Origin of the sequence: Micromonospora sp. LOL_021 (assembly GCF_048060215.1) — a bacterium.
Lineage (GTDB): Bacteria > Actinomycetota > Actinomycetes > Mycobacteriales > Micromonosporaceae > Micromonospora_E.
The window spans coordinates 1-57,671 of record NZ_JBHMIN010000023.1 but is presented as its reverse complement, the minus strand read 5'-3'; the positions used below and the strand labels follow the sequence as shown (position 1 = coordinate 57,671).

The following is a 57,671-nucleotide window of genomic DNA, read 5'->3' as shown; positions in this document are numbered from 1 at the left end:
GTCAGCAACTCGGCTATCGACTACCGCCCACCAGCATCCTGACCAGCCGGTAACCGCAGCTCACTGCCAGACGCCGGCGCGCATCACCCGGCGTACCCGCAGGTCGTCGTCGAGCTCGACCAGGTCGGCCCGGTGACCGGGGGCGATCGCGCCGACCGCGCCGGCCAGGCCGACCGTCGCCGCCGGGGTGGTCGCTGCCATCCGTACGGCGTCGACGATGTCGATGCCGGCGGCGACCGCCCGACGCAGCGCCGCGTCCATGGTCAGCGTGCTGCCGGCGATCGACCCGTCGCGGGCCAGCCGGGCGACGGAGCCGGACACCGTCACCGCCTGACCGCCGAGTTCGTACGCGCCGTCGGGCATCCCGGCGGCGGCCATCGCGTCGGTGACCAGGGCGACCCGGTCCGGGCCGCCGACCGACGCGGCGAAGGTGAGGGTGCCGTCGTGCAGGTGCACCCCGTCGGCGATCAGTTCACAGGTCACCCGGTCGTCGCCGAGCAGGGCGAACACCGGGCCGGGTTCGCGGTGGTGCGGCGGCCGCATGCCGTTGAACAGATGCGTACCGGCGGTGGCGCCGGCGTCGATCGCCGCCCGGGTCTGGTCGTAGCCGGCGTCGGTGTGGCCGATCGCGGCGACCACCCCGGCGTCGACCAGGAGGGCGATCGCGGCCAGCGCGCCGGTCCGTTCCGGGGCCAGGGTGACCATCCGGATCACGCCGCCGCCGAGGTCGAGCAGCCCGGCCAGTTCGTCCGGCTCCGGGTCGCGCAGGTACGCCGGGTTCTGCGCCCCGCACCGCACGACCGACAGGTAGGGGCCCTCGAAGTGCAGTCCGGCGAGAGTGCCGTCGGCGACCAGCGGGGCGAACCGGGTGACGGCGTGGCGCATCAGCTCGACCGGCGAGCTGACCAGGCTGGCCAGCAGGGTGGTGGTGCCGTGGGCCAGGTGGAAGGCGGCGGCCCGACGGGCCGAGTCTGGGTCGCCGGTGGTGAAGGTGTGTCCGCCGCCGCCGTGGTTGTGGATGTCGACGAAGCCCGGCACGATCCAGCCCGACGCCGACGCCGACGCCGACGCTGCTGACGCCGACGCCGACCCCCCGGGCCGGCCAACGCCGGTCGTCGCCACCTCGGTGATCGTGTCGCCGTCGACGGTCAGGCGGCCGTGGTCGCGTACCCCGTCGGGGGTGACCAGCCGGCCCTCGACCCTCATCGGGCGGCCCGATCGACCGGCTCGGCGGCCCGCTCGACCAGGTCCGCCGCGAGCAGCGCGGCACCGAGGCAGCCGGCCTCGTCGCCGAGCGCGGCCCGGACCAGCCGGGGCAGCCGGTGGAAGGTGGCCCGGCGGCGAACGGCGGCGTCCAGCGGTGCGAGCAGCTGGTCGCCGGCCTCGGCCAGCCCGCCGCCCAGCACCACCAGTTCGGGGTCGAACATCGCCTGGCCGATCAGCAGGCCGTCGGCGAGCGCGTCGACCGCGTCGGCCCAGATCCGGCCGGCGGTCGGGTCGCCGGCGGCGGCCAGCCGGGCCACCTCGGCGGCACCGTCGGGCCGGTGGCCGGCCTGGTCGGCGTACCGGCGGGTGATCGCCGACGCCGACGCGACCGCCTCCAGGCAGCCGGTCTGCCGGCAGCCGCAGGCCGGCCCGTCGGGGCGGACCACCACGTGGCCGAGTTCGCCGGCCGCGCCGTGCGCGCCGGGGTAGCCGGCCCCGTCGACGACGGCGGCGGCCGCGATGCCGGTGCCGATCGCCACGAACAGCACGTGCCGGCTGCCCTGCCCGGCACCGATCCGGGCCTCGGCGATCCCGCCGGCCCGTACGTCGTGGCCGAGCGCCGTCGGCAGCCCGACCCGGGCGGCCACCAGGTCACGCAGCGGTACGTCGCGGAAGCCGACGTTGGCCGACCAGACCGCGACGCCGGCCGACTCGTCGACGACCCCGGGTACGGCGACGCCGACCGCGACCGGGGTGCGCCCGTCGGCGCGGGCGGTGTCGGCGAGCTGCCCGGCGAGGTCGCAGATGGTGTCGACGACGGCGGCCGGTCCCCGGGCCGCCGCGGTCGGTCGCCGTTCGGTGTGCCGCACCGCCTGGTCGGTCAGCCCGACCAGGGCGCTCTTGATGCCGGTACCGCCGACGTCCAACGCGATGACGACCTCGTCGGACGGTCCGGGCGTTGACGGGCCGGCTCCGCCGGGCAGCGTCACGTCAGCACGACCGACCGGGTCAGATGGCGCGGGTTGTCCGGGTCGAGCCCACGGCTGGCTGCGAGAGCCACCGCGAACCGTTGGGCGAGGATCAGGTCGGCCATCGGGTCGAGCGGGCGGCGTCCGGCGGCCCACCGGTCGAGGACGGCGTACACGCCGTTGGTCCGGCTGTGCACGAACGCCGCGCCCGTCGCCGCCACGTCGTCGGCCAGGTGGTCGGGGATCTCGCCGAACGCCCACACCATCCGGCCCGGCCCGGCGATCGCGATCGGCCCGTGCCGGTAGTCCATCGCCGGGTACGCCTCGGACCAGAAGACGGCGGCCTCGCGGCACTTCAGCGCCGCCTCGTGGGCCAGGCCGACGGTCCAGCCCCGGCCGAGGAAGGTGGCCTGGTCGATCAGTGCCGGGTCGATCGGCAGCCGGGCCCGGACGGCGACCTCGGCGTCGGCGGCGATCGCCGCGACGTCCGCGCCGAGGTGGGCCCGCAGCAGCGCCAGCACGCTGGTGGCGAAGCGGGTCTGCACCACGGACCGCTCGTCGGCGTACGGCAGCGCGACGACGTGGCCGGCGAGCTGGGCGGCGGGGGAGCCGGGGTCGCCGACGAGCACCGTAATGCGCTGCGGGTCGTCGACGGCGGCGAGCAAATCGGTGATCTCGGTGGTGGTGCCTGATCGACTGATCGCGATGATCCGGTCGTAGTGCCGGCCGGCGGGGAACTCGGAGGCCTGGAAGGCGTCGGTCTCACCGTGGCCGGCCCGCTCCCGCAGCCCGGCGTACGCCATCGCCATGAACCAGGAGGTGCCGCAGCCGACCACGGCGACCCGCTCGCCGGTGCGGGGCAGCGCCGGTGCGGGGGTGTCAGCGGCCTGTGCGGCCGCCCGGCGCCAGCAATCCGGCTGGCTGGCGATCTCGGCGTCGACGTAGCTCATCGCGACACTCCTCGCTGACCACAAGCAGCGGTGCTCGTTCGGGCTCGAACTGGCACCTTTTCGCGCGTCATTGTGCGCGTTGTGGTGACCGGGTGGCAACAACCGGGCTGGGGTGATGCCCGATCGCGCAGCCAGAGGTTTTGCCTGGCGGGCGTTTCGCGCATTAGTGTGCAGCAAACTGGTCACCATCCGCGCAGCTGGGCGTGGTAGGCGGCGAGGCGTGGGAAGGGGCGGTATGGATCGGTACGCACGCTGGAACGCGCTGCTGGAACTGCTCACCGACAGCGGCCGGATCACCGTCGAGGACGCCGCTACCCGCCTCGACGTCTCCCAGGCCACCATCCGCCGCGACTTCGACCAGCTCGCCCAGCAACAGATGATCACCCGCACCCGGGGCGGCGCGGTCGCCAACGGCGTCTCCTACGACCTGCCGCTGCGCTACAAGACCGCCAAGCACTCGGCGGAGAAGCAGCGCATCGGCACGGCCGCCGCCGCGCTCGTCGAACCCGGCATGGTCGTCGGACTCAACGGCGGCACCACCACCACCGAGGTGGCCCGCGCGCTCGCCGTACGCCCGGATCTGAACACCAGCGCGGACGGCGCCCAGCTGACCGTGGTCACCAACGCGCTGAACATCGCCAACGAGCTGCTGGTCCGCTCCCGGATGAAGATCGTCGTCGCCGGCGGGGTGGTCCGTCCGCAGTCGTTCGAACTGGTCGGGCCGCTCGGCGGCGCGCTGCTGCGGGAGGTCACCCTGGACGTCGCGCTGCTCGGCGTCGACGCGATCGACCCGCAGCTCGGCGCCGCCGCCCACCACGAAGGCGAAGCGTCGATGAACGCGCTCATGGTGGCCCGCGCCAAGCGGGTGGTGATCATCGCTGACGGGTCGAAGCTGGGCGGACACGCCTTCGCCCGGATCTGCCCGATCGACCGGGTGGAGACCCTGATCACCGACTCCGGTGCCGAGCCCGGCACGGTCGCCGCCTTCCGCGAACTCGGCGTGACGGTGGTCACCGCCTGAGCCGTCAGTCCCGTATGGTGTGTCCTGGTTTCGACGGCGGGCGCGCGGCGGAGGTGGCGGATGACGGCCGTACTGGAGATTTCCGGGCTGCGTAAGACCTACCGCAGCCGTCGACGTGGGATCCGGCATGCCGTCGACGGCTTCGACATGCGGGTCGAGGCCGGCCAGGTGCACGGCTTCCTGGGCCCGAACGGATCCGGCAAGACCACCACACTGCGTACCCTGCTCGGCCTGGTCGCGCCGAGCGGCGGCCGGATGGCGATCCTCGGCCAGCCGGTCCCGCGGCAGCTGCCGGAGGTGATCGGCCGGGTCGGCGCCATCGTGGAGAGTCCACAGTTCTTTCCGCACTTCACCGCCCGGGACACGCTGTCGCTGCTCGCTCAGGCCGGCGGCTTGGCGCCGCACCGGGTGCCGGCGGTGCTGGACCTCGTCGGCCTCGCCGACCGGGCCGGCGAGCGGGTCCGCACCTACTCGCTCGGCATGCGTCAACGGCTGGCCGTCGCGTCGGCGCTGCTCAAGGAACCGGCACTGCTGATCCTCGACGAGCCGGCCAACGGCCTGGACCCGGCCGGCATCCGGGAGATGCGCACCCTGATGCGTGACCTGGTCGCCGCCGGCACCACCGTGGTGCTGTCCAGCCACATTCTCGGCGAGATCCAGGTGATCTGCGACTCGGTGACGATCATCTCGCGGGGCCGCCGGGTCACCGCCGGACCGGTCGCCGAGGTGCTGGCCGCGCACTCCGGCGGCGGTCTGCGGGTACGCCTGGAGGCCGCCGCCGACCTGCCGGCCGCCGAGACGGCCCTGAGCGCCGTTGACGGCGCACCGGTCACCGTCACCCGGCACGCCGACCATCTGCTGGTGCACGGGGTCGACCAGCCGGCCCGGGTCACCCGTACTCTCGCCGCCGCTGGCCTGTACGTCAGCGAACTGACCCCGGTCACCGCCGACCTGGAAAGTGTCTTCCTTCAGCTGACCTCCGAGGCCGACCGCACCGAGGCCGACCGAACCGACGCCGATCAGACGGCCGACGCCGACCAGACGGGAGTTGGGCGATGAATCTGTACCGGGCCGAGCTGCGCCGCCTCGGCAAACGGCGCTTCGTCCGCTACCTGGTGGCCGCCGCGCTGCTGCTGCTGGTCGCGATCGCCGTCGGGACGTTCCTCGGCAACCAGAAGATCGGCCCGGCGGCGTACGCCGAAGCCGAACGCACCGCCGAGGCCGAGTACCGGGCCCAGGTCGAATGGGCCGAGCAGTGGCGGGCCGAGTGCGAGCGCAGCCAGAGCAGCGGCGCCGATACGAACCGGTTCCCACCGAACTGCGCCGACATCGTGGCACCGACCCGGGACATGTACCCGGCCGAGCCGTACCTGCCGGCGACGTTCACCTACCACAGCGATTTTCCAGCCACCCTGTACGTCTTCGCGACCCTGTCCACCCTGGTGTTCTTCGCAGCCGGGGCGTCGTTCATCGGTGCCGAGTGGACCTCCGGCGCGATGATGAACCTGCTGCTGTGGCGGCCGCGCCGGCTCCGTGTCCTGTTCACCAAGCTGGCCGCGCTGCTGACCGGCGTACTGGCGGTGACCGTGCCCGCCGTGCTGATGTGGACGGCGGCGCACTGGGCGACCGCCGTGTGGCGTGGCTCGACCGCCGAGATGACCGCCGGTGCCTGGCGGTCCGTCGCGTTGACTGAGCTGCGGGTGGTGGTGCTGGTCGTCGCGGCGGCCACGGTCGGCTTCGGGCTGGCCGCGATCGGCCGGCACACCGCGTTGGCGCTCGGCGGCGTCCTCGCCGTACTGGTGCTGGGCCAGTCCGCGTTGAGTTTCCTCGCCGACGTGACCGACGCCACCTTCACCGAGGCGTGGGTGCTGCCGGTGTACTGGATCGCCTGGATGGACTCGTCGATCGAGCTGACCAGCTGGCAGGCGTGCGACGGGCAGCCCGGCTGCGTACCGCCGACCACGGAACTGACCTGGCTGCACACCGGTGTGCTGATGGCGGCGGTGGTGCTGCTGGTGTCGGTCGTCGCGGCGTGGACGGTGCGTCGGCGCGACGTCAGCTGAGCCGGGGTGCGGCGTCCGCCGGCCGACACGCCGGATCCGCGCAAACCGGCGGATGCGTACCCGTCGGGTGGGCGATTACCCTGGTGAGGTGCCGGCTGCTGACGAACCCCGGACCGGACCGGGCGCCGGGCCGGTTCCCCGGACGACCGCCGGCGTTCCCCGGCAACGCGGCGAGCCGCTCGACGGCCGGGAATCCGACGACGCCGGCACCGAGCCGGTCGGTGCCGACCCCGTCGGCGGTACGGCTGCCGCCGGCCCGGCCGCGACCGGGCTGTCCGAGCGTGAGCAGCGGATCCTCGACTTCGAACGGCAGTGGTGGAAACACGCCGGCGCCAAGGAACAGTCGATCCGGGACACCTTCGGGCTTTCCGCCACACGCTACTACCAGCTGCTCAACCAGCTGCTGGACAACCCGGCCGCGCTGGCCGTCGAACCGGTGCTGGTGGCCCGGCTCCGCCGGCTGCGGGCGGCCAGGTCGCGGGCCCGGCGCGGCTGAGCCGCCCCGGTGCGAGCGGGCCAGTCACTTTTCGTACATCTTGAGCCCGTTGCCGAGCGCGATGAACGTCGGTGCCCATTCGCCGACGAAGATGCCCCACCGGTCGGCCCGGTCGACGCCCGCCGCCTCGAACCGCTTGGACAGCACCCAGCTGGTCAGCGAGATCCCGATGCTGACGATGCCGGCGACGTACATGTGTTCGGCCCGCAGGCCCTTTTCGTGCAGTTGACGCAACATCTGTGGTCCCCCCTGTGTCCCGGGCGCCGTTGTCACGTGCGCCGCGCGGCTCGCGATCCTCGACACCCACCTACCGGTCAAGCTACCGTCGGTGACGGACCGGATTCCGAGAGTTGGTGAGAGATGCTCAGGGTGATTCCCGGCCGACTCCGGCGCCGGCGGTGACGAGCCGGTCGTCGGCCCCGCCGGCCGACCTGCCGACGATGCGGGTGGACGCCTGCTCGGTCGCCGCGCCCGGACAATCGGACAACGAGGACCAGATCCTGCAGTACGGAGACCTGATCGGCGTGCTGGACGGTGCCACCGCCCCGGCTGGCTTCGACACCGGCTGCAGCCACGGGCCGGCCTGGTACGTACGCCGGCTAGCCGCCCGGCTCGGGTTGGCCAGCGCCGCTACGCCGGCCGCGTCGCTGGCCGGGTTGCTCGCCGAGGCGATCCGGGCGGTCCGCGACGACCACGCGGCCACCTGCGACGTGGACCACCCGGGCACCCCGTCAGCCACGGTGTGCCTGCTGCGCCGCTCCGGTGGACACCTGGACTACCTGGTGCTGTGCGACAGTCCACTGGTCTTCGAAGCGGCCGGGCAGGTCGGTGTGGTGGCCGACAACCGGTTGGCCGACACCATGGCCAGGCTGCGCGGACAGCACGATCCGCCGGCCACCGACGACCCGCGGCACCGCTACCACCGGGCCGTACGGTGGCAGCGGCAGTGGATGAACCAGCCGGACGGATACTGGGTGGCCGCCGCCGACCCGGCCGCGGCCGAGCGGGCGCTCTGCGGCACCCTGCCACTGACCGGACCGGGCCGGATCACCCGGGCGGCGCTGCTCAGCGACGGGGCGACCCGGGCCGTCGAACGGTTCGGGCTGTACAGCTGGCCGCAGCTGATGGATCTGCTCGCCGAAGCCGGGTCGGCCGAGTTGATCCGCCAGGTACGGGCCGCCGAGACCGCCGAGCCGGATCGGGCGACCGGGCACAAGCGGCACGACGACGCCACGGCGATATTTTGTCTTTTCGATACCGGCTGACTCGGTCTGTCGATGCTACTGAGCTGGGACAACAGCTGGCGGGCTGGACCGGGGCCGCCAGCCGACGGGTGACCGGTGTCCCGAAGGTCGTTTCGGCAGCGCTGGAACTGAGCAAATATCCGTCTCAGGGGCCGGTAGCTGGGTAGACGGGAGGTGCGGAATGAGTAAGGCGGAGTCGGCACCGGCCTGGGAGACTACCGCCGTGCGGCACGACGTGCGGTTGACCCCGATGAGCGACGACCTGTTGGAGCCGTTGCTCTCCGCCGCCGTGGCTGAAGCCGAGCCGGGTGAGGTGATGCCGCCGGTGCCCGGCCCGGCCGGTTGGACCGCCGCCCGCCGGGACGCCTTTCGCACGTTCTACCGGTCCCACTTCGGCGGCGGGCAGTTCGGGCCCGCCGGCACCATCGTCTACGCGGTCACCGTCGGCGGGGACGTGGTCGGCGGCATCCGGCTCAGCCGGCTCGACACCCCTTCCGTCGTGGAGACCGGCATCTGGCTCGGCCGGTCCGCCCGTGGGCGGGGGATCGGCTCCGCCGCGCTACGCGCGGTGCTGGACGAAGCGGTCCGGCTCGGTGCCCACCTGGTCATCGCCCGGACCACACCGGCCAACCGGTCGGCGATCAACCTGCTGCGCCGGTGCGGCGCGATCATCGGGGTCGAGCAGGGCCAGGTGCACGCCCGGTTCTGGCTGGACGAGGCGTTCACCACCGACCTGGCCGGCTGATCCGGGCGCGCCGTCCGGGTATACCGGCGCGTCTGGCGCGCAGCGGCACTTCAGGGGCGCGACGCCGTCCCTACCGGGCGGACTGCTGTTCGGCGTACGCGGCCAGCCAGGCCACCTGCGCCGGGTCCAGCGACGGCCGGATCCGGTCCCGGGCCGCCGCGACATGCGCGGCGGTCACCGACGACGCCTCCAACGACTCCCGCATCGCGGCCAGCGCCGACTCGCGGACCAGCGCGGCACAGTCCGCCGCCGAGAAGCCGTCCAACGACCCGGCGAGCCCGGTCAGGTCCACGTCGTCGGCGAGCGGCACCGACTTCGCCGCCGCCTTGAGGATCTCGGTGCGCGCGGCACCGTCCGGCGGCGGTACGTACACCAGCCGCTCCAGCCGGCCCGGCCGTAGCAGCGCCGGGTCGACCAGGTCCGGCCGGTTCGTCGCACCGATCACCACGACGTTGCGCAGCGCCTCGACCCCGTCCAGTTCGGTGAGCAGCGCGGCGACCACCCGGTCGGTGGTGCCGCCGTCGGATGCCTGCCCGCGTACCGGGGCCAGGGCGTCCACCTCGTCCAGGAACACCAGGGTCGGCGCTGCCTCGCGGGCCCGGCGGAACAGTTCGCGGACCGCCCGTTCGCTCTCCCCGACCCACTTCGACAGCAGCTCGGCGCCCTTGACCGACAGCACGTTCGCCTTTCCGGTGCCGGCCAGCGCGGTCACCAGGAACGTCTTGCCGCAGCCCGGCGGACCGTAGAGCAGCACCCCGCGCGGCGGCTGCACGCCCAACCGGGCGAAGGTGTCCGGGTAGGTCAACGGCCAGAGCACCGACTCGGTCAGCATCTGTTTGACCTCGGCCATGTCGCCGACGTCGTCCAGGGTCACCCGCGCCAGCTCCAGCGTGGACGTCGCCATCGAGGTGGGTCGGACCACCTCCAGCGCGGCCTCGAAGTCGGCGGCGGCCACCATCGGCGTCTCCGCCGACTTCTGCCGCAGCGCCGCCCGTACCCCGGCTTCGCGGGTCAGCGCGGCCAGGTCGGCGGCGACGAACCCGGGGGTACGCCCGGCGACGTCGTCGAGCCGGACGTCGTCCTCCAACGGCATGCCCCGGGTCAGCACGGCCAGCTGCTCCCGACGCATCGCGGCGTCCGGCAGCGGCACCGCGACCTGCACGGCCAGCAGGTCCGGGCCGCGCAGCCCGGGGTCCAGCGCCTCCGGGTGGCTGGTGGTGCAGACCACCGCCGCCCCGGCGGCCACCGTCTCGGCCAGCAGCTGCCGGAACACGGTCGACAACGGACCCGGCTCGTCGCGGGGCGCGATCGCGTCCACGTCGGCGATCAGCAGCACCGCGGCGTCCCCACGGCGTACCGACTCGGCGGCCCGCCGCAGCCGCTGCGCCGCGGCGTCGTTGGCGAGCGCGGCGATCTCCGGCGCCCAGAGCGTCTCCACCCGGGCGTCCAGGTCGGCGGCGACTGCACGGACCAGCGCCGACTTGCCGGACCCGGCCGGCCCGCTGAGCAGTACGCCGAGCGAGACCGTGGTGCCCAGCCGGTCCAGCACCTCCCGATGGTGGAAGCCGAGGTCGAGCAGTTCGGTCAGCTCGTGTGCCTGGGCCCGCAGGCCGGGCAGGTCGTCCAGGTTGGGTGCCGGCTCGTCGACGAAGTCCGGTGCCGGTGCCGGCGACACCGGCCCGGCCGGGCGGACCTCCTCCCCGGAGGACCCGTGGGTGGCTGGCCCGTGCCGCCAGGCCACCACGGTGTCCATCGTGACGAGCACCGGGTCCCCGGTCCGGGCCGGGTCGGCCGGCTCGGCATCGGTGACCGTCAGCAGGGTGCTGGTCCAGGCGTACCCGACGACGTTGGCGAGGCTGCGCCGGGCCGCCTCCATCAGGCCGCGGTGCGCCGAGTCGGAGAAGACGTCCTGTGGCAGCAGCGACACGTCGTCACCGCCGGTGACCACCTTGCCGAGCAGGGCCAGCCGCAGCATCTCCGGGCTGACCACCGCGACGATCTCGACCGGTCCGTCCAGGGCCACCCGGCGGGCGGCCGTCTCCGGTACCGGGGTCACGGTGACCTGACCGCCGTCGCGGACCCCGAGGTTGCCCAGGGTCAGGTCGTCGGCGTACAGCAGGGCGCGGCTGGCGCCGGCCTCGGCGCGGGCCGCGACCCCAGCGGTGCTGCGTCGCCCGGTCAGCCGCACCGGTGTGCCGGCGGTGACGCCGAGCGCGGCCAGCACCTCCGGGTGCAGCCGGACGATGCCCCGGCGGGCGTCCAACGCGGCGGGCCGCAGGCTCGCGGTCAAGGTCAGTTCAGGGTCGGCCACCCGCCGAGCCTATCCACCGCTGCGGCTGAGAGGGTTCACAGCTGGCCGGCGGGCGGTGGCCGTACCGTGTGGCACATGCCGACTCCCTTGTCCACACGGCTGCGTCGGGTCCTGCCTGGGGCGAACCAGCGGCGGCTGGCCGGCGGGCTGCTCGCGCTCGCCCTGGTCGCCGGGGTGGTCACCTGGGCGGTCTGGCCCGCGTCGGTGCCGTACGCGGTGACCGAGCAGCGGCTCACGGTCCGCTCCGGCCCGGACGGTGACCAGCCGGTCGACCTGGACACCACGTTCTACCTGCCGGAGACGGCCTCGGCGGCCGATCCGGTGCCGGCGGTGCTGCTCGCCCACGGCTTCGGCGGCTCCAAGCAGTCGGTGGCCGCCGACGCCGAGGAGCTGGCCACCCTCGGGTACGCGGTGCTGGCGTACTCGGCGCGCGGGTTCGGGGCCAGCGGCGGACAGATCCACCTGAACAGCCCCGACCACGAGGTGCGCGACGCCGCCCGGCTGCTCGACTGGCTGGCGCAGCGCCCCGAGGTGCGTACCGACGCCGCCGGAGACCCGCAGGTCGGGGTCGTGGGCGGCTCGTACGGCGGCGCGTTGGCGCTGCTGTTGGCCGCCGCCGACGACCGGGTCGACGCGATCGTGCCGATGATCACCTGGAACGACCTGGCCGGTGCGTTCCTGCCGGAGTCGACCGGCGGCGATCCGGTCGACGGGGTGTTCAAGAAAGGCTGGGCCGGGCTGTTCTTCGGCAGCGCCGGGGCACCCGCCGGCGGGCCGGGAATGCCGGCCGACCCGGCTGGCCCGCCGGGGGCGCCGACCGGCGTCGGCGGGCCGGGGGTGCCGGCGGATCTGGGTGGGCTCGATCCGCAGTGCGGAAGGTTCGCCGCCGACGTGTGCGCCGCGTACCTGCGGATCGCCACCACCGGCCGGGGGGACCCAGCGGCGGTGGCGTTGCTGCAGCGGTCCAGCCCGGCCCGGGTGCTGGACCGGATCACCGCGCCGACGCTGCTGATCCAGGGCACGGCGGACACGCTGTTCCCGCTGGCCCAGGCCGACGCGAACGCCCGGGGCATCGCTGCGAACGGCACCCCGGTGCGGGTCGCCTGGTACACCGGCGGTCACGACGGCGGCAGCGGTCCGCAGACCGACCAGGACCGGGTCAAGTTCCTCACCGCGCAGTGGCTGGACCACCACGTCGCCGGGGACGGCGACGCCCCGGGTGGCAGCTTCACCTGGTCGCGGATCGCCGGCTTCGACGCGATGGACCGGGGACTGGTAGCTACCGGCTACCGGATCACCGACTACCCCGGCACCGCCGGTACCGGCGCGACGTCGGTCACCGTCAGCGGTTCGCCGCAGCCGATCGTGAACCCGCCGGCCGGCAACCCGGCGGCGATCTCCTCGCTGCCGTTGGCCGGCGGGCTGGCCGGTGCGCTCGGCGGCGTGGCCGGTGGTGTGGTCAGCGAACTGCCCGGCCAGCACAGCCATTTCGACTCGGCGCCGCTGGCCGAGCCGGTCGACGTGGTCGGCGCGCCGACGGTGACCGTCCGGGCCGCGTCGGCAACCGGTGAGGCGGTGCTGTTCGTCAAGCTGTACGACGTCGACCCGGACGGCGCGATGAGCCTGCCCGGTGGGCTGGTCGCCCCGGTCCGGCTGACCGGCCTGCCGGCGGACATAGCCCAGGCGCGACCGGTCGAGGTGACCCTGCCGGCGATCGTGCACCGGTTCGAGGCCGGCAACCGGCTGCGGATCGTGGTCGCCACCTCCGACCAGGCGTACGCCACCCCGGTCGAGCCGACCGTCTACACGGTGGCGGTCGGCTCCGGCCTCGGCGGGACGGGCACCGCGGCCGGGGGGACCGACCGCGCGTCGGTCGTCCTGCCGCAGGTGGCCGGTGAGCCGATCGCCACCTCGGCGGCGCTGTGGCGCTGGGTGCTCGCCGGACTGGTCGCCGCGATCGCCGTCGGACTGGTCGTGGTCCTCGCCGTGGTGCGGCTGCGGCAGCGGCGCACCGACCACACCGTCGACGCCGCGCACGCGCAGACCCCACTGGTGGTCCGCGACCTGCGCAAGGAGTACGCGGACGGGTTCGTCGCGGTCGAGCGGGTCGACTTCACCGTCGAACGCGGCCAGGTCGTCGGCCTGCTCGGGCCGAACGGGGCCGGCAAGACCACCACCCTGCGGGTGCTGATGGGGCTGACCCAGCCGACCCGTGGCGAGATCCTGGTCTTCGGCCACCGGCTGGTGCCCGGCGCGCCGGTGCTGTCGCGGATCGGGTCACTCGTCGAAGGGCCCGGCTTCCTGCCGCACCTGTCCGGCATCGACAACCTGCGGGCGTACTGGCGGGCCACCGGACGCCCGGCGGCCGACGCGCACTTCGACGAGGCCCTGGCGATCGCCGGCCTGGGAGATTCGGTTCACCGCAGGATCCGCAACTACAGCCATGGGATGCGTCAGCGGCTGGCCATCGCCCAGGCCATGCTCGGGCTGCCGGAGCTGCTGGTGCTCGACGAACCGACCGACGGGCTGGACCCGCCGCAGATCGCCGAGATGCGCCGGGTGCTCAAGCGGTACGCCACCGGTGGGCGGGCGGTGCTGGTCTCCAGCCATCTGCTCGCCGAGGTCGAGCAGACCTGTACCCATGCGGTGGTGGTCAACAAGGGCCGGATCGTGGCCGCCGGGCCGGTTGACGACATCGTCGGGGATTCGCCGAGCGTACAGTTCGACGTCTCGGACGTGACCGCCGCCGAAGCGGTGCTGAACCGGCTGTCCGGGGTGCGTACCGTCGCCGCCGACAACGGCGGGCTGATCGTCGACGTCGACGGTACGCCGCGCAGCGAGGTGGTCGCGGAGCTGGTCCGGGCCGGGGTGGCGGTGGACCGGGTGGTGCCCCGTCGTCGGTTGGAGGACGCCTTCCTCGCCCTGGTCGGCGAGAACTCACGGGGAAGCGGGGACCGCTGATGGCTACCGTCGAATCACCGGACGTGCGACAGCCGGACCGGCCGGTCGACCAGTCCGGCGCCGCCGCCGGCTACCGGGCCCGCGCCACCTTGCCGTTCTGGGCCGAGGTACGCCGCCAGGCGGCCCGCCGTCGCACCCAGCTGACCTTGGGCTTCATGGTGCTGCTGCCGTTGATCGTGCTGATCGCCTTCGAGTTCGACGACGGTGACGACGACAACGGCGGCGGCGAGTTCGCCAGCCTGGTCGAGCTGGCCACCACCGGCGGGTTGAACTTCGCCCTGTTCACCATCTTCGTGTCGTCGACGTTCCTGCTGGTGGTGGCGGTGGCGTTGTTCTGTGGCGACACGGTGGCCAGCGAGGCGAGCTGGGGGAGTCTGCGCTATCTGCTGGCCGTGCCGGTGCCCCGGGCCCGGCTGCTGGCGGTGAAGCTGGTCGCCGCGTTGGCGTACTCCGGGTTGTCGATCCTGGTCCTCGCCGCGACCGCGCTGCTGGTCGGCACCCTGCGGTACGGCTGGTCGCCGCTGCGTTCGACGGTGGCTGCCGAGATTGCGGCCGGGGAGGGCACGCTGCGGCTGCTCGGCATCCTCGGCTACCTGGCGGTGGTGCTGCTGATCGTGGCGTCGCTGGCGTTCCTGCTGTCGGTGTCGACCGACGCGGCGCTCGGCGCGGTCGGCGGCGCGGTGTTGCTGTGGATCCTGTCCAGCATCCTGGACCAGATCACCGCGCTGGGCGTGCTGCGGGACTTCCTGCCGACCCATTTCAGCACCGCCTGGCTGGGGCTGCTGTCGACCCCGATGCAGACTGACGACGTGGTACGCGGCTGCGTGTCGGCGTTGGCGTACGCCACGGTCTTCCTGTCGTTGGCGTTCTGGCGGTTCACCCGCAAGGACGTCACGTCCTGACCGTGGCAGGGTTAGGGGGCGGGGCGGGGATGTCCCCCTTGCCGGTCCGGGTGGTGCTCTTCTTACAGTGGTTACATGGCACCGGCGCGATCCCTGCATGAGATCTTCGCTGGGCTGCCCGGCGACGCCGCAGCCCACAGCGACGTCGCTGCCGTGCTCGATGCCAACGGCTACGCGGACCTTTCCCCGGAGTTGCTGGCACAGGCAGTGGTCAGCTTCGCGGACACCGCCCCGGCTGAGGTGGCCGAACATCTGGCCCCGTTCGTCACGGCGCACAGCCAGGTCGGCGGCGACGGCACCGTACCGGACGATCTGGCCTCGCCGCTCGACCTGCTCGCCACGGCTCCCGCCCCGGCGTTCGACGCTCCGACGCCGGATGATCCGGCGTTCGACCGGCTGGATCTGGACGGTCCGGGGTTCGACGCCGTGCCGCCGGACGGTCCGGGGTTCGACGACCCCGCCGGGTTCGACACCCCCGGGTTCGACACCCCAGCCGGGTTCGACGACCCGGGTTTCGCAGCCGGCCCGGAGATCGACGCGGCGTTCGGTCGCGGCGACGGCCCGACCGTTGACGATCGTGAGTCGGCAACGGTCGACCCGTCCCCGGCCGGCCCGACCGGGGACGACGCCGAACCGGCCAGTCACGACAGCCAACCGGATGCGGCGGATCTCCTGGACGGTCCGTTACCGTCCGATGACCCGTGGGCGATGCCGTCGATCTCCGAGGGCACCGCCGGGGTGGACGGTGCCGCGGAGATCGACGATCTCGGGGCCGGCTGACCGGTCAGGCGCCGACGATCGCGGTGGCGTGCTCGCGTAGCTGACGCAGCCGGTCCAGCTCAGCGTTCAGATCGCGGAGCCGGCTCTCCCGCTCTGCCTTGGTCCGCTGCGCGGCCTCCGACGCGGCGGCCAGCGCCTTGGCGTTCGACCGGGACAACTCCTCGGCCAGCGCGCTGTAGTGGTCGCGGAGCTGGCGCTGAATCCGGCGCAGCGTGTCCCGGGAGTCCTTGGTCATCACGAAGCTGACCTCGTCGCAGTACCGCCGGACGGCGTTCTTCGCCTGGTTCTGGCGGTTGACGCGTTGCCGCTTCTTCTCCTCGCGCAGGCCCTTGCGGCCCATCACCAGCCCGATTCCGATACCGATCGGGCCGAGCGCGATCCCGGTCAACGAACCGAGCATGACGAACATGAGCGCCCCGCCGTAGGCGCTCTTGAGCGCCACCATTGCCTGCTTGCCGAGCTTCATCTTGGCCAACTCGATCTTGTGGTCCACCTGTGCGGTGCCGACCAACGGGACCGGGTCGGGGATCGCGACGTGGCGTAGCACCTCGCCGGCGGCCTCCTGGAAGTGCAGGGCCACGTCGTCGCTCAGGCTCATCGCCCGGTCACGCAGCATCATGTAGTTGGCCAGTAGTTCGTTGGACACCCTGGCCTGCAACCAGCGTTCGGTCTCGTCCCAGGCGTCGGCGGGGTCGATCTCCTCGATCGCGGCGTCGGCCTCCTCGAGGATGCGCCGGAGCCGGCCGCGCAGGTCGTAGTCGACGTCAGCGTTGAGGTCGGAGATCCCGTCGCTCAGCGTCTGCTGCCACTTCGCCGCGGCCGCCTTGAGTGACTCGACCCGCTGCTTGACCGCGTTGAGCTCGGCCACCACCGTGGCGGCGGCCTCCGGGTCGGCGAGCGCAGCGTGCTCCGCCTTGAACTGGTTCTCCATCTGCTCGCAGATGCCGACGACCGACGCGGCGGCCTGTGCGGCGACCCGGGAGGCCGCACCGCCGGCCACCCGCTGCGTCACGAACTTGACCAGATCCGGGAACCCGGACTCGGCATTGAGTTCCTTGTCGTTACCGGCGACGGCCCGCAGCCGCAGCGCGTTGGAGACCGGGATGATCGGCATTTCGACTTCGCGGCGCAGGTGGCCCTCGTCCAGGTCCCGGATCTTCCGCCAGTGTGGATAGAAGTCCGTCTTGGTGATCACGCACACCACCGTCGGGCACACCTCGTGGGCCTGCCGCAGAAAGTCCAGCTCGCTGCGGGTCAACTCCTGGGCGGCGTCGGTGACGAACAGCAGCGCGTCGGCCATCGACGCGGCGGCCAGGCTGGCTGCAGCGTGGACCGAGCCCAGACCGCCGACTCCCGGGGTGTCGACCATGACGAGGCCGTTCGACAGGATGTTGCGCGGCAGCCGGACCTCCACCCCGGCGATCCCGGGTGGGGTGGCGTCGCCGGTGGCCCGTTCCAGCACCACATCCTGCACCTGGTCGATGGGCAGCGGCTCCCGCCGGGCGGGGTCGTCGCTGAACAGCAGCTGCGCCGACGGCTGCGGTCCGTGCCGGATGTAGGTCGGCAGGACGGTGGCCACGTCGTCGTCGACCGGGCAGATCTTCGTCCCGACCAGCGCGTTGACCAGCGAGCTCTTGCCCTGCTTGAACTCGCCGACGACCACGACGTGCACCACCGGGTCGGACAGGGTGTGCCGGATGGTGGCCAGCCGACCACCGAGGTCGGGGCGCTCGTACGCCTCGCAGGCGCGTACCGCGAGATCGACGATCTGTGTCGCCCGTTGCAGCGTGCCGTCAGCGTCAGGGGGTGTCGTTTTCGCGGTCAACGTCGCTCCTCGATCGAGGTTGGTGTCGGCAGGCGGTGATCAGCAGGCGGTGGTCAGCCGGGAAACGTGCGAGCGCCAACATGGCGTGGCAGGCCCCGGCCGGACCTGCCACGCCATGTTGGCGCTCACCGGGCCGGACGCCGTGCTACGTCCGGTCCGCTCTGTGGTTGCCCGGTCACGCCCCGAGGGTCGGGTCCGCAGTGGTGTCCGCCTCGGCGGTGCTGTTGTTGTTGAACGAGTCATCGGTGGTGAACGAGTCCTCCGTGTTGAACGAGTCCTCCTGGTTGAACGAGTCGTCGGTGTTCACCGAGTTGTCGGTCGACTGGTCGTTGAACGAGTCGTTGGTGGACTGGTCGTTGAACGAGTCCTGGTTGCTGACCGAGTCGCCCCCGGAGGCCAGCGACGAGTCCTCGATCCTCGAGTCGGTGGTGTTCTGCTGGCTGCCGCCTCCGAAGTTGATGTTGATCGGCCCCAGTGCGCCGCCGTCGCCGCCGCTGCCCCCGTCGGCGTCGGCGTCGCCACCGACGCCGCCGGCCCCACCGGTGCCGCTGGCGTCGCCGCCGGCCGCCCCGCTGGTGTCGATGTCGAACTGGGCAGCCTGGTTGTTGTCGCCGACCACGGCCTTGTCGACGTCGTCAGCGACGATCCCGGTGTTGTCGCCCAGCACCGTCCGGTCGACGTCTCCATCGGCGATCACGCCGGAGTTGGTGCCGGTGTTGACCACGCCGTCGATGTCGTCGCCTGCGGTGACGGCGTTGTCGCCGGTGTTGCCGACCACGTCGCCGGACTCGGAGTTGCCGAGGAACGCGCCGTCACCGGTCGCACCGAGCACGTCGCCGCCGCCGGTGCCGACCACCGCGCCGTCGTCGGCGATCACCTTGTCGCCGTCGACAAACTCCAGCGACGAGTTGTCGCCGGTGACGCCGAACGCGTCGTCGCCGGCCGCTACCGACCCGCCGGTCGCGGCGACCTGGTCGCCGTCGCCCTGCTGCGCCACCGCCCCGTCGCCGGTGGCCGCGTTGACGTCCCCGTCACCGGTGTTGGCGACGTTGCCGTCCCCGGTCTGGTTGAGGTTCTCGGAGTCGACGTCGATGTCGCCCAGCACCGGACCGTCCACGTCGACGTCCACCGAGTTGTCGATCTCCGTGGAGTTGTCGGTGAAGGTCTGCGAGTTGTCGATGAAGTTCTGGTTGGTGAAGTTCTGCGTCACCTGGGTCACCTGCTGCACGACCTCCGGGGTCGGTACGTTGGCGGCGGCGCCGGCGCCGAAGCCCCCACCGGCGCCGCCGCCCCCTCCAGCGAAGCCGCCGCCCCCACCGGCGCCTCCACCGGCCCCCCCGCCAGCGAAGCCCCCGCCGCTGCCACCGCCACCGGGCCCGCCGCCGGCGAAGCCGCCGCCCCCTCCGGCGCCCCCACCGGACGGGCTTGCGCTGCTGCCGAACGCCGCGTCATTGACGATCTGGTCGACGTCGAGCTCGTTGAGCGTCTCCGCCTCGATCCCGTTGGCGGCGAACGCGCCCTCCGGGTCGGCCAGGAACTTGGCGGTCTCCTCTTCACTGCTGAACACCTTGTCGAACAGCGCCTTGACCTTCTCGACGATCAACGGGGTGACTTCTACCGCGGCCATGATGTCTCCTGAATTCGTGGTTCGTAGGTGTTTAGGTCCGTCCCGATCGGCCGGACAGGTACAAGACTGCGGGTCGACGCCGGCGCCTCGCATCGGGGCTTCCCCCCTGCCAGGTTCGGGGGTGTAGGGGGGTGCCACCAAGCTCAGGTCAGCTAACCGACAAGTCAGGACTCCTCGGGAAGCAGACTTCGCAGCGTAGCGACCATCTCGGCCCGGGTGGTAACCCCCAACTTGCCGCGGATCCGGGCCACGTGGTGCTCGACCGTCTTGGGGGACAGGAAGAGCTGCGTCCCGATCTCGCGGTGGGTTCGGCCGGCCAGCACCAGCCGGGCCACCTCGACCTCCCGGTCCGACAGGCCACCGTGCGAGGCACCCGGCTGCGTCTCGTCCGGCACCGGGTCCATCCGGGACAGTTCCCGGGCCCGTTCCAGCAGCCGGCGGGCGGCCGACGCGTCGGTAGTCCGGACCGCTGCCTGCCCGATCAGTCTGGACGACTCCCAGGGCAGCTCGGCGGCGGCCAGCTCGGCGGCGTCCGCCAGCACCGCGTCCGGGTCGACCTCGCCGGCGAGTACGGCGGCCCACCGGCCGGCGGCCCGGCACTGCGCCTGTTGCCGGAATCCGGCCGGGTCGAGTGAGGCCAGCTCGTCGGCCGCCGCCGCGGCCGCCGTCGGATCCTCGCCCACGACCGCGATCTGCAACCGGATCCAGCCCAGCGACACCGCCCACGCGGTCGGTCGGTCGAGCTGGTCGATGATGCCGGCCAGGTCGGCCAGGACCGGCGCGATCCGCTGGTGGTGGCGCAGCCGGGCGGCGGCGACCAGCAGCTCCTCGACCACTTCCAGCTGGGACAGGTCGACCGCCCGCCGGGCCAGTACCGGCTCGGCGACGGACCACGCGGCCCGAAGCTGGGCGATGTCCCCGCTGCGGCGGGCGATCCCGGCGGTGAGCCCGGCGTACATCAGCCGTTCCCGGCCGGGCAGTGTGGTGCCGGACAGCCGGCGCAGTTCGGCGACGGCCGAGTCGTACCGGCCGGTGCGCATCCGAACCCAGGCCAGCAACGTCCGGTGCCGGTCCAGTGCGACGGGGCCACCGGCCCCGCTGGTCGACGCCCGGTCCAGCAGATGCTCGGCGGTAGCGGAGTCGCCGGCGACCACCGCGACCAGCGCACCGAGAGCGTGCGGTAGATCCGGTACGGCGACTGGGGGCGGTGCCTGTTCGAAACTCTCGGCGGCCTCGATCAGCAACGGCAACGCCGCCGCCGGATCCGTCATCGCCAACGCCGCGTCGGCCAGCCGCCGCACCGGCAGTGGAGCCGATCCGGTCGCCGCCGTCCGGGCAGCCGCCAGCTGACCGGTGACCACCAGCGCCGAAACCGCGAGGACCGGGCCGGGGGCGTCGGCGCCCAGCAACGCCTCCGCCGCTCGGCCGGCGCGGCCGTCGTACGCCGCCGCCGCCCCGGCGACCATGGCGATCCGGCCGGTGTCGGCAGGTGCCGCCGCCGGGCCGTCCAGGTCGACCGGTACCCCCAGCAGGGTGGCCGCCTCGGCCCGTCCGGCGGCCACCGTGGACGGATGGGCGCCGGCGTCCAGCGCGTCGTCGTACCAGGTCAGTGCGCTGCCCGGGTCGGTGAACCGCAACCGGTCGCCGGCCTGCCGGTAGACGTTGGCGGCGGTCGGGGTCCGGGCCCGCGCGGCGCGTAGCTGTCCGGCGGCGCGGACTGGGTCGGCACCGGTGGCCAGCAGCGCCGTGGCCACGGTCTCGTGCAGCCGACGGCGCTCCGACGGGGGCAGGTCGAACAGCACGGCGCGGGCGATCGCCGGGATCATCCGTTCTCCGTCGGGGGTGAGTAACCCCTCGTCGCGCAGCGATCGCATGGTGGCGGCCGCCTCGGCCGGGTCCATGCCGGTCGCGGCGCAGACCACGTCGTCGGCCAGATCCAAACCGAGGGCCAGGATCGCGGCCAGCCCGGCGACGTCACGTCCGGCGGCGGCGAATCGACGCTGTAGCCGGGCGACCAGCGCCGGCGGCGTACCGGACGGGTCGGCGGCGACCGCGACGGCGACGGCGGCCAGTCCGGCGGAGGCGACCTGGAGCGCCGCCAACTGCTCCGATGTGGCCGGTCGGCCGAGGACCTCCTTGGCCAGTTCGGCAAGGTCGGCCGGCGCGAGTGGGCCGAGTTGCTCGACCGGGCCCTGTCCGGAGACCGCCTCGTCCAGATCGGCGAGTTCCGGACCGGTGATCGTGGGACGCCGGGCGATCGCCATCGACGCCCCGCCGCGAGCGGCCACGGTCAGTGACCGTAAGGTAGCCGGTTCCAGGTGGTGTGCGTCGTCGACCAAGACCAGGGCGTCGTCAGCTCGGGCCTGATTGAGGAGAACCTGCAGGTCGTCGGTTGTCGCGGGCGTCACGCGTACGGCCGGTCGGCCGGCGGCCGTGGCGATCTCGCCCAGCCGGCGCGTTCGCCCGGAACCGTCCACACCTACCACGACAGTCACCGGTGCAGCCCCTCCTTGCCCGCGTCAGTGAGGCAGTGTACGGACGGCTCCGCAGGCCGACGCATGGCCTGACCCCGTACGCGTGTACCGTGTACTCTCGGCCCGACCTGGGCGCTGAGTGTGCCGTATCCCGTACGTGCGTTCCGCCGGCCGCCGAACGTGCGCTTGGTCAGCTGTGCTGTGCCTCCCGGCTGGGCTGTTTAGCCGGTCAGCAACTCGTTGATCGACAGGGTCGCCCGGGTGAATCCGCGAGTCGGTCCGATACCGATGGCCGACTCCGACGAGCGAGACAACACGACACATCCCCGGCGGACTAGAAGGTAGCGGTGTGACAAATGTGGAGTCCGAGTTGGTCTGTAGCCATATCCCCAGGCTGCGGTCACCGGCGGTGACCAGATGAGTCTGATCGACCGGACCCGCAGCGTGCTCGGCCACGCCGTCGAGGTCTACCGGGGCACCGCGTACGAGCGGCGGCTCAGCGCCGTCCGCGACCGGCTCGACGAGCCGCTGCGAGTGGCCATCGCCGGTCGGGTCAAAGCGGGCAAGTCCACCTTGCTCAACGCGCTGGTCGGTGATCGGCTGGCCCCGACCGACGCCGGGGAGTGCACCCGGATAGTCACCTGGTACCAGGACGGACATACCTACCGGGTGCTGGCGACGCCCACCCAGGGCGAGCCACGACAGCTCCGGTTCACCCGCGAGGACGGCGCGATCGATGTCGACCTGGGCGATCTGTCCGTCGACGACGTCGCGCAGCTGGACATCACCTGGCCTTCGCAGGCCCTGCGTAACGTGACGCTCATCGATACCCCCGGTATCGGTTCGCTCTCCGAGCAGACTTCCCGGCGCGCCTGGGACCTGCTCGTCCCGGACGAGGAGGAGACTCCGGCCGACGCCGTCGTCTACCTGATGCGCCACCTGCACTCCAACGACGTCGACTTCCTGCGGGCCTTCCACGACGTGGAGGTGTCCCGGCCCAACCCGGTCAACGCCATCGGCATCCTGTCCCGGGCCGACGAGATCGGCGTCGGCCGCCTCGACGCGATGGCGTCCGCCCGGCGGATCGCCGAACGGCTGAGCACCGACGCGAACGTGCGACGGTTGGTGCAGTCGGTCGTCCCGGTTGCCGGTTTGCTCGCCGAGACCGCCGCGACGCTGACCGAAGTGGAGGTCGCGCAACTACGCCGGGTCGCCGAACTCCCGGTGGCCCAGGCCGAACAGCTGCTGCTCTCCGCCGACCGGTTCGTGCAGAACATGCCCGAACTCGGGCTGACCACGATCGAACGGGAAGCACTGCTCGCCCGGCTCGGCATGTTCGGCCTGCGGCTGTCCGTCGCGATGCTGCGACACAACGGCGCGGCGACCGCCACCGAACTTTCCCAGGAGTTGACCGAGCGCAGCGGGCTCACCCAGCTGCGCGAGGTCCTCGGCTCACTGTTTTTCGAGCGTCGAGACGTGCTCAAGTCCCGGTCGGCGCTGCTGGCACTCGCCGACGTCACCCGGCTCTGTGACCGACCCGGCAGTGAACAGGTAGCCGGCGCGGTCGAGGAGATCATCGCATCGGCGCACCCGTTCAACGAGCTGCGCGTGCTGTCCAGCCTGCGGGCCGGCTGGATCACCGGCAAGCCCGCGGTCGTCGCCGAGCTCGAGCAGGTGATCGGCGGCTCCGGCGCGGCGGCGCATCAACGGCTGCGGCTGCCGGCCGACGCGACCACCGCCGAGGTGACCGAGGGCGCGGTCGAAGCGCTGGGCCGTTGGCAGCGGCGCGCCGAAAGCCCGATGACCCCGTATGAGCTGGCGGTGGCCGCCCGGGTGGCGGTCCGGTCCTGCGAGGGCATCATCGCCGACCAGCGGCGATCCCGGTGACCGGGTGCCTGGCCGGGGTCTGCCGGCCCAGCGGTGCCGCCGGACGTTCGCCTCGTACCACTACCGTTTTCAACATTGATCCGACCCTGTGGTGTGCGGCACACCGCCGGTCGGCTACCCAGACCCGGCCATACCTGTCTCCACAAACTTCATCGGAGCAACCCTGATGTACGCACTCGGCATTGACCTCGGCACAACGTTCACGGCGGCAGCGATCTGGCGGGAAGGCCGGGTGGAGACCGTCTCACTCGGCGGCCGGAGCTCCGCGATCCCATCCGTGGTGCTGCTGCGGCAGGACGAAACGTTCCTCACCGGCGAGGCGGCGCACCGTCGTGGGCTCTCCGAGCCGCAGCGGGTGGCCCGCGAGTTCAAGCGGCGGCTCGGCGACACCACCCCGATCCTGCTCGGCGGCGTACCGCAGTCGGCCGAAGCGTTGATGTCCCGGCTGCTACGGTCGGTGGTGGAGGAGGTGGCCCGCCGAGAGGGTAGCTTCCCTGCGGCGATCTGCGTCTCGCACCCGGCCAACTGGGGGCCGTACAAGCTCGACCTGCTCCGCCAAGCGGTGCGGATGGCCAACCTCGATGTGCCGGTGACCTACACCACCGAGCCCGCCGCCGCAGCGATCAACTACGCCGAGCAGCAGCGGATCGAGCCGGGCTCCATCGTCGCCGTCTACGACCTGGGTGGTGGCACCTTCGACGCGGCGATGCTGCGCAAGACCCCTACTGGCTTCGAGATCATCGGGCAGCCGGAGGGCATCGAGCGCCTCGGCGGCATCGACTTCGACGCAGCGGTGTTCAACCATGTGCGGGCAACGCTCGGCGGAAAACTCGAAGAGCTCGACGAGGAGGATCCGGCGGCGATCGCCGCCGTCGCCCGGCTGCGCGACGAGTGCATCCAGGCCAAGGAGGCGCTGTCGTCGGACACCGACACCTCGATCCCAGTGCTGCTGCCCAACATCTCCACCGAGATCCGGCTCACCCGAGCCGAGCTCGAGGCGATGGTCCGCCCGGTACTGCACGGCTCGATCGAGGCGCTGCACCGGGCCGTACGGTCCGCCGGCTGCTCGCCGGAGCAGGTGCACTCGGTGCTGCTGGTCGGTGGCTCGTCGCGGATGCCGATCGTCTCCCAGCTGGTCGGCTCCGAGTTGGGCCGGCCGGTGGCGGTCGACGCGCACCCCAAGTACTCGGTCTCGCTCGGCGCCGCCTGGCTGGCCGCCGCGGAGCTGACCGGCCAGACGATGCCGGCCGGGCCCGCCCCGACCCCGACCCCGGCTCCGCCGGCTGCGGCGACCGGCACCTACCGGGTGCCGCCGACCGCGCCGGTCCCGCCGACCGCGCAGACCGCGCCGGTCTCCGCGGCGGGCTACCGCACGTCGTCGCCGCCGGCTGGCGTCACTGGCGTCGCTTCCGTCGGACGCGGCAGTCCGGACGCCGGCAGCGGCTATCCGTCCCGTACCGAGACGTTCGCTTCGGCGAACTCCATCGGCACTGAAGACTCCCCGGGGCGCCGCGGTGGGGAGAAGTCGTCGGCGAAGCGGGGCCGAGGGCCGCTGATCGTGGCCGCCGCCGTGTTGGTGGTGCTGCTCACCGGCGGCGGGGTCACCTACGCGCTGACCAGCGGACAGGGCGACGACGGCCGGGAGGTCGCCAGCGGCTTGGACACGCCCGGCCCGGACCAGGACGACGGAGCGGAACAGCCGCAGGCTCAGCAGCCGGAGCAGACCGGGGAGCCGGAGCCGGAAACCCCGGACATTCCGGCCGACGAACAGTGCACTGACGAGATCAAGAGCAACTGGACCTGGGTCTGCCTCACCTCGGCCCGGGTCGCTGGCGGCAAACTGACCGTGGAGTACGAGGCCGAGTTCGGCGGGAACCAGCCGTCCACCAACGGCGGATGGCACCTGCACATCTACGGCAGCGACGGCACCAACCCGCCGGACCACGTGATGGGCAGCCACGTCCCCGACGGCCAGCGGGGATCCTGGTACGTCGAGGACCAGAACCCGTCGGTGGTCTGGACGAACGACCGGGCGTTCATCAACGCGATCGGCGACCAGCCGAAGGTGTGTGCCCGGATCGCGAACTCGGCCCACGAACTGGCGCAGCACGACAACGGCAGCTACACCACCGGCAACTGCGTCAAGATTCGCTGGGAGTGACCCGGTAGCCGACCCGGACCGCGCAAGTGTTCCTGTGTGGAGATGCTGTTAGGCACGGGAACACTCGCCGGGTGGCTGTTGGATGCCGGCGGGTCTGCCGGTGACCTGGGACCGGGTGCCGGTCAGTCCGACCGGGTCGTGACGCTTGGCCGAGGGCGGTCGCCGTACAGCCGCCCCTCGGTCGCCTTCACCGACGCGACCAGGACGAACGACAGCGTCACCAGCAGCGACCAGGAGCCGAACTTGCCGGCGTGCACGAACGTCCAGACGTGCTGCTGGTCCGGGTAGGTCCAGGCGCCGAGGAACGTGGCGATGTTCTCGGCGACCCACAGGAAGAAGCCGATCAGCACGAACGCCAGAGCCAGTGGCATCCGTAGCCGGGCGCCGCCGACGGTGTAGTGCACCCAGGTCCGGCGGAGCGCGATCAGCAGCAGCACCGCGATCACCCAGCGGGCGTCGGGCAGGACGTGGTGGGTGAAGAAGTTGACGTAGACCGCGAGGGCGAGCCCGGTCACCGCCATCGCCGGGTAGCGGGTCACCCGCAGGTCGAAGCGGCCAACATCTCATAAGTAGCTGCGCGGTGGTGGCCGGGCAGACCGCGAGGCGGTCGTGATCAGCACGGTGTGCCGGGCGATCGCTGTGTGGAGGCGGGCCTGGTGCTGGTTCAGACCGAGGCTGTCGTGGGTGGCCAGGTGACGGCGCACGAAAGGTGGTGGCGGGCTGTGGCGGTGACAACTAACGCCCACGCGTGCCAGCGGTAGCCCATCGATGCCGCGCCGGCCGAGCGGACCCGCCAGCACGAGCGGACCACCGAGCAGTTCCGAGACGGCCTGCGCGCAGGTCAGCCTGTCACCGGACGGCGTCTGGATCTCACTGTCGAGGCGACCCCGCAGCACGTACGCCTGTCGGCGAAATTCGAGGAACTCCCATGGTGCGTTGAGCACCACGACCGGCGGGTAGTCGGGTACCCGATCAGGCCCGCCCGGTCCACACCACCGCCGTCGTGCCAGCCATGACCCTGCGCCTACTCCCGCGCTACCATCCGCCGCGCCGGATAGCCGCAGGGTCATCGCCGGGGCTGGCTGCAGCGTGGTGGGATAAGTGGCGAATTGGGATGTAAGCCGAGATTACCGCGATGGGTCGTCTAGGTCTGACGAGTGGCATAACAGCGATTGAGATAAATGTGAATGATAAACAATAAGTTAGCCGTGGCGAGGTGGGCATATCGGTGTTAGCATAATTTAATCGCGAGACTTGTGATCACGGCCCGCGGCATTCCAAAGTAGCTACTGGCCATCAAGGGGGTGTGTAATGGCAAAGTGGGTTAAGCCTGAAATCCGTCCGACGGACTTCGCCGCCGCAATGGCGCTGCCGGGCGCGTGCGCCTGTGGTTGCAGCGGTGGTGCTGGCGCCGGCGCGGGATCCGGACGCTAAGGCCGGCTGGCATGACTTGTCGGGGAACCAGTTGCCCCGAGTGATGACGAGTGCTGTCAAAGATGCGGTCGGGTGGTTGCCGCTGGTTTCGGAACCGCCCGACCGCTTCCACTCCCAGGTGGTGGTGATCATGCTTGTCGGGTCCCTGTCGTCAGACTCAGTTCCGGCGGATCTTGTCTACTTCCGCGACGGCGGACGCAACCTAGTAGTCAATCCTGAGATCGGTGCCTGGCAGATATTGGACGGATGTGAGATCGACGTACTGCGGCGGTTAGCAAACGGTCATTCGTTTGGTGGAGATGAGCGTGATCGAATAGAACGCATCCTTGCCAGATTGGTGATGACGCGGCTGATCTATCTACCCGGCCGGCGACCGGAGCTACGTCAGGTCGATGCGCCGCTGAAGCTTGTCTACTATGCGATCACCGACGGCTGCAATCTGCGCTGCCCCTACTGCTACGCCTCGTCAGAGAAGCGGCTGCCGGGTGAACTGGATACTCGGGAATCGCTCGACTTGATTGAACAGTCGGCGGACATGGGTGCCCAAACAATTATCTTCACCGGTGGCGAGCCGATGTTGCGTCGTGACCTCTTCGAGGTTGCCCGCCGGGTCCGGGAACTTGGAATGCAGGCGAACATCATCACCAATGCGACCCTCATCCGTAAGCCGGAGACCGCCCGGCGGATCGCGGATACATTTGCTGGAGTGACCGTCAGTATCGACGGTGGCACGGCGAAGACCCATGAGCGGACTCGAGGCGCGGGTACCTTCGTCAAGACCGTTGACGCCCTGCGGATGCTAAACACTTTCGGCGTCCGTCCGATGATCAACCACGTGGTGTCCGAGGACAACGTCGGTGAGCTTGCCGACCTGTCGGTCCTCTTTGCGGACATCGACGTCGCTCACGTCCGCCTGATGCACCACAGCAGTCTCGGTCGGGGCGCGGCCGACGACTCGTCGTTCGGCTGGTCGGGCTACCAGACCGCCCATCGGTTCGTCTGGACCGATCCGCGGGCACAAAACCTGCTGCCGGATGGTCCGCTCGGCCAGCGATCGTGCGACACGAAGATCAACTGCGGAATCGGCGGCAACGAAATCTACGTCAACTCGCTCGGTGACGTGTATCCGTGCAAGCTCGTCACCGAACGCCACCACAAGGTCGGCAACATCCGCAGTACCGGGCTGCGGGAGCTGTTCGGGTCGCCGATGCTTACCGATCTGCGGACGAGCGCGGTATTCGCCGGTGACAATCTCGCCGACTGCCGACGCTGCTATATCCGTGGGGCGTGCGCGGGCGGCTGCCGGGCCTACCACATGGCCGCGACCGGTGATCTGAAGCGGAACTCCCGGGCACTGTGCCGGGTGCTACGGCATCAGATGATTACCTCGATGTGGGTTGCGGCCGGAGCTGGTCGCGACACCGTGCTGAGCAACGAGGACGAGGCGTTCAAGCCACTGATGGTCGCGACCGGGGGCGTACACCCGGTGTACGAGGACTGGAAGAAGGAAGCCGCCCTGCTCGCCTCGTCCGCCAGCACCTCGCCCGAGCAGCCCCCCGCGTACCGGCGGCAACTGCCGGTCACCGCTGTCCGGAGGACGTAATGGGGTGGATAATCAGTCCCAGCATCGTCTGGGTCGATTCGCCGGACGAGATCCAGCTCTACGACACCGCAGCCGGGGAGTTCCAGACCCTCAACGCCACTGCGGCGGCCATCTGGCGACAGTTGGTCAAGACCAGCGACGAGGACGCCATCGTGGCCGGTCTGACCACGGAATTCGGAGCAGAGGATGACAACCAACGCAGCCTCATCGCCGATGACACTAACCGGTTCATCGAGCAGCTCGCAGCCCAAGGCATCATCCGCGCCGAGCCTTCCAAACCGGACAAATCCGCCGCCGACATCTGACCCGGGTGGAAGCATCCCGATCGAACTCATAATGCAGGGACTACGGAAGTTCGGCAGCGTCACGGTGCCGGTCACCGGCCGGAGCATGCAACCCACTCTCGAGTCGGGCGAGCGAGTGCAAATTCGCCCTGTCCCGGAGGCTGGGCTGCGTCCCGGCGACGTTGTGGCGGTCCGTTACCGCGACCAACTGGTGCTGCACCGCCTACACGCGCTTCTCGATGGCTGGGTGACGACGGCGGGCGACAGCCGCGACCTGTTCGACCCGCCGATGCCGGTGACGGATGTCGTCGGCATCGTCCACGGGATCGCAGCCCGCCCCGCGCCCCGGCGGTGGCCGTCCGGTAATCCGGCTGAGCTGGTAGTCGAGGCAGCAGACACACCGGTGACGGTATGGGTAATCACCGATGACCCGTCCACCGTGTCGCAACCGGACCTGCCGGCCGGGTGGCGGATGCGAGTCCGGCCGGCGTATGGCATCGGAGTGGACGCCGAGATCCTGGCCGAGCTACGGGCAGAGCTCGCAGAGCGGCCATGCATCGGAATCACCGAGCACGCCGTGCACGCCGTCGACGAGGTTGTCGACGGGCCGCTGCCGCACGGCACGCAGATCGTCGCCGGTGGTTCGTTCGGTCAGCTCGACGTGGACCTCCCTGGGTACCTTCTTCCGCCGGAACTGGCCGAGGTGCGGGTGCGTAGTGGACCGCCCCGGATTCGCGTCCCACCGCTGACCGCGCTGACCGCAGTGATCCGTGCCTCGTGCCGGGCGTCGATCCGGACCGCCAGTGGAGGCGACGAATGACTACGACTGTCGTCGCCGCTGGACTGACGAAGAAGTACAAGACCATGTCCCGTCCGGCGCTTTCCGATGTCACGTTTACCCTCGACCAGGGGGAGGTGGTCGGTCTGCTCGGCCCGAACGGGGCTGGCAAGACGACCCTCGTGAAACTCTTGTGCGGCATCACGTCCCGGTCGGCAGGCGCACTGACAGTGTGCGGTAAAGATCCGATCGCCGACGCAGCAACGGTGAAGCAGGCTATCGCCGCTGTGCACCAGTCGGGACCGATGGACAACATGCTGCCTGCGATTGACCAGCTAAAGATCGCGGCAGCGTTCCGGGGGCTGCGTTGGCGTGACGTGCGGCATCGCGTTGACGAGATGTTGTCCATGTTCGAGCTGCAGGAGATCGCCGGGCAATTGGCGTTCACCCTGTCTGGCGGACAACGGCGGCGGCTGCAACTCGTCCGAGCATTACTTACTGTCCCGAGTCTGCTGATTCTCGACGAGCCCTCCGCCGGGCTGGACGTCCAGGGACGGCGGCAGATGTGGGAGCTTATCGCAAAGCTGAACGTCCAACACGGAACCACGATCATCTGGACCAGCCACTACATCGAGGAGATCGAACGCAATTGCTCCCGGGTGTTGATCATCGATCGAGGGCGATTGTTTGGTGACGACGCGCCCGCGACGTTGGTCGCCACGTACGGCAGGCAGTCAATCCTGGTGCGGCTGCCGGACGTGGAGGACCGCAGCCGCCTCCAGGCACTGCTTCCGGCCGGAAGCGTCACCGCCGCCGACGAGACCGCCTTCACCCTCGATGCCGCCGGGGCCGACAGGCATCTGTCCGGCGTGATTGATCTCGTTCGGGGTGCGGCGGTACGTGGAGCCACGATCGAGTTCCGTACACCGTCACTCGAAGATGCCTACATCGCCCTGGTCGACCAGGGCAGGGAAGGTGCGCAGGCGTGAACGCCACGACATCGTCGACCAGATCGGCTCTGGTCGTGTCCACTCGACCAGGGCAGTCCCAAGTCGCGCCGTCCGCCCGGCGGGCCGGCCTGACGGGGGTGCGTGGGCGCAGCGGTCTTCGGGCGATCATCTACCGCGAGATCCTGCTGTTGACCCGCAACCGCACCAACCTGCTGCTTGCGGTGCTGCCGACGGCCATCTACCTGCTGCTGTTTGCCACGTCGCTGACGAATCTAGTCGGCAGCGTCACGTACCAGGAGATCAGCGTCGGGTACGCCGAGTTCGCCATTCCCGCGATCATGCTGTCGTCGATGCTCGCCGCGACAACGACCACCGGAACCTCCCTGTTTCAGGAGGAGATGGGCGGCATGGCAATCGAGTTGTGGTCCTATCCGATGAGTCGGGCGGGCTACATAGCGGGGAAGATCCTTGCCACCACTGGACTGGTGGTCGCACAGAGCCTCGCTGCGCTGCTCGTCGGTGTGCTCTTGTTTGACCTGGGCTGGCCGTTGACCAGTTGGGCTGCATTAGGGGCGGGTACGGTCGTTGTGTCGCTAACGTTCAACGGTCTCTATCTGTTGTTCGCTTCACTCGTGCGGGACTTCCAGCGGTTCATGGTTCTGATCAACGTACTCGGGCCGTTCCTGCTCTTCTCCAGCCCGTCGTTTTACCCGCTGGAGCAGATGCCGGATGTGCTCCGGTGGCTGTCGGTGGTGAACCCGGTTACCTATGGCATTTCGTGCCTGCGCGGCGGCGCGCTGTTTGGCTGGCAGTCGATGTGGCCAACCGCGCTCGGCATGCTGGCCGCCGCCGCCGTTCTTTTCGCGGTGATCTCGGTTGTGCTGACCCGCCGCGTGCGCGAACTGTAAGCGGGGTCGGCCTCGGCGACCCGGGGCAGCCCCGGGTCGGTGTCGCGGTCGTCGACGCCGACCGAACCCAGCTGCATGAACCGCCGGAGCGCGTGTTCGACGGTCGCCCCGGTGTGCGCGGCGACGTCCCGCCTCCGTAGCACCGGCCGGACCGGGCGTCGGTGATCCGACTCGATCAGCGCGGTTACCTGACTGCGACCCTGTCCCACAGCGACTCCATACCTTCGAGCGTGACCTTTGAGCGTGGTCTGCCCCACACGGCCGGGCCTACCTTATCGTTGCCGTCGGTGATCATCGAATGGGTGCACCGGCCGGCCGGGTGGGCGGCCGGGACTGGTGCCCACCGGCCGTTCCGGCGAGTCCGCCGCTGCTACATCTTGACTCGTCGTGGACACTCTCCGTAATTGCATTGGTCGACCGGTGGACTTCGACGGTGGTTCACATCCGGTAGCGTCGTACCGGTCCGGTGGTCGTCCGATGCGGAGGGTTCAGGCATGAGCTCGGTCGAAGAGGTCAAGGCGGGAGTCGCCCGGTTCGGTGACGAGCTCGGCCAGCAGGTGGGGGCGATCCGGGCGAGTGCGGAGGCGCTGAGCACCAGCGGGGCCGCGCTGCGGGCGATCACCAGCGGGTCCAGCCACTCGCAGGTGGCCGAGACAATCGCCAAGGTCGAGCAGGCCAAGCAGAAGCTGGCCGAAGCGGCCGCCCTCGCGCAGAGCGCGATCGAGTCGAGCCGCGGGTACGCGTCGAGCTTCTGACCAGCGGTCGACCGGCTGTCCCGGTTGGTGGTGTGTCTAGGGTTGGCGGCATGGCTGACGATCCGCTTGCCTTGGACGACCTGCTCACGATCGCGACACAGGCCACCGCACGCGGTGCCGAGCTGATCCGTACCCGTGAGCCCGGACACCTGGCTGGCAAGGGCGACCGGGACTACGCCTCCGAGGTGGATCTCGCTGTCGAACGGGAACTGCGCGCCTTCCTGGCCGACGCCACCCCGCACGTCGGGTTCCTCGGCGAGGAGGAAGGCGTTTCCGGGGTCGGCGACGGGCCCCAGTGGGTGCTGGATCCGGTCGACGGCACGGTCAACTTCGCGCACGGCGTACCGCTGTGCGGGGTGTCGTTGGCCCTGGTCCGGGACCGGCGTCCGGTGGTCGGGGTGATCGAGTTGCCGCTACTGGGCAGCCGGTACACCGCGACCCTCGGCGGCGGCGCGTGGCGCGACGGCCAGCCGATCCGGGTGCGGGGCACGACGCGGCTGCCCGACGCATTGGTCAACCTCGGCGACTTCGCGGTCGGCGACGAAGCTGCGGAGCGTAACGCCGCCCGGCTCGCGCTCACCCAGCGGATGGCCCGGGGCGCGCTGCGGGTGCGGATGCTCGGCTCCGCCGCGATCGACCTGGTCTGGGTGGCCGACGGCCGTACCGATGTGTCGATCGCCCTGTCGAACAAGCCGTGGGACATGGCCGCCGGCACGTTGATCGCCCGCGAGGCGGGCGCCGCCGTCGTCGACATCGACGGTACGCCGCACAGCCTCGACTCGTTCGCGACGATCGCCGCGGCTCCACCGCTGCTCGACGAGGTGCTCGCGCAGGTGCGGGCGGCGGCTGACGACGGCGGGCTCACCTGACGACGACGGGCTCACCGACGGCGGGCTATCCGGTCGACGTTCGGTGGCGGCCGGTGCGGGCTTGCTCACACCCTGGGATCGTCGGGTGCCCGGTCCGACCAGCGCCCGTACACTCGCTGGAAACACAACTTCATACCTCATCCAGAGGGGCAGAGGGACACGGCCCGATGAAGCCCCGGCAACCACCCCCACCCGTCGCGCCGGTCGCAATCGGCCAGCCGGGGCAGGTGCCAATTCCGTCCCCGTCGCACCGCGCGGCGCAGGGAAAGATGAGAGGACAGCCGCCATGACGTCGCTGATCGACGCGAGCACCACCAGCCCTGACTCCGCCCCGGTGAGCACCACCAGCCCGGCCCGTGTCCTGGTCTGTCGCGGCTGTGGTGCCGAGTACCCGCTCGCCGCGCAGCACGCCTGCTACGAGTGTTTCGGGCCGCTGGAGGTCGGCTACGACCCGGCGGCCCTCGCCCGCGTCACCCGGGCCGACATCGAGGCGGGCCCGGCCAACATCTGGCGGTACGCCCCGCTGCTGCCCGCCGGCCAGGACCCGGCCACCCGGGTCAGCCTGGATCCCGGCTTCACCCCGCTCGTCCCGGCCGCCGCGCTCGCCGCCGAGCTCGGCATCCGGGCGCCGCTGTGGGTCAAGGACGACAGCGCCAACCCGACCCACTCGTTCAAGGACCGGGTCGTCTCGGTTGCGCTCACCGCCGCCCGTACGCTCGGTTTCTCCCGGTTTGCCTGTGCCTCCACCGGTAACCTGGCCAACTCGGTCGCCGCGCACGCCGCCCGCGCCGGCGTACCGTCGATCGTCTTCATCCCCGGCGACCTGGAGCCCGGCAAGATCGTCACGACCGCGGTGTACGGCGGTGAGCTGGTCGCGATCGAGGGCTCATACGACGACGTGAACCGGCTGTGCAGCGAACTGGTGGAGACCGACGAGTTCGAGGACACCGCGTTCGTCAACGTCAACGTGCGGCCGTACTACGCGGAGGGGTCCAAGACGCTCGGCTACGAGGTGGCCGAGCAGCTCGGCTGGCGGATCCCCGAGCAGGTGGTGATCCCGATGGCCAGCGGTGAGCTGCTCACCAAGGTGGACAAGGCGTTCACCGAGCTGGTCGAGATCGGCCTGGTCGACGCGCCGGCGAACGGCTGGCGGGTGTTCGGCGCTCAGTCCGCCGGCTGCAACCCGATCGCGACCGCGCTGCACCGCGACACCGACCAGATCGTCCCGGTGAAGCCGACCGGGATCGCCAAGTCGCTCAACATCGGTGACCCGGCTGCCGGCCTGTACGCGTTGGAGGCGGTGCGGCGCACCGGTGGCTGGATGGACTACGCCGACGACGACGAGATCCGGGCGGGGATCCGGCTGCTGGCCCGGACCACCGGGGTGTTCGCCGAGACGGCCGGCGGGGTGACCACGGCGGTGCTGAAGAAGCTGGTCGACGGCGGACGGCTGGACCCGGCCGCCGAGACGGTCGTCTACAACACCGGCGAAGGTCTGAAGACCATCGACGCGGTCGCCGGGCAGGTCGGCCCTACTCATCGGGTGAAGCCGTCGTTGCGTTCGGTTCGTGAGGCCGGGCTGCTCGGCTGACCTTCTGACCAGCACATCCTCCACTGAATCGGCTGATCGGCGTACGCCGATCAGCCGATGTTCATGTGCGGTCCGTAGTCGGTGTTTTGCCGTAGGTCGAGAAAATACGCCAGTAGGGTCTTGACGACTGCACTTGCACGGCGCAGGATGCTCCATGCGGGAGGACGACTCGCCGTAAGGGCCCCGACAGAGCTTGGCAACAATCTCAACCCCGGGTCCCAACGACCAACAGCGCCGGAGGCGCTGTGCGAGCGTCCTCCCGACCAACGTCCCCCGACCGGTAATTAGGTCGCGCAGGGTGGCCCGGCCCCGTCACGCTCGACGGCATGGACATCACCATCACCCCGCTGGATCCGGCCGACGAGGCCGCCTTCGAGCAGGCGTACCAGATCAGGCGGTCGGCCCCCTTCGTCCCGGACATGCCGCCGACACCCCGGCAGTGGTTCGAGGCCCTGCTGCGGCATCAGCGGCACAGCGTACGGTTCGAGGCCGCGTTGGCCAGTGTGGACGGTGCGCCGGTCGGGTTGGTCGCCATGGAGTTCCCGCTGCTCGACAACCTCGACAACGTCGGCGTGGACATCCAGGTGGCCCCCGGGCACCGGCGGCGCGGCATCGGTCGAGCACTGTACGCGTACGCCGTGCGGCGGGCCCGGGAGACCGGCCGCACCCGGATCATGGGGCACTCGGCGGACACCATGCCCGGCGGCGTCGCCCGCGACCCGGCGCCGACCGCCTTCGCCCTCGCCATGGGGGTCAAATCGGCCCTGGTCGAAGCGCGCCGTCGGCTCGAGATCGACACCGTCGACCAGCCGGCGCTCGACGTGATGCTCGCCGAGGACTGGCGCCGCGCCCCCGGCTACGAGTTGCTGACCTGGGTCGGACCCTGCCCGGAGGAGTACCGCGCCGATCTCGCCTACCTGGACGGGCGGATGGTGACCGACTCGCCAATGGGTGACCTGGAGTGGGAGCCGGAAAAGGTGGACGCCGACCGGATCCACGAAGCGGATCTGGCCCGGGAGGCGGCCGGCACCCGCAGCTACCACACGGTGACCCGGCATCTGGACAGCGGCCGGATCGTCGCCTGGAGCAACATCACCCGGCAGGCCGAACCGGACTGGCACGCCTATCAACAGATCACCATCGTCGCCCCGGATCATCGCGGCCACCGGCTGGGCACCATCGTCAAGATCGAGAACCTGCGGTTCACCTTGCGCCACGAACCGGCGCTGCGGGTGATCGACACCTGGAACGCCGACAGCAACCAGCACATGATCGCGATCAACGAGGCGATCGGCTTCCGGGCGGTCGACATCTGGCAGAACTGGCAGCAGACCATCTGAGGCATGATGACGGCATGACGGAGACCCCGCACCCGCTGTACGTCACGCACGCCGACACCCTGGCCCGCGCGCTGACCGCGATCGCCGAACGCGACTACTGGTCGGCCTACCCCGAGTCGCCGAGCCCGCGGATCTACGGCGAACACGCCGCCGCCGAGGGCGCGGCGGCGTTCCGCGCCTACCTGGGCAAGGATTTCCCGCTCGACCAGCCCACCGCCACCGGCGAACCGTTCGCCACCGACGACAGCCCGTTCGGCATCGAACTCGGCGTCCGGTACCCCCGCGCCGACGCCGACCAGCTGATCGCCGCCGCCCGGGCCGCGCTGCCCGCCTGGCGTGACGCCGGCCCGCGCAGTCGGGCCGGCGTCTGCCTGGAGATCCTCGCCCGGCTGCACGAGCACAGCTTCGAGCTGGCCAACGCGGTGCAGTTCACCACCGGTCAGGCGTTCGTGATGGCGTTCCAGGCAGGCGGGGCGCACGCGCTGGACCGCGCGCTGGAAGCCGTCGCCTACGCGTACTCCGAGATGACCCGCCACCCGCGGACCGCCGGTTGGGAGAAGCCGACCGGTCGGGGCGAGCCGCTGCGGATGATCAAGACGTTCCATGTGGTGCCGCGCGGCGTCGCCCTGGTGATCGGCTGCCACACCTTCCCGACCTGGAACTCCTACCCGGGGCTGTTCGCCTCCCTGGTCACCGGGAACCCGGTGCTGGTCAAGCCGCACCCGGGCGCGGTGCTGCCGCTGGCGATCACCGTCCGCTACGCCCGCGAGGTGCTCAGCGAGGCCGGCTTCGACCCGAACCTGGTGCAGCTCGCGGCCGAGGCGCCGGGCGAGCGCCTGGCGACCGTCCTCGCCGGCCGCCCCGAGGTGCGGATCATCGACTTCACCGGCTCCACCGGGTACGGCGACTGGTTGGAGGCCAACGCCCGGCACGCCACCGTCTACACCGAGAAGGCCGGCGTCAACACGATCGTCGTCGACTCCACGGCGGACTTCGCCGGCATGTGCCGCAACCTTGCCTTTTCTCTCTCACTCTACAGCGGACAAATGTGCACCACCCCGCAGAACATCCTGGTGCCGGCCGGCGGCATCGAAACCGATCAGGGGCGCAAGCGCCCGGACGAGGTGGCCGCTGGCATCGCCGCCGCGATCGGCAAATTGACCGGCGACCCGGCCCGGGCGGTCGAGCTCATCGGCGCGATCGTCGACGACGCGGTCCTCGACCGGCTCGCCGCAGCCGCCAAGCTCGGCGAACCGGTACTGGAGTCGCGGGAGATCAGCCACCCGGCGTACCCGGACGCGGTGGTGCGTACCCCGCTGGTCGTCAAGCTCGACGCGGACGCCGACGACGTCTACGGCCGGGAGTGGTTCGGGCCGGTCACCTTCGTGGTCGCCACCGCGTCCACCGCACACAGCGTCGAGATCTTCCGGCGTACGGTGACAGCCCGCGGTGCGCTGACCGCCGGTGTGTACTCGACCGACCAGCGGGTGCTCGCCGACGTGGAGGCCGCCGCGCTGGACGTCGGTGTGCACCTGTCGGCGAACCTCACCGGCGGCGTGTTCGTCAACCAGTCGGCGGCCTTCTCCGACTTCCACGCCAGCGGTGCCAACGCCGCGGCGAACTCGGCGTTGACCGACGGCGCGTACGTCGCCGGCCGGTTCCGGATCGTCCAGTCCCGCCGGCACGTCTGACCCGGCCCGGCACGGGAGCCGGGTCGGCTCCCGTGCCGGGCAGGTGCCGGGTCGGCTCCCGCGCCGGCTTGCGCCGGCCCGCCGGTCACGCCGGCCGGCGCATCTGCAACTCGGTCAGGTCCGGCCGGGTCGGGTGCGGCAGGCGTACGCCGGTGTCGGCGAAGCCGAGCCGCTGGTATGCCCGTACCGCCCGGTCGTTGCCGACCACCACCTCCAGCAGCAGCTCCGGCCGCCCGGCCGCGCGTGACCAGGCGGCGACCGCGTCGACCAGTTCGGCGAGCAGGTTCCGGCCGCGCCAGGCCGGGCTGATGTAGACGGCGAACAGGACGGACACCGACGGGTCGTCCCGCCAGACGTGTGCTCCCGCGTGCGCCACGAACGTTGTCGGACCGGTCTCGGCCACGAACTGGGCGATCAGGTCACCGACGGCGGACCGGGCCGCCCGCTCGGCGTACTCGTGCAGCGGGCGGGCCGCCGCGTCGGCGAGCCGTTCGATGAACGCCAGCGGCGAATCGGCGAGCATCTCCAGCCGCAGCGCGCGCATCCGGGCGGCGTCGTCGGCCCGGATCCGCCGGACGGCGGCTACCGGCGGTACGACGTGGTCGGTGTCGGTCCCAGTTCCCATGCCGGCATGCTCGCCCGGCGTGGCCCGGCCGACAACCGGAATCCCGCCTTCGGTCCGGCCGCATCAGTCACGCCACCAGCAGCAGGGCGGTGCCGAGTTGCCGGCAGTAGTCGACGCCGTGGTCGAGCCCGTGCCGCCCGGGGTAGCGGGCGAGCGCGCCGATCACCCAGGTCTCCCCGATCGCGAGGCAGCTGATGTGCCAGAGCCCGTCCTCGTCGCGCAGCAGCCAGCCGTTCTTGATGGCGATGGTGGCCGCGTACTCGGCGGTGAGCGCGTCCCGTGGGCCGAAGTCGCCCGCACCGCGGACGGCGCGCATCTCGGACAGCAGCCACGGCGTCCACTGCGGCCCGGCCGCCCGCCCGTCGGCGAGGCAGCGCCCCAGCCTGGTCAGATCACGGGCGGAGACGACCGTGTTGCTCCACCGGTCGCGCTCCGGGGCCGAGTCGGTCAGCCCGCAGAGCCGTACCATCCGCTCGATGGACTCCCGGCCACCGACCCGGTCGTAGGTGGCGTCCGCGCCGGGATTGTCGCTGTCCCGGATGATCGACGACAGCTGGGCCAGCTGAGGTGTCCGGAGCATGTGGCCCTGTTCGTCGGCGCGGCGCAGGTCGTCGGCGGCCAGCCACACCTTGATCAACGACATGGTGTCGCTCTGCGCGGTGAAGTTCGGCGATCCGGTGATCAGCCCGGTACGCCGGTTCATCGCCGCCCAGGAGAAGAACCCGTCGGTCGGTGTCGGCACCGGGCCGGCGCGCAGCAACACGCTGCGCTGGTTGTGGCCGTGGTCGGCGACGGTCCAGCCCGGCTCGCGCGGCGGTGGTTTGCCGGCGTCGCCGGGCAGGCCGCCGGTGAACGCCGACAGCACGATGAGCAGTCCGACGGCGGCGGCCGCCGGGTGGCGTTGGCGGGCGCGGTCGTGCCGGGGCGCGGTGCGGTCCGACCGCCGGACGGCCCGGCTGCCAGGTGCGCGATGCCGTCCAGGCTTCACGTTCTGCGGTGTACGGGACACACGTGGTCAACGAAATGTGGTGCCAGAGAGACTTGACCGGGGGTTAATGTCCCCTTTTGGGGTAGTGCGGTGCCGTCGGACCTCGTGTAGCGTGCGATTCCGGCTGCTGTACTCGGGCACCCGCACGGGGGGTCCCGATCGGTGGCTCCGGCCGGCGAACACGTCGACCAGGGGGCCGGCAGAGGCCCGGCACGACAGAAGTGAGGAAGTGCACCGTGGCGCAGGGCACCGTGAAGTGGTTCAACAGCGAGAAGGGCTACGGTTTCATCGCGGTCGACGGGGGTCAGGACGTCTTCGTCCACTTCTCCGCGATCGAGATGGACGGCTACAAGGCGCTCGACGACGGGCAGCGCGTCGAGTTCGAGATCGCTCAGGGGCAGAAGGGTCCTCAGGCGGAGAGGGTCCGGGTCATCGCCTAGTCACACACTGCTGGCCAACTGCGCGTCCGGTGGCCGGTGCGGCCGCCCGACCGGACGGCGACGTATCTGATAGCTCGACACAGGTCTGCGTACCCCGCAAGGCGTCGGTTCTCCTCGTGGAACCGGCGCCTTTCATCGTCTCGCCACCCGGCGGTCCTGCCCACCTGATCTTGACCGTGACCGCAGTCGGCGGCCGTGCGGCCCGACGGGGGACGTCGGGCCGGCAAGTTGCTGTTCGCTTGCACTCGACAGGGGAGAGTGCTAAACAAGGATTGGCACTCGCCAACCGGGAGTGCCAAAGGTCGGGGCGGTGGGGCCACCGCCGTCGTCCCGCTTCGCGGGGCGACGGAGATGGCCGGTCGTCGCGGGCTATCCGGCCCGGCCGGCGGACGTCACTGCCGCCAGGTAGTGACGTCCGAAGGTGCGTAGAGCAGGCGGCATGGCGGAGCTGACCGGCTCCGGTGCTGCGAGCGTCCAGGAGGACAACGCCGTATGGCCAAGATGATCGCGTTCGACGAAGAGGCGCGCCGCGGCCTCGAGCGGGGCATGAACACCCTCGCCGACGCCGTCAAGGTGACGCTGGGCCCGAAGGGCCGCAACGTCGTGCTCGAAAAGAAGTGGGGCGCCCCCACCATCACCAACGATGGTGTGAGCATCGCCAAGGAGATCGAGCTCGAGGACCCGTACGAGAAGATCGGCGCCGAGCTGGTCAAGGAGGTCGCCAAGAAGACCGACGACGTGGCCGGTGACGGCACGACGACGGCGACCGTCCTGGCCCAGGCCCTGGTCCGCGAGGGCCTGCGCAACGTCGCGGCCGGCGCGAACCCGATGGCCCTGAAGCGGGGCATCGAGGCCGCCGTCGCCAACGTCGCGGAGGAGCTGAGCAAGCTCGCCAAGGACGTGGAGACCAAGGAGCAGATCGCGTCCACCGCGTCGATCTCCGCCGGTGACTCCAGCGTCGGCGAGATCATCGCCGAGGCGATGGACAAGGTCGGCAAGGAAGGCGTCATCACCGTCGAGGAGAGCAACACCTTCGGCCTGGAGCTGGAGCTCACCGAGGGTATGCGCTTCGACAAGGGCTACATCTCGCCCTACTTCTGGACCGACCCGGAGCGGATGGAGGCCGTCCTCGACGACCCCTACATCCTGATCGTCAACAGCAAGATCTCGTCGGTCAAGGACCTGCTCCCGATCCTGGAGAAGATCATGCAGTCGGGCAAGCCGCTGCTGATCATCGCCGAGGACGTCGAGGGCGAGGCGCTGGCCACCCTGATCGTCAACAAGGTGCGCGGCACCTTCAAGTCGGTTGCCGTCAAGGCTCCCGGCTTCGGTGACCGCCGCAAGGCGATGCTGACCGACATCTCGATCCTCACCGGCGGCCAGGTCGTCAGCGAGGAGCTCGGCCTCAAGCTCGACGCGGTGACCATCGACATGCTGGGCCGGGCCCGCAAGGTCCAGGTGACCAAGGACGAGACCACGGTCGTCGACGGTGCCGGCGACGCCGAGCAGATCCAGGGCCGGGTCAACCAGATCCGGGCCGAGATCGAGAAGAGCGACTCCGACTACGACCGCGAGAAGCTGCAGGAGCGGCTGGCCAAGCTGGCCGGCGGCGTCGCGGTGATCAAGGTCGGCGCGGCCACCGAGGTCGAGCTCAAGGAGCGCAAGCACCGCATCGAGGACGCGGTGCGCAACGCCAAGGCGGCCGTCGAGGAGGGCATCGTCCCCGGTGGTGGCGTCGCCCTGGTGCAGGCCGGCAAGACCGCCTTCGACAAGCTCGACCTGGTCGGCGACGAGGCGACCGGCGCGCAGATCGTGAAGATCGCGCTGGACGCCCCGCTGCGGCAGATCGCCGTCAACGCCGGCCTCGAAGGCGGCGTCGTGGTGGAGAAGGTCCGCAACCTGGAGGCCGGCCACGGCCTCAACGCCGCCAACGGCGACTACGTGGACCTGCTGCAGGCGGGCATCATCGACCCGGCCAAGGTGACCCGGTCGGCGCTGCAGAACGCCTCGTCGATCGCGGCGCTGTTCCTGACCACCGAGGCCGTGGTGGCGGACAAGCCGGAGAAGACCCCGGCTCCGGCGGGCGCGCCGGGCGGCGGCGAGATGGACTTCTGAGTCCAGTCACGCCGCAGTAGCGACAAGACCGCAGGGCGGTTACCGGGCAGCTTCCCGGTAGCCGCCCTGCGGCGTCTCCGGCCGGTTGCCTACCGTCCACCCGGACGACCGGATGACGGCCGACGACCAAGCGCTGGTCAGCCGTCGGACCGGGCGGCCTGCACCGCCGCGTACGCGTCGACCAGACCGGCGCCGGTGAGGTTCGCCGGGTCACCGCAGGTGTCACCGCCCCCGGTGCCGGCCTCGGCGGCGGTCTGCCGCAGGATCCGCGCCGTGCCGTCCAGATCACCGATCAGCTCCGGTTCGGCCGACCACAGCAGCGCCACCACCCCGGCCACCTGTGGGGTCGCCATCGACGTGCCGTCCAGCGCCGCGTACCCGCCACCGGGCATCGCCGACAGCACCTCGGCGCCCGGTGCCACCAGGTCCGGTTTGACGGTGCCGTCCGGGGCCGGGCCCCGGCTGGAGAAGTCGGTGACCTTTCGGTCGGCGTCCACCGCGCCGACGGTCAGCACATCGGTGTACGGGGCCGGTGGGTCGTCGACCGAGCTGCAGAACGGGCCGGTGTTGCCGGCGGCGGCCACCATCATCAGCCCGGCGGCGGCCAGCGCCTCGGTGGCCGGCCGCAGCGAACCCAGGTCGCAGCCTTCCAGCTCCGGGCAGCCCCAGGAGTTGGTGAGCACGTGTGGGGCACGTTCCGGTCGGCCGTCGGCGAACGGGTCGCCCCCGGTCGGGAACGGGGCCAGCATGAACTGCAGGCAGTCCAGGTAGCGTGCCGGGTTGCCGAGGTTGCGGTCCAGGTTGACACAGCCGACCCAGGACGCGCCCGGGGCGACCCCGATCGAGGTGTCGCCGACGGCCGAGCCGAGCGTGTGGGTGCCGTGCCCGTTGTTGTCGGTCGGGGTACCGGTGCCGTTCCACGGGTCGAACCAGGAGTCGCCGCCGCCCCGGAACCCGTCCGCGAGCGCCGGATGGTCGCCGTCCACCCCGGAGTCCGAGGCGCCGACCACGATCCCGGCGCCGTCGACACCAAGCTCCGTCCAGACCCGTTCGGCACCGAGCATGGTGATGTTCCACGGCGGGGTACCCGGAGCGGGCTGGTCGCCCCGTTCGGGCTCGACCGCGACCGGCAGCGGCCGCAGCTGCTGACTGATCAGCACCCGGTCGACGTCGTCGCGCCGGGTCAGCCAGGGCCGCAGCGCCGGCCCGGCGTCTACCTCGATCGCGTTGACCAGGTAGTACGGCGTGTAGGACAGCCTCCACCGGTCCAGATCGTCGCGCAGGTCGGCCTGGCTGGCCTCGGCGGTGTCGACCAGCAGCTGAAAGACCGTACGGACCCGTTCGTCGCGGGCCTGCGGCCCGGTGTCGCGGGGTACGTCGGACAGGTCGGCCTGTTCCCGCAGCACCACGAACAGCCGTTCGCCGTGCAGTCCCGGCTGCCCGACGGCGAGGTGCACGGCGACCCCGGCCACAGCCAGCACCGCGACGGTGGCCGCCGCCACCCACCGCAGTGGTCGACCCGCCAGTCGTGGTGGTCGACCCGACGGCCGCCAACCGAGACCGAAGCCGAGTCCGAGGCCCAACGCGAGCGCCAGCGCCAGCCCGACGCCGGCACCGACCGCCGCCCAGAACGGCAGGTCACGGCCGATGGCCAGGAGCAGCGAGACCTCTTCCGGGTCGAGCAGGGCCAGCGGTCCGGCGACGGACAGCCCGGCCAGTACGCCGACCGGCGCGCTGGACCGGTCGGCGGCCCAGCAGATCGCCGCGGCCGCGTACCCGATCGGCGGCAGCACCAGGATCGCGGCCAGCTGCCCGCCGGGCTGACCGACGCCGGCGGCGAGCAGCAGCAGCCCGACCCCGGCCACGGTTCCGCCGAGCAGGATGGTGCGCACCGCCGAGGGTCCCTGCGGGCCGGCACCGATCGCCGCCCAGAACCGCCGGGGCAGCAGCTCGGCGGCGTACCAGCCGATCGCGGCCGCCGCGGCGACGGCGAGTGCCGTCTCCACCGCGCCGCCCAGCGCGCCGACCCACCACCAGGGCAGCAGCATGACCAGCCCGGCCGCGACGGCGAGCAGGACAGCGGTCGTCCGGTCCGCCTGGCCCGAGTCAACCCGACCTGGCTCGGCCTCGCTCGGCTCGGCGCGGCGCCGTAGCGCGCGCAGCCCGGCGGCGCCGCCGGCGGCGAGCACGGTAAGCCCGGCCAGGTACAGCTCGTGGTGCACGGTCGGTACGGCCCGCAGCAGCCCGAAGCCGGCGAGGGCGAACGCGGCGACCAGCCAGGCCCGGCCGGTCGCCCGCACCGCCGGTGACCGGGGCACCAGCGCCAGCAGCATGGTGGGCACGCCGACCAGCAGCGCGTTGCCGAACGCGATCAACGGCCAGACCACGGCCGGGGTGGGCAACCCGCTGGCCAACAGGACCTGGTCGGTCAACCAGCCGCCAGCCTGCGCGAACACCGTGACACCGACCGACCAGATCGCAATCACCACGGCGGCGACCGGGGGCCACACACTGGCCGGCGGCGCAACGGTCGCGGCGGGCGGCTGCATCGGGTAGGGCTGACCGGGGTACGGGAAGCCGGGAGGACCGGGCGGCTGCGTCATGTCCGCCACCCTAGGCGGCCGGATACGGTGGAAGGGTGCGTGACCCTGCCGTCTCCCGGTACGCCGCCGGCCAGCTGTCCGTGACCCGCCGCGCCGCCGATCTACGCCGCCTGCGTGGCGAGCGGTTCGACGTACTGGTGATCGGGGGTGGGGTGACCGGCGTGGGCGCCGCGCTCGACGCCGCGTCCCGCGGGCTCAAGGTGGCGCTGGTCGAGGCCCGCGACTTCGCCGCCGGAACGTCCAGCCGATCCAGCAAACTGATCCACGGTGGCCTGCGGTATCTGGAGCAGCTCGAGTTCGGCCTGGTGCACGAGGCGTTGACCGAGCGTGGCCTGCTGGCCACCCGGATCGCCCCGCACCTGGTCCGGCCGGTGCCGATCCTGGTTCCGCTGCCGCAGGGCGGTACCAGCGGGCCACGGGCGCTGCCCGGCCGGATCTGGCGACGGGCCTACTACGGCACCGGGGTCGCCGCGTACGACGCGTTCGGCGGGGTGTTCGGCGGCGGCCGGGGGATGCCGCTGCACCGGCACCTGTCCCGCGAAGGTGCCCGGCGGATCTTCCCCAGCCTGCGGTCGGACGTCGTCGCCGGTGCCGTGCGCTACTACGACGGTCAGGTCGACGACGCCCGCCTGGTGGTCACCCTGGCGCGGACTGCGGCCAGCCTCGGCGCGGCCGTGGTGACCAGCGCCCGCGCCGTCGGCCTGCTGCGCCAGGCCCGCGAGGTGACCGGGGTGCGGGTGCGGGACATGGAGGCCCGGCCCGGTGACCCGGACGCCGAGTTCGAGGTACGCGCCCGCACCGTGATCGCGGCCACCGGAGTGTGGAGCGACGACGTGTCGCGGATGCTCGGCGACGTCGGGGTCCGGCCAGGTCTGCGGGTACGCGCGTCGAAGGGCGTGCATCTGGTGGTGCCCCGGTCGGCGATCACCGGTGAGGCCGGGCTGATCCTGCGTACCGCCACATCGGTGCTGTTCGTGCTGCCCTGGGGCGGGCACTGGATCATCGGCACCACGGACACCGACTGGCGGCTCGACCGCGCCCACCCGGCCGCCTCCGAGCGCGACATCGGCTATCTGCTCGATCAGGTGAACACGGTGCTGGACCGGCCGTTGACGCCGTGCGACATCGAAGGGGTGTACGCCGGGCTGCGGCCGCTGCTGTCCGGTGAGGCGGACTCGACATCGCGGCTGTCCCGCGAGCACGCCGTGGTCGAGCCGATGCTGGGTCTGCTGTTGGTGGCCGGCGGCAAGTACACGACGTACCGGGTGATGGCCGCGGACGTGGTGGACCGGGCGGCGGCTCGGCTCGGGGCGACCCGGCCGTCGCGGACCGCCGACCTGCCGCTACTCGGTGCCGACGGGCTCGCCGCGATGTGGCGGGACCGGGCCGACGTGGCTCGCCGGCACGGCGTACCGGTCGGGGTGCTGGAGCACCTACTGGAGCGGTACGGCACCCTCGCGGTGGAGCTGCTGGCGCTGATCGGCGACGATCCGCTGCTGGCCAGCCCGGTGCCCGGCGCACCCGAGTACCTGGCCGTCGAGATCGCGTACGCGGCCCGCGCCGAGGGCGCGCTGCACCTCGACGACGTGCTGACCCGGCGGACCCGCATCTCGATCGAGACGCCGCACCGGGGCAACGAGTCGGCCGGGCACGCCGCCGAGGTGATGGGCCGGGTGCTCGGCTGGAACGACGCGGTGCGGGACCGCGAGGTGGAGCACTACCGGGCCCGGGTGGCCGCGGAGCTGCAGTCGCAGCGGATGCCGGACGACGCGACCGCCGACGCGGCGCGGCTCGGTGCGGCGGACGTCCGTGGTTTCGCGGCCGACCGGGGCGTGGACTGGCCGACCGACTCCGACGTCACCGCCGGCTGAACATCGGGCCTGCCGAACCGGCTGAACCATCCGGCCGGCTGGACGTCAGAGCAGTTTGCCGGGGTTCAGCAGATTCGTCGGGTCCAGCGCCTGTTTGACGGCGCGGTGCACCCGCATGCCGACCGGGCCGATCTCTTCGGCCAGCCAGTCGCGTTTGAGCAGGCCGACGCCGTGCTCGCCGGTGCAGGTGCCGCCCAGGTCCAGCCCGAGCCGCATGATCGCGTCGAAGGCCGCCCGGCCACGCGTCAGGCTGTCCGGGTCGGCCCGGTCGACCACGATGTTCGGGTGCAGGTTGCCGTCGCCGGCGTGCCCGACGACGCCGATCGGTACGGCGTGTTCGGCGGCGATCGCCTCGACGCCGTCGAGCATCCGGGCCAGCGCCGACCGGGGCACCGCCACGTCGTCGATGATCAGCCCGCCGTTGCCGGCGGGGAAGGTCCGCGCGGCGAGGCGTTCCATCGCCGGGTGGGCCAGGCGGCGGGCCTGCAGCAGGGCGGCGGCCTCGACCGCGTCGCTGGCGGCGTACACCTCGGCTGCGCCGGCGGAGGTGCACACCTGCGCGATCCGGTCCAGGTCGGTGCCGGCGGCGGCGCCGGTGTCGACCGAGGCGAGCAGCAGCGCGGCGGCGTCGGTGCGCAACCCCATCGGCCGGTACGCCTCGATGGCTTGCAGGTGGGTGCGGTCCAGCAGTTCCAGCAGGCTGGGGCTGAGCCCGCCGGAGGCGATGCCGGCGACGGCGGTGCCGGCCGCGGCGGTGGAGTCGAAGACGGCGACCAGGGTGAGCGAGGTGTCGGCGGCCGGCCGCAACGCGACGGTCACCTCGGTGATCACCCCGAGGGTGCCTTCGGAGCCGACGAACAGCCGGGTCAGGTCGTAGCCGGCGACCCCCTTGGCGGTACGCCGGCCGGTGCGCAGCACCTCGCCGCTGGCCAGCACCACTTCGAGCCCGATGACGTACTCGCCGGTCACGCCGTACTTGACGCAGCACATCCCGCCGGCGTTGGTGGCCACGTTGCCGCCGATGGTGGACGACTCCCACGAGCCGGGGTCCGGCGGGTAGCGCAGCCCGTGCCGGCCCACCTCGGCGGCCAGGGTGGCGTTGACCACGCCGGGCTGGACGACGGCGGTGCGGTTGACCGGGTCGACGTCGACGATCCGGTCCATCGCGGCGGTGGAGAGCACCACCGCGCCGTCGACCGCGTTCGCCGCGCCGGCCAGCCCGGTCCGCGCGCCCTGCGGCACCACGGGTACGCCGTACCGGGCGGCGACGCCGACGGTGGCGACCACCTCGACGGTCGTCCGGGGCCGGACCACGACGGCGGGGGTGCCGGCGGCGCACAAGTCGGCCTCGTCGCGCTGGTGGCCGCGCAGCAGGTCGGGGTCGGTGAGGACCGCGGTGTCGGGCAGCGCGGCGCGGAGGGGCTCGATGAGGTCGGACATCTTCGCAGGCTAGCCAGCGCGGCACCGGACCGGCCACCTCGGGCGTGACCGGATGGGCAATACCGCCATAAGTGGCAAATTGCTCGGTACGCTGCCCGCATGGCCGACGCCGGGAAGCCACCACGCGCGGCGGCGGCACCCCGCCTCACCGGGCTGCTCACGCTGACCCGCAGCCGGGTCGCCACTGAGGCCCGGGAGCGGTCTGAGCGGGTCCGCGCCAACCTCGTACTCGCCCTGCAGGCCGGTCTGGCGGCGGCGCTGGCCTGGTTCATCGCCCGCCGGGTGATCGGCCACCCGGTGCCCTTCTTCGCACCGATCGCGGCGGTGATCATCCTCAGTGCCTCGATCGGGCAGCGGCTCAAACGCGCCGCCGAACTGGTGGTCGGGGTCGCGGTCGGGATCGCCATCGGCGACCTGATCGTCATCACCATCGGCACCGGCACCTGGCAGTTGCTGCTGATCGTGCCGCTCGCGGTGATGGTCGCCGTCTTTCTGGGCAGCGGCGCGGCCCTGGTCACCCAGGCCGCGTCGTCCGGAGTGCTGGTCGCCACCCTGACGTCGCAGTCGGAAAACCTCTACCCCGACCGGTTCATCGACGCCCTGGTCGGTGGGCTGATCGGGCTGGTGGTGCTGATCCTGCTGCTGCCGCTCAACCCACTGGTCATCGTGCGCCGCGCCGCCGACCCGGCGCTGGACGTCCTGTCCGACATGCTGATCCTCAGCGGCAAGGCGTTGGCTGGGCGGGACCGCCGCCGGGCCGAGGCCGCATCGAAGCGGCTGCACGATGCGGAGAAGGAGTTGTCCGAGTTCCGGGAGGCGGTCGAGGCGGGACACGAGACGGCGGTCCTGGCGCCGGCGCGCTGGCGGGCCCGCGGCCCGCTGGCCCAGTACGCCGAGAGCGCCGAGTACGTCACCCGGGGGCTGCGCAACTCGCGGGTGCTCACCCGGCGGGTGGTCTCCCTCCTGACCGAGGACGAGCCGGTGCCGTCCGCCCTGCCGGAGGCGGTCTGCCACTTGGGCGACGCGGTGCACATCCTGCGCCATGAGCTCGACGCCGGCACCGACCCGGCGCGCACCCGACGGCGGGCGCTGGACGCCGCCAGGTGCGCCGGTGAGGCGTACGACGCCGGGGTGGGGTTCAATGGCAGCGTGGTGGTCGCCCAGATCAGAGCTACCGCGAGCGACCTGGTCCGGGCCAGCGGGATAGAAGCCGGCGTGGTCGAGGAGATGGTCAGCGAGGCGTTCGGGCGCGACGGCCCGGAGTAGCCGCCTGGGTCGGCGGCGGGTTCGGCGGGCGACACGCTGCCCGCCGTTGGTCGACGCTGGCTACGCTAGCCCAATGTCCGACACTGTCCCCGGTGGTCCATCCGGCTCCCGCCCTGCGGCGGATTCGACCGATCCGACCGAGCCGGTGGACGCGGTGTCACCGACCGAGCCGGTGTCTCCGGCGGAGCCGACCGAGCCGGCAGGGTCGGCGGAGCCAGCGGGCGGGGTCGTGCCGGCGGGTCGGCTGCGGCGGAGTGTCTGGCTGCGCTGGCTGACCCTGGTCGGGATCGTCATCTTCATCGCCGGTTGCGGAGTGGCGATCCTCAGCTATCTCGGGATGGCGATCGGCCCGGTCGCGCTGACCGTCGGCGTGATCGCCGCCGTGCTGCCGGTGCCGGTGCTGGTCGCCTGTTTCCTGTGGCTGGACCGCTACGAGCCGGAGCCGGTGCACTACCTCGCCTTCTGCTTCGCCTGGGGCGCGTTCGTGTCGACCTCGGCCTCACTGGTGGTGAACAACTTCTCCGCCGACCTGCTGGACAGCTGGGGCTATTCGGAAGCGTTGGTGGCGGTGCTGGTGGCGCCGTTCATTGAGGAGCTGACCAAGACCCTCGGGCCGATCCTGCTGCTGCTGACCCGCCGCCGGGAGTGGTCCGGCATCACCGACGGGCTGGTCTACTGCGGGCTCTCTGCGATCGGGTTCGCAATGGTGGAGAACATCCTCTACCTGGGCGGCTACGGCTACGCGGCCGGCGCCGACCAGTACGGGCCGGCGACCGGCGCGCAGAACGTCTTCGCCATCTTCATCGTCCGGATCCTGTTCACCGGCTTCGCCCACCCGCTGTTCACCTCGATGGCCGGTGTCGGTCTCGGGGTGGCCGCGCGCAGCGCCGACCGGCGCATCCGGGTGCTCGCGCCGACCGCCGGGCTGCTGCTGGCGATGATGCTGCACGGGGCCTGGAACCTGATCCCGACGCTGGTCGAGGCGACCGGCCAGACCCTGATCCTGCTGTACGGCTACATCGGTCTGATGGTGCCGATCTTCTTCGGCATGGTCGGCCTGGCGGTGTGGCTGCGCAGCTGGGAAGGGCGGCTGACCGAGCGGGTGCTGCCCGACTACGTGCGGGCCGGCTGGTTCACCCCGCCGGAGGTGGCGGCGCTGGGCAGCCTGGGCCGGCGGCACTCGGCGCGGCGCTGGGCCAGCCGGGTGGCCGGCGAGCCGGGCGTACGGGCGATGCGCGACTTCCAGGCCGCAGCCACCAAGCTGGCGCTGCTGCGCGACGGGCTGCTGCGCGGCCTGGAGAGCAAACCGAAGGAGCTGGCCCGGCACGCCAAGGAGGAGCAGCGGCTGCTGACCGCGCTGGCCGGCTACCGGCAGGCGTTCGTCGGCCGGGACCCGCAGGCGCCACACGCGCTGTGGAACGGGGTGGACTACCGGATCACCTTCCCGGACGGCAGCCAGCGGCAGGTGCCCGCGCCGGATGAGCCGGTGGTGCCGATCCCGGTGGTGCTCACCGCGCCTCCGCCGCCTCCGCCACCGACGTTCGCCGGCTACCCGGGCTGGCCCGGAGCCGGGCCGGGCACCCCGCCCGGTTACGGCCCACCCCCGTTCTCCGGCTACGGCCCGCCGCCTGGTTACGGCCCGCAGCCCCCGTACTCCGGCTATGGCGCACCGCCTCCGTCGGGGTACAGTCCGCCGCCCGGCTACGGCCCACCCCCGGGCTAGCAGGAGATCAGCAGCGGGTCAGCCCGAGCGCCGTCGCCAGCCGGGCGACGCCGGCGACCTGCGGTGCGTGGCGGGCGATCTCAGCCACGAGGGTACGGGCGGAAGGCCGGGAGCGGATTTCAGCCGGTGCGACGCGGTCCGCCTCGACGAGCCACCGTCCCGCCGCCGTGAAGTCGCCGACGTCGAGGTACGCCCGTGCGGCGTCCACCAGGTATGCCGCCCGGTGTTCGGCGGGCAGCCCGCGCCATGCCTGCCGCCGGGTGGCTGTCTCGTGTCGGCGTACCGCCTGCCGGGCGTCGCCCGACTCCACAGCCGCCACTACGTGCGCCAGCTCGACGGCTGCCGGGCCGAAGCTCGCCGTCCGGTAGTCCTGCCCGTCGCTGATCTGCGCGGCGATGCCGGTAGCCCGACCGAGCAGCTCACTGGCGTTGGCGGTGTCGCCACTGCCGGCGGCGGCCAACCCGGCCTGCAGCAGCAACGTCCCGTACACTGCCCGGGAACCCGGTCTCGCCTGCCCATCGGTGGATGCGGCGACCCGCTCGGCGGCGGCGATCGCCGTGGTCATCGCCAGCCGGCTCTGGCCCAGCCCGCGCAGCGCCTGCGCGAGCGGCACCGCCGTCGACCCGGCCAGGATCGGATCGCTGCCCGCTGTGGCGAGCGCCCGGTCGGCCGCCAGCCAGCCCAGGTCCGCCTCGCCGACTTTGACGAGCACGAGCGCGGTGGCCCGGTACGCCTGCACCAGCAGCCCTGTCCCATGTTCTGGTTGCGCGGTGTGCAGCCGCCGTGCGGCGTCCAGCAGCTCCGGCACCGTGCGCAGCAGCCGTGGATGGTCCCCGTGCCGGTACGTCGACCAGGCGTGCTCCACCCGCTGCGACACCTGCCCGGCATCGGGTGCCGGCCCGGCCGGGTCGGCGGCGAACACCTCGTATCGCGCGAGTGCCGCCCGGACCGCGTCGACACCGGCCGGCGCGCCGCCGATCTGCGGCTGGCCGGTGTCGCCAGCAGCTCCGTCGGGTCGACCCGCAGCACGTCGGCAACCTGCTGGATCAGCGAGAACCGGTCCAGCGTCCGGACCCCGCGCTCGACCTTCTCCACCCAGCTCTTCGACCGGCCGATCCGGTCGGCGAGCACCTGCTGGGTCATCCGCCGCCGCACCCGCCACAGGGCCACCCGACGCCCGACCGCCACACTCACCGGGGGCCGCCGTCGATCCACGTCCACGACACCGCTACCGGCCTGGGGCTTCCTCACCGCAGGTAGTGCCGGCCGGCGTTACCGCCCCGCCGCTCGGCGCGGTCGGTCCGGGTCGCCGGCCGACGGTCCGGTGGCGGCACCGTCCGGTCGGCGTACCGTCGCCGGCCCGGCACTGGATAAACCACATCGACCGGTATGTCCGCACGCTGAAACCATTTTCCGAACACAACGTCCCCCTCGACGAGTGTGGAGGGCGGCGACCCGAGGTGGCTCTCCGTGTCGACCCCGGGCCGCCGCCCAGCGGGCGGGCCCGACGCGCGAAAAGGGCGATCGCGGGATGCGACGTCGGGCCCTGCTGGCAGGTCGCTGATCCACAGGTGATGCGACCTGGTCCTAGCCTGACCGGCGCTCGGCCGACGGTCTACAGTGTCGCCGTCCGCCAGCGCTGGCTACTGTCCGCCGTCACATGGTGGCTGATGTGTCGCGCACAGCTCATCCAACTCGGCGGCCGGCACCCCGACCCGGGCCAGACCTCGGCGTACCCGGTCGACCCGCCACCAGTTTGACGCCGCGACCCGGCCCGAGGCGACCGCCGCCGCGACCTGCGCTATCGACTCGTGCGGGTCCATTGGCAGCACGGCCTGGCCGAGATCCAACCGGGCCGACGCGATCCGCCGGGGGCGGCTGCCCTCGGCGAGCAGCCTGGCCAGGACCTCGCTGGCCTCGGTGGCGGCAACCGGATCACTGACCCACGCCAAGGTGGTCGCCACGTACGCTCGGGCTTTGCCCGGGTCGTAGCGGTAGTGGTGCTCGGGCCGGTCCGGTTGGCTCAACGGCGACACCATCCGCTCCAGCTGGGCCAGCCGTCGCCCGGTGGCCGGTCGGTCGCCGAGCAGCGCCAGCGCCCGCCCGGTCTGTGCGGTCGCCTGCAGTTTGGCGCTGCTGCCGGTCGGAGCGACGGTCTGCGCCCCCTCGGCCAGGGCAAGCGCCGTCGCGGGGTCGCCGGTGGTCAGCGCCTTCCATGCGCGGGTCTCCAGGCACCATGCGCGGATCTCGGCGTGCTCGGTGTGGGCGGCCATCTCGTTGGCGGTGCGCAGATGCCCGGCAGCGGCACCGTTTCGCCGCAGGTCGATCAGCACGGTAGCGGTGAGCAGCGACAGCCATCCGCCGGCGACGAGGATCCGTCTGTGCTGCTCCAGGGTCATCCGGCGGCCGGAGCCGATCAGGGTGGTGACGTAGGTCAGGTGTCGGCGGATGTTGGGAAGGAGGACGTGCGACGCGGTGACGGGGTAGGCGACGGCAAGTTCGTCGACGGCCGCTTCCAGGCCGGCGACGGTGCTGCTGCTGACGTCGGTGGCCGCGACCCGGCGGGCCAGTTCGGCGGAACCGTGTGCGCCGTCATCGGTGAGCATCGCGGAGAGCGCACCACCGGCTTCGAGCACGTCGTCGAGCCGATCGGCGACCTCGGGCGTCGGTGTCTTGCGACCGGTCTCCAGATCATGCAGGTACGACTTGGCGTAGTGCGCCTTGGCGGCGAGATCACGCAGCGAGAGCCCGGCCTGCTGACGCAACCGGCGCAAGGTCGACGGCCATCGTGGGTCGATGATGCGGGTCATGCGCGTCACCACCTTGTCAGCTGCCGGGTGGCACCGACCAACAACCTTCTGGCTCTTGCCGCCACACCAGACGTTACTCCGCGTACCTATCACCACACAGGCTCCCTCTCGGCACAGAGCGTGGAGGGCGGCGACCCGAGGTGGCTCTCCGTGTCGACCCCGGGCCGCCGCCCAGCGGGCGGGCCCGACGCGCGAAAAGGGCGATCGCGGGTACGGCGTCGGGCCCAGCTGAGCGGACGGCGGGCCGGGCGGTGTTCCGCTGTGTGATGGTGCGCGACCCGGCACCGCCGTCCTTCGTGGAAGGATGCCGAGTTGATCACTGAGAGTGAATGCAAGGGTTGTGCCCGTTGTTCGGCAGACCCCAAAACCGGTACGCCTGGTACCGGTTGCGCAGGTCAGGCGGCCTGGCCGTCCATCAGTGCGGCGAGCTTCGCCAGCTCCTGGCCCATCGCCCGGCGTCGACTGGTAGTGATCATGCGGACGGTGTCGCGGGCGTACCGCTGGTGTCGCAGCCACACTGGAGCGTCGGCGGCCAGCTCGCTGAGCACCGCCGTTGCCTCCGACCAGTCCCGCAACTCGGCGTGGGCACGGGCCACATCGAGCCGGTGTCGCCGCCACGAAGTCCTCTCAGCACCACCACGGCGGACATTGGTCGCCAGGTCAAGAACCCGGCGCGGCTCGCCAGCGACCGCCGCCGCCTCGGCCCGCATCATGTCGACCTTGGTTGACCGCATTCCACCAACGATCGTCAGGTGACCAGCACTGACCGGCCGGCTGCCCAGCCGGGCCGCCGCAGCCGCCGCCGCGTCGAGCTGGGCGGCCGCGTCGTCCGGCCGGTTGTCCCGCGCGGAAGCGGCGGCTGCCGCCATCATCAGCCAGCCCCACACCGCGAGTTCATCTGGTGTGGCTCGGGAGATCCGTGGCTCGACGCTGTCAGCGGTGGCGATCGCCAGCCGCTCCGCGTCGGTCAGCCGGCCCTGGCGCAGCAGCAGCCATGACATGCGCTTGACCGTCGTCGCGCTGAGCAGCTCGTCGCCGGCGGATGCGGCAGCGTCCTGGGCGGCGTTCACAGCCTGGTAGGCGAGGTCGACCGCGCGTACCTGGATCAACAGGCTGCTGGTCAGGTCATAGGTGCGGGCCAAGGTCCGGTATGCGGCAGGCCTGTTGGCGTCGTCGGCGTTCTCGACGGCGTGCCGGGCTCCGGCGATGAGTGGTGGCAGCACGGCCAACGCTGCGGCGTAGTCGCCCTGGTGGTAGGCGCGGTCCGCCTCGGCGAGCCGTCCCGGGACACCCGCTGCAGGCAACGCCGGCACCTCGTCAGCGATATACCCCGCCGGGCCACGGGCAGGGATCAGCACCCTGCGCAGGTCGAGCAACGCCAACGGACGGTGACCGCGTTCCCGGCGGGCCGCCCCGGTGCTCGCATCGCCGAGCAGAGTCGTCGTCGGTACGCCCAGCGCCCGCGCGATCGCATGCAAAGTCGCGATCCGAGGCGTCGTACGCTGATTCGTCTCCAGCTTGCGGATTGTCTCGGTGCTCACCCCGGCCGCCGCCGCGAGCTGCTCCTGAGTGATCGACTGCCGGCGCCTGACCTGCGCGATGTTGTCGCCGATGGTGGCCATTGGGTAGCCCTTCCCCGTCAACGGTTTGGACAGCGGCACACCAGCCCGCGATCCCGGCACACCACCACACCAGACGGTACTCCGTACCTCCGACACCCTTCCAGAACCGCCGATAGCCGTCTCCGGGATCAACTTGATCCCTTGCTCCAACAGCTTGCCCCGTGCGCGCACCGCCCGGTCAGCCGCTACCCTGGGAGCAGCAGCTGTCTTCGATTTTGTAGTTATTCACAAAGACATGATCAATAGCGACTACGTCCATGTTGTACCACTTCTGCTGACCCGTCCTTCCTGGTCGCGGCCCGAATGGACGGCTGCCGTACTGGTCGACGTCTCGACAGGCATTGCGTTGCGGTCAAAGGTGCAGTACCTTCAGTGTCAGGCGTCGATGTTGGGAGGGTGCAGAGAATAAGTTTCCGTGCTATCTGGAAATCGAAATTCTGGCCGATAGCTGCCGCGTTGGCATTGTTAGTCACGGCAACACTTATTGTCGCTATTGATCCATCTGTTGCTTCGGCTCATTCGCGGAAGGTAATTGAATCTCCGTTCGGCCTGGTAGGCTTTGATGCAAAAGTTGCGCGTGCGCACGGCTACGAAGTCGTGACCCTACCCGACGGATCCCTTGCATCCGTGCCGGTGGCGAAAGCTGCTGCCGCACGAGCCGGCACCTACGTTCCGGCTAGCGGAATCCTTGAGCCTGTAAAGAACTCTTCCGGCCCGTCGACAAACGACTACCAGGAACTCCCCGGCGAGTGCGGAAGCTCATACGTCTCCCTGAATTCGACGGGAAATCAGAAAGCAAATCTGGGCACGGGATTCTTTATCAGTAACTCTGGGGCTGGCCTTCCGTGGCAGGTGAGCTGGCATGTGGCCATCGTGGACAATGGCGGCTCTTCGCAGCAAAACTACAGTGAAGGAGGTGGCCATCTGGCCGGCGTCGCCTGGATTGGTCACACCCGGGTGCTTGGCCTCACTCGCGGCTACGCCACCGCTAAGGTGACTACCGGGAGTTTCACCATAACGACACATGGCTGGATCTGTTTCTCGGCTGGGCCACAGGTTACAGAGTTCATCTCATAATCTCTGCTCAGTATAGAGCGATTGATGGACTTTACGTTGTTGCCGTTGGAGCGATACTGCGGCGCAAGGCAACGTTCTGCCGTCCTCCGCGAGGGCGGCAGAACGCGCGTCCCCCGCAGCACGCAGCGTGACTTAACCACCAATATCGTTCATCGGACCGCTCGGCCTGGCCAACCTCACCTGGATCAGCAGCAAGTCCGCCACAGCGGCCTCGACCAGACAGGATCATCACCCTGCCAGGCGGCCCCGCCCACTACCCGGATGAAGCCGATAACTACCTGCCGTACGCACCTTAAGAAGGCCCTGGATGAGGGGCTCACTCAGTCGACAGGTCCCGCCCGAGCCGGCAGTCACCACGAGATCGACGGTCTTGAGGACTACGTCTGCCATACTGTGAGGTATGGATAGACGGAATCCGTGGCTTGTCCGAGTACTGGCAGCCGATCACCACGAAGCCGCCCGAACCCAGATCATCGCCGCCGACCTGCCCATCTTTGTGTTATCCGAGGTCGTTCAGTCGACACCCGCGCAGGTGACCAGCTGGGCCGGTGCCGAAGGGGTCGTCACCTCTGTACGAGTCCTTCACGACTTGGGCCAGCGGGGCGACGAGAATCCGGCAGTGGTAGTGGCGACGTCCCGGCGGGATGGGACTCTAGCAGAGGGCGAATCTCTGCGCTCGCTGCTCGAGCACCATTTGCGCCAGGATGGCGAGCGGATCTCCACGGTGGAGTGGGCCGAGGCCGACACCGAAGTCGTCGTGGACGGCCGAGCCGTCGCGTCCCACATGCTACGCGCAGGGAGCCGCCGATGGGCTGTCCGGTGCCAGCACGGCGATCTCGAGATCAGCGTCACCGCCCGCGACTGGCATCCCGGTACGATCAAGATCGAGGCGGTAGCTGATGTGCCAGCCTTCCTTGCGCTAGCCCTCCCCGCCCTGCCGCCGTCAATGTCACCGACACCTGCAGAAGAGGTTGTGCCGTCAGACACGCTGAGGCAGGACCCGCATCGCGCGCTCGTGGATGTGAACCTGGCGCTCAGCAGCCAGACGTACCGATGGTTGACGGACGGTGGGGACGCTCCAGAACAGATTCCTCAGCTCTCAGCATTGTGGCAAGCTGCCGCACACCGGCAGATGACCCTCACCAACCAATCCGAAGCCGAGGCTCTGGCCGTGGTAACGACGATCGTGGCGCAGTTGAACAACCTTGAGGCTTATTCAGCAGGGCCCCGATAACCCACAGTGGACCCCCCGATAAATGAGACGGCC

The 57,671-nt window shown here is 71.1% G+C and carries 47 protein-coding genes, 1 pseudogene and 1 riboswitch (1 of these 49 running past the window's edge); of the genes and pseudogenes, 30 read left to right on the top strand and 18 right to left on the bottom strand.

The window, feature by feature from the left end; translation table 11 throughout:
- On the top strand, positions 1–53 hold the end of the coding sequence (locus tag ACFHWT_RS16775) for a hypothetical protein (protein WP_416595587.1). 205 nt of this gene lie to the left of the window's left edge; only the last 53 of its 258 coding nucleotides appear in the window; its start codon lies off the left edge, out of view; it ends in the stop codon at positions 51–53.
- Positions 54–60: 7 nt separating this feature from the next.
- Here ACFHWT_RS16775 and nagA read toward each other — a convergent pair whose 3' ends face one another.
- The 3 genes from nagA to ACFHWT_RS16760 are packed head-to-tail and all read right to left on the bottom strand — an operon-like array spanning position 61 to position 3,124.
- The gene (gene nagA, locus ACFHWT_RS16770; RefSeq protein ID WP_416595586.1) at positions 61–1,206 is read right to left on the bottom strand and encodes an N-acetylglucosamine-6-phosphate deacetylase; all 1,146 of its coding nucleotides are present in this window, start codon (positions 1,204–1,206) and stop codon (positions 61–63) included.
- On the bottom strand, positions 1,203–2,195 hold the full coding sequence (locus ACFHWT_RS16765; protein ID WP_416595585.1) for an ROK family protein: 993 nt from the start codon (positions 2,193–2,195) through the stop codon (positions 1,203–1,205). The genes nagA and ACFHWT_RS16765 overlap by 4 nt, the downstream gene beginning before the upstream one ends.
- Positions 2,192–3,124, bottom strand: a complete 933-nt coding sequence (locus ACFHWT_RS16760) for an SIS domain-containing protein (RefSeq protein ID WP_416595584.1) — start codon at positions 3,122–3,124, stop codon at positions 2,192–2,194. Before ACFHWT_RS16760 ends, ACFHWT_RS16765 begins: the two co-directional genes overlap by 4 nt.
- Before the next feature lie 235 nt (positions 3,125–3,359).
- Here ACFHWT_RS16760 and ACFHWT_RS16755 point away from each other — a divergent pair, with 235 nt between their 5' ends.
- From ACFHWT_RS16755 to ACFHWT_RS16740, 4 genes are all read left to right on the top strand, one after another.
- Positions 3,360–4,145 carry a DeoR/GlpR family DNA-binding transcription regulator gene (locus tag ACFHWT_RS16755; RefSeq protein ID WP_278171804.1) on the top strand — a complete coding sequence of 262 codons (786 nt, stop codon included), beginning with the start codon at positions 3,360–3,362 and terminating at the stop codon, positions 4,143–4,145.
- Between the two features lie 147 nt (positions 4,146–4,292).
- Positions 4,293–5,204 (top strand): ATP-binding cassette domain-containing protein, encoded by a 912-nt coding sequence (locus ACFHWT_RS16750; RefSeq protein WP_416595619.1) that lies wholly within the window; start codon positions 4,293–4,295, stop codon positions 5,202–5,204.
- A complete protein-coding gene (locus tag ACFHWT_RS16745; RefSeq protein ID WP_416595583.1) occupies positions 5,201–6,208 on the top strand; it encodes an ABC transporter permease in 1,008 nt (335 codons plus the stop codon). Before ACFHWT_RS16750 ends, ACFHWT_RS16745 begins: the two co-directional genes overlap by 4 nt.
- 52 nt (positions 6,209–6,260) lie before the next feature.
- Positions 6,261–6,704: a DUF3263 domain-containing protein gene (locus ACFHWT_RS16740; protein ID WP_416595582.1), complete on the top strand. Its 444-nt coding sequence runs from the start codon at positions 6,261–6,263 to the stop codon at positions 6,702–6,704.
- A gap of 24 nt (positions 6,705–6,728) precedes the next feature.
- Here ACFHWT_RS16740 and ACFHWT_RS16735 read toward each other — a convergent pair whose 3' ends face one another.
- A complete protein-coding gene (locus ACFHWT_RS16735) occupies positions 6,729–6,941 on the bottom strand; it encodes a hypothetical protein (RefSeq protein ID WP_282232450.1) in 213 nt (70 codons plus the stop codon).
- Positions 6,942–7,102: 161 nt separating this feature from the next.
- Here ACFHWT_RS16735 and ACFHWT_RS16730 point away from each other — a divergent pair, with 161 nt between their 5' ends.
- Positions 7,103–7,969, top strand: coding sequence for a hypothetical protein (locus ACFHWT_RS16730; RefSeq protein WP_416595581.1), 867 nt, complete (start codon positions 7,103–7,105; stop codon positions 7,967–7,969).
- Between the two features lie 202 nt (positions 7,970–8,171).
- Positions 8,172–8,693: a GNAT family N-acetyltransferase gene (locus ACFHWT_RS16725; protein ID WP_123605895.1), complete on the top strand. Its 522-nt coding sequence runs from the start codon at positions 8,172–8,174 to the stop codon at positions 8,691–8,693.
- Positions 8,694–8,763: 70 nt separating this feature from the next.
- Here the strand turns inward: ACFHWT_RS16725 and ACFHWT_RS16720 are convergent, their stop codons facing one another.
- A complete protein-coding gene (locus tag ACFHWT_RS16720; RefSeq protein WP_416595580.1) occupies positions 8,764–11,004 on the bottom strand; it encodes an AAA family ATPase in 2,241 nt (746 codons plus the stop codon).
- A 75-nt stretch (positions 11,005–11,079) separates the two neighbouring features.
- On the opposite strand from ACFHWT_RS16720, the gene ACFHWT_RS16715 reads away from it, so the two are divergent.
- The 3 genes from ACFHWT_RS16715 (at position 11,080) to ACFHWT_RS16705 (ending at position 15,647) form a co-directional block, all read left to right on the top strand.
- Complete coding sequence (locus tag ACFHWT_RS16715; RefSeq protein WP_416595579.1) at positions 11,080–13,965, top strand: alpha/beta fold hydrolase; 2,886 nt, start codon at positions 11,080–11,082, stop codon at positions 13,963–13,965.
- Entirely contained in the window at positions 13,965–14,867 is a 903-nt protein-coding gene (locus ACFHWT_RS16710) for an ABC transporter permease (protein ID WP_416595578.1), read from the top strand. Before ACFHWT_RS16715 ends, ACFHWT_RS16710 begins: the two co-directional genes overlap by 1 nt.
- Positions 14,868–14,942: 75 nt before the next feature.
- Positions 14,943–15,647: a hypothetical protein gene (locus ACFHWT_RS16705; RefSeq protein ID WP_416595577.1), complete on the top strand. Its 705-nt coding sequence runs from the start codon at positions 14,943–14,945 to the stop codon at positions 15,645–15,647.
- A 4-nt stretch (positions 15,648–15,651) separates the two neighbouring features.
- Here ACFHWT_RS16705 and ACFHWT_RS16700 read toward each other — a convergent pair whose 3' ends face one another.
- From ACFHWT_RS16700 to ACFHWT_RS16690, 3 genes are all read right to left on the bottom strand, one after another.
- A complete protein-coding gene (locus ACFHWT_RS16700) occupies positions 15,652–17,472 on the bottom strand; it encodes a dynamin family protein (RefSeq protein WP_416595576.1) in 1,821 nt (606 codons plus the stop codon).
- 175 nt (positions 17,473–17,647) lie between these two features.
- On the bottom strand, positions 17,648–19,099 hold the full coding sequence (locus tag ACFHWT_RS16695) for a hypothetical protein (RefSeq protein WP_416595575.1): 1,452 nt from the start codon (positions 19,097–19,099) through the stop codon (positions 17,648–17,650).
- Positions 19,100–19,263: 164 nt separating this feature from the next.
- On the bottom strand, positions 19,264–21,594 hold the full coding sequence (locus ACFHWT_RS16690; RefSeq protein ID WP_416595574.1) for a LuxR C-terminal-related transcriptional regulator: 2,331 nt from the start codon (positions 21,592–21,594) through the stop codon (positions 19,264–19,266).
- A gap of 396 nt (positions 21,595–21,990) precedes the next feature.
- Between ACFHWT_RS16690 and ACFHWT_RS16685 the strand changes: the two genes are divergently transcribed.
- A complete protein-coding gene (locus ACFHWT_RS16685; RefSeq protein WP_282232442.1) occupies positions 21,991–23,460 on the top strand; it encodes a dynamin family protein in 1,470 nt (489 codons plus the stop codon).
- Positions 23,461–23,626: 166 nt separating this feature from the next.
- Positions 23,627–25,621, top strand: coding sequence for an Hsp70 family protein (locus tag ACFHWT_RS16680; RefSeq protein ID WP_416595573.1), 1,995 nt, complete (start codon positions 23,627–23,629; stop codon positions 25,619–25,621).
- A 122-nt stretch (positions 25,622–25,743) separates the two neighbouring features.
- Here the strand turns inward: ACFHWT_RS16680 and ACFHWT_RS16675 are convergent, their stop codons facing one another.
- Both ACFHWT_RS16675 and ACFHWT_RS16670 read right to left on the bottom strand, forming a co-directional pair.
- Complete coding sequence (locus ACFHWT_RS16675; RefSeq protein WP_416595618.1) at positions 25,744–26,166, bottom strand: DUF817 family protein; 423 nt, start codon at positions 26,164–26,166, stop codon at positions 25,744–25,746.
- 18 nt (positions 26,167–26,184) lie between these two features.
- A complete protein-coding gene (locus ACFHWT_RS16670) occupies positions 26,185–26,568 on the bottom strand; it encodes a hypothetical protein (protein WP_416595572.1) in 384 nt (127 codons plus the stop codon).
- A 364-nt stretch (positions 26,569–26,932) separates the two neighbouring features.
- Between ACFHWT_RS16670 and stsA the strand changes: the two genes are divergently transcribed.
- From stsA to paaN, 11 genes are all read left to right on the top strand, one after another.
- Positions 26,933–27,055, top strand: a complete 123-nt coding sequence (gene stsA, locus ACFHWT_RS16665; RefSeq protein WP_416595571.1) for a StsA family sactipeptide RiPP — start codon at positions 26,933–26,935, stop codon at positions 27,053–27,055.
- Positions 27,021–28,658, top strand: coding sequence for a StsB family radical SAM/SPASM domain sactipeptide maturase (gene stsB / locus ACFHWT_RS16660; protein WP_416595570.1), 1,638 nt, complete (start codon positions 27,021–27,023; stop codon positions 28,656–28,658). Before stsA ends, stsB begins: the two co-directional genes overlap by 35 nt.
- Positions 28,658–28,963 carry a PqqD family protein gene (locus ACFHWT_RS16655; protein WP_416595569.1) on the top strand — a complete coding sequence of 102 codons (306 nt, stop codon included), beginning with the start codon at positions 28,658–28,660 and terminating at the stop codon, positions 28,961–28,963. Before stsB ends, ACFHWT_RS16655 begins: the two co-directional genes overlap by 1 nt.
- Before the next feature lie 163 nt (positions 28,964–29,126).
- On the top strand, positions 29,127–29,762 hold the full coding sequence (locus tag ACFHWT_RS16650; protein WP_416595568.1) for a hypothetical protein: 636 nt from the start codon (positions 29,127–29,129) through the stop codon (positions 29,760–29,762).
- Positions 29,759–30,709 (top strand): ABC transporter ATP-binding protein, encoded by a 951-nt coding sequence (locus tag ACFHWT_RS16645; protein WP_416595567.1) that lies wholly within the window; start codon positions 29,759–29,761, stop codon positions 30,707–30,709. The genes ACFHWT_RS16650 and ACFHWT_RS16645 overlap by 4 nt, the downstream gene beginning before the upstream one ends.
- Entirely contained in the window at positions 30,706–31,578 is an 873-nt protein-coding gene (locus tag ACFHWT_RS16640) for an ABC transporter permease (protein ID WP_416595566.1), read from the top strand. The genes ACFHWT_RS16645 and ACFHWT_RS16640 overlap by 4 nt, the downstream gene beginning before the upstream one ends.
- Before the next feature lie 494 nt (positions 31,579–32,072).
- On the top strand, positions 32,073–32,333 hold the full coding sequence (locus ACFHWT_RS16635) for a hypothetical protein (RefSeq protein WP_278171781.1): 261 nt from the start codon (positions 32,073–32,075) through the stop codon (positions 32,331–32,333).
- A gap of 50 nt (positions 32,334–32,383) precedes the next feature.
- Positions 32,384–33,202 carry an inositol monophosphatase family protein gene (locus tag ACFHWT_RS16630; protein ID WP_416595565.1) on the top strand — a complete coding sequence of 273 codons (819 nt, stop codon included), beginning with the start codon at positions 32,384–32,386 and terminating at the stop codon, positions 33,200–33,202.
- A gap of 134 nt (positions 33,203–33,336) precedes the next feature.
- A riboswitch (SAM riboswitch) is annotated at positions 33,337–33,478 on the top strand.
- Positions 33,479–33,488: 10 nt separating this feature from the next.
- Positions 33,489–34,793, top strand: coding sequence for a threonine synthase (thrC, locus tag ACFHWT_RS16625; protein ID WP_416595564.1), 1,305 nt, complete (start codon positions 33,489–33,491; stop codon positions 34,791–34,793).
- Positions 34,794–35,119: 326 nt separating this feature from the next.
- On the top strand, positions 35,120–36,133 hold the full coding sequence (locus ACFHWT_RS16620) for a GNAT family N-acetyltransferase (protein WP_416595563.1): 1,014 nt from the start codon (positions 35,120–35,122) through the stop codon (positions 36,131–36,133).
- A 14-nt stretch (positions 36,134–36,147) separates the two neighbouring features.
- A complete protein-coding gene (paaN, locus tag ACFHWT_RS16615; protein ID WP_416595562.1) occupies positions 36,148–37,824 on the top strand; it encodes a phenylacetic acid degradation protein PaaN in 1,677 nt (558 codons plus the stop codon).
- A gap of 85 nt (positions 37,825–37,909) precedes the next feature.
- Here paaN and ACFHWT_RS16610 read toward each other — a convergent pair whose 3' ends face one another.
- Both ACFHWT_RS16610 and ACFHWT_RS16605 read right to left on the bottom strand, forming a co-directional pair.
- Entirely contained in the window at positions 37,910–38,449 is a 540-nt protein-coding gene (locus ACFHWT_RS16610) for a GNAT family N-acetyltransferase (protein ID WP_416595561.1), read from the bottom strand.
- Positions 38,450–38,516: 67 nt separating this feature from the next.
- Positions 38,517–39,437, bottom strand: coding sequence for a serine hydrolase (locus ACFHWT_RS16605; RefSeq protein WP_416595560.1), 921 nt, complete (start codon positions 39,435–39,437; stop codon positions 38,517–38,519).
- A gap of 236 nt (positions 39,438–39,673) precedes the next feature.
- Between ACFHWT_RS16605 and ACFHWT_RS16600 the strand changes: the two genes are divergently transcribed.
- Both ACFHWT_RS16600 and groL read left to right on the top strand, forming a co-directional pair.
- Positions 39,674–39,877 (top strand): cold-shock protein, encoded by a 204-nt coding sequence (locus ACFHWT_RS16600; protein ID WP_067305333.1) that lies wholly within the window; start codon positions 39,674–39,676, stop codon positions 39,875–39,877.
- 492 nt (positions 39,878–40,369) lie between these two features.
- Entirely contained in the window at positions 40,370–41,992 is a 1,623-nt protein-coding gene (gene groL / locus ACFHWT_RS16595; protein ID WP_278171770.1) for a chaperonin GroEL, read from the top strand.
- A 137-nt stretch (positions 41,993–42,129) separates the two neighbouring features.
- Here the strand turns inward: groL and ACFHWT_RS16590 are convergent, their stop codons facing one another.
- Entirely contained in the window at positions 42,130–44,595 is a 2,466-nt protein-coding gene (locus ACFHWT_RS16590; RefSeq protein WP_416595559.1) for a S8 family serine peptidase, read from the bottom strand.
- Positions 44,596–44,630: 35 nt separating this feature from the next.
- On the opposite strand from ACFHWT_RS16590, the gene ACFHWT_RS16585 reads away from it, so the two are divergent.
- Complete coding sequence (locus tag ACFHWT_RS16585) at positions 44,631–46,466, top strand: glycerol-3-phosphate dehydrogenase/oxidase (protein WP_416595558.1); 1,836 nt, start codon at positions 44,631–44,633, stop codon at positions 46,464–46,466.
- A 45-nt stretch (positions 46,467–46,511) separates the two neighbouring features.
- On the opposite strand, the gene ACFHWT_RS16580 is transcribed toward ACFHWT_RS16585, so the two are convergent.
- The gene (locus ACFHWT_RS16580) at positions 46,512–47,906 is read right to left on the bottom strand and encodes an FAD-binding oxidoreductase (RefSeq protein ID WP_416595557.1); all 1,395 of its coding nucleotides are present in this window, start codon (positions 47,904–47,906) and stop codon (positions 46,512–46,514) included.
- A 99-nt stretch (positions 47,907–48,005) separates the two neighbouring features.
- Between ACFHWT_RS16580 and ACFHWT_RS16575 the strand changes: the two genes are divergently transcribed.
- Both ACFHWT_RS16575 and ACFHWT_RS16570 read left to right on the top strand, forming a co-directional pair.
- A complete protein-coding gene (locus tag ACFHWT_RS16575) occupies positions 48,006–49,172 on the top strand; it encodes an FUSC family protein (RefSeq protein WP_416595556.1) in 1,167 nt (388 codons plus the stop codon).
- A gap of 73 nt (positions 49,173–49,245) precedes the next feature.
- Complete coding sequence (locus ACFHWT_RS16570; RefSeq protein WP_416595555.1) at positions 49,246–50,895, top strand: PrsW family glutamic-type intramembrane protease; 1,650 nt, start codon at positions 49,246–49,248, stop codon at positions 50,893–50,895.
- A gap of 7 nt (positions 50,896–50,902) precedes the next feature.
- On the opposite strand, the gene ACFHWT_RS16565 is transcribed toward ACFHWT_RS16570, so the two are convergent.
- The 4 genes and pseudogenes from ACFHWT_RS16565 to ACFHWT_RS16550 all read right to left on the bottom strand — a co-directional run bounded on the left by ACFHWT_RS16565 (position 50,903) and on the right by ACFHWT_RS16550 (position 55,327).
- Positions 50,903–51,817, bottom strand: coding sequence for an XRE family transcriptional regulator (locus ACFHWT_RS16565; protein WP_416595621.1), 915 nt, complete (start codon positions 51,815–51,817; stop codon positions 50,903–50,905).
- A gap of 140 nt (positions 51,818–51,957) precedes the next feature.
- Positions 51,958–52,038 (bottom strand): annotated as a pseudogene (locus tag ACFHWT_RS16560) (hypothetical protein); the annotation flags it as partial.
- 500 nt (positions 52,039–52,538) lie between these two features.
- A complete protein-coding gene (locus ACFHWT_RS16555; protein ID WP_416595554.1) occupies positions 52,539–53,705 on the bottom strand; it encodes a helix-turn-helix domain-containing protein in 1,167 nt (388 codons plus the stop codon).
- A gap of 395 nt (positions 53,706–54,100) precedes the next feature.
- Positions 54,101–55,327 (bottom strand): helix-turn-helix domain-containing protein, encoded by a 1,227-nt coding sequence (locus ACFHWT_RS16550; protein ID WP_416595553.1) that lies wholly within the window; start codon positions 55,325–55,327, stop codon positions 54,101–54,103.
- Positions 55,328–55,699: 372 nt separating this feature from the next.
- On the opposite strand from ACFHWT_RS16550, the gene ACFHWT_RS16545 reads away from it, so the two are divergent.
- A complete protein-coding gene (locus tag ACFHWT_RS16545; RefSeq protein WP_416595552.1) occupies positions 55,700–56,404 on the top strand; it encodes a hypothetical protein in 705 nt (234 codons plus the stop codon).
- Between the two features lie 400 nt (positions 56,405–56,804).
- Positions 56,805–57,638 carry a hypothetical protein gene (locus tag ACFHWT_RS16540; RefSeq protein ID WP_416595551.1) on the top strand — a complete coding sequence of 278 codons (834 nt, stop codon included), beginning with the start codon at positions 56,805–56,807 and terminating at the stop codon, positions 57,636–57,638.
- Positions 57,639–57,671 lie beyond the last annotated feature (33 nt).

Coding starts and splice junctions, on each gene's coding strand:
- nagA (WP_416595586.1), bottom strand. CDS start 1,206: ATGAGGGTCGAGGGCCGGCTGGTCACCCCCGACGGGGTACGCGACCAC.
- ACFHWT_RS16760 (WP_416595584.1), bottom strand. CDS start 3,124: ATGAGCTACGTCGACGCCGAGATCGCCAGCCAGCCGGATTGCTGGCGC.
- ACFHWT_RS16755 (WP_278171804.1), top strand. CDS start 3,360: ATGGATCGGTACGCACGCTGGAACGCGCTGCTGGAACTGCTCACCGAC.
- ACFHWT_RS16750 (WP_416595619.1), top strand. CDS start 4,293: ATGCGGGTCGAGGCCGGCCAGGTGCACGGCTTCCTGGGCCCGAACGGA.
- ACFHWT_RS16745 (WP_416595583.1), top strand. CDS start 5,201: ATGAATCTGTACCGGGCCGAGCTGCGCCGCCTCGGCAAACGGCGCTTC.
- ACFHWT_RS16740 (WP_416595582.1), top strand. CDS start 6,261: ATGCGTACCCGTCGGGTGGGCGATTACCCTGGTGAGGTGCCGGCTGCT.
- ACFHWT_RS16735 (WP_282232450.1), bottom strand. CDS start 6,941: ATGTTGCGTCAACTGCACGAAAAGGGCCTGCGGGCCGAACACATGTAC.
- ACFHWT_RS16715 (WP_416595579.1), top strand. CDS start 11,080: ATGCCGACTCCCTTGTCCACACGGCTGCGTCGGGTCCTGCCTGGGGCG.
- ACFHWT_RS16710 (WP_416595578.1), top strand. CDS start 13,965: ATGGCTACCGTCGAATCACCGGACGTGCGACAGCCGGACCGGCCGGTC.
- ACFHWT_RS16705 (WP_416595577.1), top strand. CDS start 14,943: ATGGCACCGGCGCGATCCCTGCATGAGATCTTCGCTGGGCTGCCCGGC.
- ACFHWT_RS16695 (WP_416595575.1), bottom strand. CDS start 19,099: ATGGCCGCGGTAGAAGTCACCCCGTTGATCGTCGAGAAGGTCAAGGCG.
- ACFHWT_RS16685 (WP_282232442.1), top strand. CDS start 21,991: ATGAGTCTGATCGACCGGACCCGCAGCGTGCTCGGCCACGCCGTCGAG.
- ACFHWT_RS16680 (WP_416595573.1), top strand. CDS start 23,627: ATGTACGCACTCGGCATTGACCTCGGCACAACGTTCACGGCGGCAGCG.
- stsA (WP_416595571.1), top strand. CDS start 26,933: ATGGCAAAGTGGGTTAAGCCTGAAATCCGTCCGACGGACTTCGCCGCC.
- ACFHWT_RS16655 (WP_416595569.1), top strand. CDS start 28,658: ATGGGGTGGATAATCAGTCCCAGCATCGTCTGGGTCGATTCGCCGGAC.
- ACFHWT_RS16645 (WP_416595567.1), top strand. CDS start 29,759: ATGACTACGACTGTCGTCGCCGCTGGACTGACGAAGAAGTACAAGACC.
- ACFHWT_RS16635 (WP_278171781.1), top strand. CDS start 32,073: ATGAGCTCGGTCGAAGAGGTCAAGGCGGGAGTCGCCCGGTTCGGTGAC.
- ACFHWT_RS16630 (WP_416595565.1), top strand. CDS start 32,384: ATGGCTGACGATCCGCTTGCCTTGGACGACCTGCTCACGATCGCGACA.
- thrC (WP_416595564.1), top strand. CDS start 33,489: ATGACGTCGCTGATCGACGCGAGCACCACCAGCCCTGACTCCGCCCCG.
- ACFHWT_RS16620 (WP_416595563.1), top strand. CDS start 35,120: ATGGACATCACCATCACCCCGCTGGATCCGGCCGACGAGGCCGCCTTC.
- paaN (WP_416595562.1), top strand. CDS start 36,148: ATGACGGAGACCCCGCACCCGCTGTACGTCACGCACGCCGACACCCTG.
- ACFHWT_RS16610 (WP_416595561.1), bottom strand. CDS start 38,449: ATGGGAACTGGGACCGACACCGACCACGTCGTACCGCCGGTAGCCGCC.
- groL (WP_278171770.1), top strand. CDS start 40,370: ATGGCCAAGATGATCGCGTTCGACGAAGAGGCGCGCCGCGGCCTCGAG.
- ACFHWT_RS16590 (WP_416595559.1), bottom strand. CDS start 44,595: ATGACGCAGCCGCCCGGTCCTCCCGGCTTCCCGTACCCCGGTCAGCCC.
- ACFHWT_RS16580 (WP_416595557.1), bottom strand. CDS start 47,906: ATGTCCGACCTCATCGAGCCCCTCCGCGCCGCGCTGCCCGACACCGCG.
- ACFHWT_RS16575 (WP_416595556.1), top strand. CDS start 48,006: ATGGCCGACGCCGGGAAGCCACCACGCGCGGCGGCGGCACCCCGCCTC.
- ACFHWT_RS16570 (WP_416595555.1), top strand. CDS start 49,246: ATGTCCGACACTGTCCCCGGTGGTCCATCCGGCTCCCGCCCTGCGGCG.
- ACFHWT_RS16555 (WP_416595554.1), bottom strand. CDS start 53,705: ATGACCCGCATCATCGACCCACGATGGCCGTCGACCTTGCGCCGGTTG.
- ACFHWT_RS16550 (WP_416595553.1), bottom strand. CDS start 55,327: ATGGCCACCATCGGCGACAACATCGCGCAGGTCAGGCGCCGGCAGTCG.
- ACFHWT_RS16540 (WP_416595551.1), top strand. CDS start 56,805: ATGGATAGACGGAATCCGTGGCTTGTCCGAGTACTGGCAGCCGATCAC.